This window comes from Rhodovarius crocodyli (assembly GCF_004005855.1).
Lineage (GTDB): Bacteria > Pseudomonadota > Alphaproteobacteria > Acetobacterales > Acetobacteraceae > Rhodovarius > Rhodovarius crocodyli.
On sequence record NZ_SACL01000003.1, the window covers coordinates 329064 to 384474 of the forward strand.

A 55411-nucleotide genomic window follows, 5' to 3' on the forward strand; every position below is an offset into this window, starting at 1 on the left:
CGGCATGCAAGATCAGTCGGCCCTCGGATGCGCGTTCCGCCACGTCTCCAGCAGCCGGGCCGCATCCACCGCAGTATAGCGCTGCGTGGTCGACAGGCTGGCATGGCCCAGCAATTCCTGGATCGAGCGCAGATCGCCCCCGCCGCCCAGCAGATGGGTGGCGAAACTGTGCCGCAGCGCATGCGGCGTCGCGTGTTCCGGCAGGCCGGCCAGGCGGCGGTAATTGCGCATGGATTTCTGCGCGATCGCCGGGTCCAGCCGCTTGCCGCGCGCGCCCAGGAACAGCGGCTCATCGGGCTCGGCGGCGGGGCGGTGCTTCAGCCATTCGGCCATGGCGGCGCGCACGGCCGGCAGCACGGGCACGATGCGCGTCTTGCCGCCCTTGCCCAGGATGCGCAGCGTGCCCTCGGCGCCGGGCAGCGGCGCGTCGCGCACGTCCAGGCCCAGCGCCTCGCTGATGCGCAGGCCGCAGCCATAGAGCAGCGTGAACAGCGCCACGTCCCGCGCGGCCTGGAAATCCGGCAGCTCGGCATTGGGGGTGGCGTGGACAAGGCCCACCTCGGCGGCCAGGGCGCGGGCGTCCTGTGCCTCCAGCGCGCGCGGCACGGGGCGCGGCAGGCGGGGGCCGCGCAGGCCGGACAGGGTGGGGGCCGGCATGCCCTCCCGCCGCGCCAGGAATTTCAGGAAGCCGCGCACGGCGGCCAGCTGCCGCGCGCGGGTGGCGGCACCCGCGCCTTCCTTCGCGCGCTCGGCCAGGAAGCCGCGCACATCGGCGGGTTTCAGCGCGGAGAGCGCCGCCATGTCCGGCTCCTGCCCCTGATAGCGCGTGAGAAAGCCCAGGAACTGCGACACGTCGCGGCGATAGGCCTCCAGCGTGTGCGGGCTCGCCCTGCGCTCATCGGCCAGCCAGGAGAGGTAGCGCTCCAGCATCATCGCGCGAGCGCCGCCCCGATCGCGCGCCCCAGGAAGATCACGCTTTCCAGCCCCTCGCCGGGCAGCAGCTCCGGGTCACGCGCGCCGAGCGCCAGCAGCATGGGCTGGCTGCCGGGGATGCGCGCCAGCGCGTCGCGGCGCACCAGCGGGGCGGCTTCCTGGTGGAACAGGTCGGCCTCTCGCGGCACGGGGCGCAGCACCGCGTCGCGGCCAGGGGGCAGCACGCGCTTCAACGTGCCGGCCGGCAGGCGCTGCACATGGGCGCGGGCCGTGCGCTCGCAGCCGACATGGCAGGCATCCAGCCCCAGCAGCGCGGGCCATTCCTGCGTCACGCATTCCAGCGGGTCACGCGCGCGCATCAGGGCCAGCACGGCTTCCTGCGCGCGGGCCGCGAGGCCGGTGCCGGCGCGCCCGCTGGCCAGCGCCTGCTGCATCTCGGCGGCACCCTCGCGCACGCGGTCGCGCGCGGCGTTGACCATGGCGGCCATGTGGTCCGCCAGCCCCTCGCCATGAACACGGGCGGGGGGCGTCAGGACCAGGTAGAGGTCCGGGTTCTCGGCCAGAAAACCCGGGTTCGCGCGCAGCCAAGCCTCGACTTCCTGCCGGGTCGGGCTGCTCTTGGTCATTCTCAGCGTCCTGCCCGCGACGCGCTGTGCGCGGCGCGGATCTGCAGGCCGCTCACAGCGTTCTCTGGCGACCGGGATTCGAGGGCCGGAGGCACGAGAAAGCCGGGCGTCAGAGAATGCTCTGGCCGGTCTTGGCCCAGTCGGCCAGGAAGGCTTCCAGGCCCTTGTCCGTCAGCGGGTGCTTGAACAGCATCCGGATGGTGGCCGGGCCCATGGTGGCCACATGCGCGCCCAGCTTGGCGGCCTGCAGCACATGCACCGGGTGGCGCACGGAGGCGACCAGCACCTCGGTCTTGAAGGTGTAGTTGCGGTAGATCTGCACGATGTCCGCGATCAGCCCCATGCCGTCCTGGCCGATATCGTCCAGCCGGCCCACGAAGGGGGAGATGAAGGTAGCACCCGCCTTGGCCGCCAGCAGCGCCTGGTTGGCCGAGAAGCACAGCGTCACGTTCACCGGCGTGCCTTCGTCGGACAGCGTGCGGCACACGCGCAGGCCGGCCTCGGTCAGCGGCAGCTTCACGCACACATTCTTCGCGATGCCGCGCAGATAGCGGCCTTCGGCCAGCATGGTCTCGAAATCGGTGGAGACCGCCTCGGCGGAAACCGGGCCCGGGGTCAGCTCGCAGATCTCGGCGATCACGTCGGCCATCTTGCGGCCGGACTTGGCGATCAGGCTCGGGTTGGTCGTCACGCCATCCAGCAGGCCGGTCTGCGCCATGGCGCGGATCTCGGACACATCGGCGGTGTCCACGAAGAATTTCATGGGTGGTCGGTTCCCTTGGGGGGTGAAAACTGAGGCACGGCCCGGGTTGTCCCCAAAGGGTTGCCCCAACGGGTTGCCTGGGAACCGTTCCTGACCCCATGTGCATAGCCCATGCCACAACCCTCGGCCAGTTTGTTCCCGGAGAAGTTGCCCGCCGCAGTCCCGGTGCTCCTGCCGCTGCCGCTGGCCGGCGCCTATGATTATGCCGTGCCGGAGGGGCTGCATGTGGAGCCGGGCAGCTTCGTCGTGGTGCCCCTCGGCCCGCGCCGGATGCTGGGCGTGGTGTGGGACCGCCCGCCCGAGGCCGGGCTGCCCAACATCAAGCTGCGCCCGATCATCGAGGTTCTGCCGGCGCCCCCAATGCGCCCGGCATTGCGCCGTTTCGTCGATTGGGTGGCGGCCTATACGCTGAGCGCCCCCGGCGCCGTGATGCGCATGGCCATGAGCGCGCCGTCGGCTCTTGAAAAACCTGCGATTCGCGCGGGCTGGCGCGCCACGGGCGCGGGCACCGGCCGCGTCACGCCCGACCGCGCGAAGGTGCTGGAGGCACTGGCCGAACACTCCCCCCAGCCCGGCGAGGCCCTGCCCGCCAGCCCCGCCGTGATCCGCGGCATGGCCAAGGCCGGCATGATCGAGCCCGCGGTGCTGCCCCAGGCGCCGCGCTTCGCCCGCCCTGACCCGGAGCATCCGGGACCGCCCCTTTCCGAGACGCAGGCGGGCGTCGCGGCGGCCCTGCGGCAGCGTGTTGCAGCGCATGAATTCTCCGTGACCCTGCTGCGCGGCGTCACCGGCTCCGGCAAGACCGAGACCTATCTGGACGCGGTGGCCGAATGCCTGCGCCAGGGCAGGCAGGCGCTGGTGCTGCTGCCCGAGATCGCGCTGTCCTCCCAATGGCTCTCGCGCTTCCAGTCCCGATTCGGCTGCGCGCCGGCGCTGTGGCACAGCGAGCTGTCGCCCGGCATCCGCCGCGACACCTGGCGCGCGGTGGCGGAGGGCGCGGCCCCCGTGCTGGTGGGCGCGCGCTCCGCGCTGTTCCTGCCCTTCCCGGACCTCGGCCTGATCATCGTGGACGAGGAGCACGAGACCGCCTTCAAGCAGGAGGACGGCGTGGTCTATCACGCCCGCGACATGGCGGTGGTGCGCGCCCGCTTCTCGCAGGCGCCCTGCGTGCTGGTCAGCGCCACGCCCAGCCTCGAGACCATCGCGAATGTCGAGGCCGGGCGATACACCGAACTGACCCTGCCCACCCGCCACGGCGGCGCCAGCCTGCCCAGCATCGAGGTGCTGGACCTGCGCGCCACCCCGCCCGAGCGCGGCCGCTTCCTGGCGCCCCCGCTGATCGAGGCGATCGAGCAGACGCTGGCGCGCGGGGAGCAGGCGATGCTGTTCCTCAACCGCCGGGGCTATGCGCCGCTGACGCTGTGCCGCACCTGCGGCCACCGCATGCAGTGCCCCAACTGCACCGCCTGGCTGGTGGAACACCGCGCGCAGCGCCGCCTGCAATGCCACCATTGCGGCCATGCGGAGCCCATCCCGCCCCGCTGCCCGGAATGCAACGCCGAGCACAGCCTGACCGCCATCGGCCCGGGGGTGGAGCGCGTGCAGGAGGAAGCGGCGCTGCTGTTCCCCGATGCCCGGCGCCTGGTGATGGCCAGCGACAACATCCCCGGCCCCGCCGCCGCCGCCGAGGCCGCCCGCCGCATCGAGGACCGGGAGGTGGACCTCGTGATCGGCACCCAGATCGTGGCCAAGGGATGGCATTTCCCGCACCTGACGCTGGTCGGCGTGGTGGATGCGGATCTGGGCCTGGCGGGGGGCGACCTGCGCGCGGCGGAACGCACGGTGCAGCTGCTGCACCAGGTGGCCGGGCGCGCCGGCCGTGCCGAGGCCCCTGGCCGCGTGCTGCTGCAGAGCTTCTCACCCGAGCACCCGGTGATGCAGGCGCTGCTGACCCATGACATCGGCCGCTTCGTGGCCGAGGAGAAGGCCCAGCGCGCGCCCGACCATTGGCCGCCCTACGGCCGGCTGGCCGCCCTGGTCATCAGCGGGGAGGACGCGGTGGAGACCGCCCGCGTGGCCCGGGACCTGGGCCTGGCCGCCCCCGTGATGGCGGGCGTGCAGGTGCTGGGCCCGGCCCCCGCGCCGCTGGCCATGCTGCGCGGCCGGCACCGCCACCGGCTGCTGTTGAAGGCCGAGCGCGGCATCGCCGTGCAGCCCCTGCTGCGGGAATGGCTGGACCGGGTGGCCGTGCCCAACGCCGTGCGCGTGCAGGTCGATGTCGATCCGGTGAGCTTTCTGTGAGGCCGCTTGCGGGCCGCCGGGCCAGCCGCCATCCTGCCGCCGCGCAACGGGGGACGGCAGGTTGAGGATACTGGTGACAGGCGCCACAGGCTTCGTCGGCAGCCATCTGCGGGCGGCCCTGCGCAGCGCCTTTCCCGGTGCCGTCCTGATCGCGGGGCTGCATGACGGCGCGGCGCCTGGCTGGGATGAGGGCGTGCCCACGCCGCTGACCTCCAAGGCCGCGCTGGCCGATGCGCTGAAGCAGGCGGCACCCGATGCCGTGGTGCATCTGGCAGCGCAGTCCAACGTGGCCGAGAGTTTTCGCTCCCCCGAGATTACCTGGGACTTCAACCTGCACGGCGCGCTGCGCCTGGGTGAGGCGATGATGCAGGCGGCGCCCGAGGCGCGGCTGCTGTTCGCCTCCACCGGCGAGGTCTACGGCCTGTCCTTCCAGCGGGAGGAACCGCTGGACGAGACCGCGCCGCTGGCCCCCGGCAACCCCTATGCCGCCGCCAAGGCGGCCGCCGACCTGGCGCTGGGCGAGATGGCGCTGCGCGGTCTGCGCGTGATCCGCATGCGGCCGCTGAACCATGTGGGGCCGGGGCAGGGGCCGGGCTTCGTCGTCTCGGCCTTTGCGCGGCAGGCGGCGCGGATCGCAGCCGGGCTGCAGCCGCCCGTCATGCAGGTGGGCGCGCTGGAACGCTGGCGGGATTTCCTGGATGTGCGGGATGTCTGCGCCGCCTATGCGCTGGCGCTGGGCAAGTTCGACGCGCTGCCCAACGGCGCGATCATCAACCTGGCGAGCGGTGAGCCGCGCAAGGTGGGTGACATCCTGCATGCGTTGCTGCGGCGCGCGGGGGTGGAGGCGAAGGTGGAGGAAAGTGCGGCCGCGCTGCGCCCGAACGACCTGCTGCGGTCCTGCGGGAATGCGGCGCGGGCGCGGGAGTGGCTGGGCTGGAAGCCCGCCATTTCCTGGGAGACGACGCTGGACGACGTCTCCGCGGATTGGCGGGCCCGGGCCGTGGCCGGCTAGGCCAGACCCTCGGCCGCCATCGCCCGCTGCACGGCCGGCCGCGCCTTCATCCGCTCATAATGCGCGGCGACGTTCTTCGGCAGTTCCTTGCCGAAGCGGCCCACCCACCAGTAGCACACGTAATACAGCGCGCTGTCGGCGAAGGAGTATTCGCCGGCCACCCAGTCCTGCTTGGACAGCTTGTCCTCGAACCAGGCCAGGCCCTTCTCGAACACCTGCTGGCCGCGCGCCTTGATGGCGTCGCCGTCGCTCTCGCTGGGGCCGAAATTGGTCGGGCGGAACATGCGGCTGAAGCCCTGCATGTGCAGGCTGGCCACGCAGTAATCCGTGGCTTCCAGCGCGCGGGCCATGCCCTCGGGCGTGCCGGGCAGCAGCTTGGCGGCCGGCGTGCTGGCGGCCAGCCAATAGGCGATGGCGGGGTATTCCGTCAGGACGGAGCCGTCGTCGCGCACCAGCACCGGCACCTTGGACTTGGGCGTGACCGACACGAAGCCCGGCTTGAACTGCTCGCCTTCCTTCAGGTTCACGGCCACGGCCTCATAGGGCGCGCCGACTTCCTCCAGCAGGACATGGATGCCGAGCGAACAGGCGCCGGGCGCGTAATAGAATGTGGTCATCTCAGTACGTTGCCTCCGTTTCGAGTGCCTTCTTCACCGACGGCCGGGCCAGCATCGCCTGGTAATGGGCGGCCAGCTTCGGCGGCAGCGGGGTGGACGTGCGCTTCACGGTCCACATTTCGAGGAAGAACAGCGCGGCGTCCGCCACGGTGAACTGCTCGCCCATGTAGAAGGGGCCCTTGAAGGCACCTTCCAGCACCTGCAGGTAGCCTTCGCGCGCCTCGGTCGCCTGGGCGATCACGCGGGCCTCGTCGTCCTTGTCCTTGGCGAAGCGGCCGACGCGGAATTCGCGCGTGTAGCCCATGGGGTGCACGGTGCCGCAGATGTAGTCCATCAGCTCCAGCACCTCGGCCTCATCCCCCGCATCGGCGGGCAGCAGCTTCGCCTCGGGCGCCGACTTGGCCAGGTACATGGCGATGGTGGGGAATTCGGTCAGCAGCTTGCCGTTGTCGCGCAGCAGCGCCGGCACCTTGCCCTTCGGGTTGATCGCCAGATAGGCGGGCTTCAGGTTGTCGGCTTCCTTCGTGTTGACGAAGACCAGATCGAACGGCTTGCCGATCTCGTTCATGATGGCGTGCAGCCCGACGCTGCAGGCGCCGGGGGCGAAGTAGAGCTTCATGGCTTCCGTGACCTTGGTTGCTTGGCAGGGACGCTAGCCCCGCCCGACAACCCTCACAAGAACCACGAGATCGCGGCGAAGCCCCGGGCGATGCGCGGCAGGCGGCGGGCGGACCGGGCATCGACGCCGCCCAGCGCCACCGCCGGCCTGGCGGCATGCCGTGCCATCCAGGCCCAGGCATGCAGCCCCAGCGCGGGGGCGCCCGGATGGCTGCGGGTGGGAAACACCGGAGAGATCAGCACGGCATCCGCGCCCAGCCGCCTGGCCCGCGCCAGCCCCGCCCGCCCATGCACCGCCACCGACAGCAGCGCCCCCGGCCGCCGCGCCAGCAGGAAGGCCGCGAGGCCGGGCGCGCCGCGCTCGGGCACATGCAGCCCGGCGCCGAGCGCCAGCGCCGCCCGCGCATCCCCGCCGACCAGCAGCCGCAGCCCCCGTTGCCGGCACAGAAGCGCCAGCCCCGGCAGCAGCGCCGGCGCCACACCGCGCGCCAGCACGGCGGAACCGCGCGGCAGACGCAGGGCGGCCGCCCGCGGGTCCGGCAGGCGCGCGGGGTCGCTCAGCAGCCACAGCCGGGGCACGTTCCCTGCCCGCCGCTTTCGTCCTATTCCTGCACCCATGACCGCCATCGCCGAGAACCTGCGCCGTATCCTCGACAGGATCGCCGACGCGACCGCCCGCGCCAACCGCCCCGAGGGCAGTGTGCGGCTCGTCGCCGTCTCGAAGACCCATCCCGCCGAGGCGGTGATCGAGGCCCTGGCCGCCGGGCAGCTGCTGTTCGGCGAGAACCGCGTGCAGGAAGCCGCCGGCAAGTTCCCGGACCTGCGCCCCGCCCACCCGGCGATGCGCCTGCACGTCATCGGCGGGCTGCAGACCAACAAGGCCGAGGACGCGGTGAAGATCGCGGACGTGATCGAAAGCCTGGACCGGCCGAAGCTGGCGCAATCCCTGGCGCGGGCCGAGCAGAAGCTGGGGCTGAAGCGCAAGTATCTGGTGCAGGTGAATGTGGGCGACGAGGACCAGAAATCCGGCATCCCGCGCGCCGAGACCGCCGATTTCCTGCGCGCCTGCCGCGAGGAGCACGGGCTGAACGTGACGGGGCTGATGTGCATCCCGCCTGCCGAGGGCGACCCGCGCCCGCACTTCGCCTGGCTGGCGGAGCAGGGCGCGAAGCTCGGGCTGCCCATCCTCTCCATGGGCATGAGCGGCGATTTCGAGGCCGCGATCGCCGAGGGCGCTACCCATGTGCGGGTGGGCACCGCGATCTTCGGCCACCGCGACTACGGCGCCTCGTAAAGCCGCTTCAGCACCGGCCACAACGCGGCCGGCAGATCCTCCGCCGTCAGGTGGGGGCCGGCCTCCGTGCTCGCCGCGCCATGCAGGAAGACGGCGGCGCAGGCGGCCTCGAAGGCGGGCATGCCCTGGGCCAGCAGCCCCGCGACCAGCCCCGCCAGCACATCGCCCGAACCCGCCGTGGCCAGCCAGGGCGGGGCGTTGTCGTTGATTGCCGCGCGGCCGTCGGGGGCGGCGATGACCGTATCGGCCCCCTTCAGAATCACCACCGATCCGCTGGCCCGGGCGGCGGCCAGGGCGCGCTCGTGCTTGGGCCCCGGCAGGGGGCCGAACAGGGTGCGGAACTCGCCCTCATGCGGGGTCAGCACCGTGGGGTGGGGGCGGCGCAGGGCCTCGGGGCGGCCGGCCAGCACGGTCAGGGCATCGGCATCCAGCACCAGCGCGCGGTCGCAGGCCAGAAGCTGTTCCACCCGCGCCAGCGTGGCGGGGTTCACCCCGGCGCCGGGGCCGATCAGGCAGGCGGTCAGGCGCGGGTCCGCCAGTAGCTCGGCCGGCATCTCGGCCACGCGCAGCAGCGGGGCGGTGACATGGGCCGCGTGTTCGGTCAGCGCCGCATGGTCCCCCGCCAGGGTCACGATGCCGGCGCCCGCGCGCAGGGCGGTCATGGCGGAAAGTCGGGCGGCGCCGGTGGCCAGGGACGGGCCGCTCCAGACCAGGCAGGCGCCGCGCGTGTATTTGTGGCTGTGCCCCCGTGGGCGGGGCCAATGCGGCCCCCACAGGGCGGTGGCGTTGCGGAACAGCCTGCCGGGCGTTTCCGGCAGGCCGATATCGGCCACCACCAGCGCCCCACACAGGTCGCGCCCCGGCAGCAGCAGGTGCCCCGGCTTCGCGGTGTGGAAGGTGACGGTGCGCGCGGCCTGGACCGCCACGCCTGGCGCCGTGCCGGTATCGGCATCCAGCCCCGACGGCACGTCCACCGCCAGGATGGGCGCCCCATGGGCGTTCATGGCGGCGATGGCCGCCGCCGCCGCGCCCTCGGGCGCGCGGTTCAGGCCGATGCCGAACAGGGCATCGACCAGCAAGGCGGCGGGCGGCAGCGCCGGCCCCTCGACCGGGCCTGCCCACAGGCGCGCGGCCTCCGCCGCATCGCCCTTCAGGCGTCCGGCCTCACCCAGCAGATGGACGGAGACGGCGTAGCCTGCCTCGCGCAGCAGGGCGGCGGCCACGAAACCGTCGCCGCCATTGTTGCCCGGGCCGCACAGCACCGCCACGCGGGCCCCGTGGGGCGCCATGGCGGCTGCCTCCCGCGCGACCGCCGCGGCCGCGCGGCGCATCAGCGTGAAGCCGGGCGTCCCGGCGGCGATGGCTTCCTGTTCGGCCGCGCGCATGGCGGCCGCGTTCAGCAGGCCGTGGCTCACGCCACGCCAGCGACCACGAAGGTGTTCATGTCACCCTCGTCGTCGCGCACCGAGACGTATTCCCCCGGCGCGAAGCGGTGGGTGCCCAGCCGATAGCCGGTCTCGTCGTCGCTCGGCACATTCGGGTTGTAGTCGAACACCCAGCTGGACCCGCCGGCCCCGCCGGCGCGCAGCACCAGCAGCCCGTGCTGGTCCGGCTCACCGTCCCAGAAGCGGCGCACGGCGCATTTGTCGCGCAGGTTTTTCCAGGCCTCGGCGTCCAGATGGCCGTCGGGCGTCAGCGGCGCGCGGAAGGAATAGCCGCGCGTGGTGCTGCCCTCCGGGAATTCCTTGCACCGCGCGAGGTGGAGGGTGATGTGTTTCAGGCCGTCGCTCATGGTCGCTCCTTCTTGCGGGCAACCTGCCGCCGGGGCGGCGGTCGCGCCTTGATCCAGATCAGCCCAGCAGCCGGCGTGCTTCCTCCAGCCGCGCGCGGCTGGCCTCGTCAGGCTCGGGATAGGCCAGGCCGAGGCCTTCCATCGCCTTCAGGATGGTCTCCGCCACCACCAGCTGCATGAACCATTTGCGGTCGGCGGGCACCACATGCCAGGGGGCATGCGGGGCGGCGGTCGCCTTGATCGCATCCTGGTAGGCCGCCTGGTATTCCTTCCAATGCGCGCGCTCCGCGACATCGTCCGGGCTGAACTTCCAGTTCTTCGCCGGCTCCTCGATGCGGGAGAGGAAGCGGCGGCGCTGCTCCTCCAGCGAGACGTTCAGGAAGAACTTCAGGATCACGGTGCCCTGGCGCGCCAGATAGGCCTCGAAATTGGCGATGTCGGCCAGGCGGTCGCGCATCAGGTGCTTGTCGACCACCTCGGGCGGCAGCTTCTGGCGATCGAGGATGGCGGGGTGCACGCGGGTGACGAGCACTTCCTCGTACCAGCTGCGGTTATGGATGCCGATGTGACCGCGCCGCGGCAGGGTCACGATGTGGCGGCGCAGGAAGTCCTGGTCCAGCTCAAGCGAGGTGGGGGCCTTGAAGCTCGTCACCTCGCAGCCCTGCGGGTTCAGGCCGGAAAAGACATGGCGGATGGTGCTGTCCTTCCCGGCCGCGTCCATGGCTTGGAAGATGCACAGCACCGACCAGCGGTCCTGGGCGTAGAGCTTGTCCTGCATCTCGGCCAGGCGGCGCTGCGTCGATTCCAGAAGGGCGGCCGCTTCCTCGCGTTCCAGCTTGAGGCCGCCATCGTCCGCGGGGTCGAAATCTTTCAGCCTGAACCGCTTTCCGCTTTCCACCCGGTAATGTCTTACCAGCCTGTTAGCCTTCATCGTGACCTCCGTCGGCTTATGTCACTTCATTGATTTAGATCAAAGTTTCCGGGCCCTGTCGGCTGCCGTGGCGGCGCCCGGGCATCGTGGCGGGGCATTTTATGCGTTGGCATGGCCCCGGGCCGAAAAGGGCGGATTAATAAAATTAGATTGTCGCATTTTTGGTTTGCGCGGGGCCGCAAATCTCAGCATTTAGCACCTCAAGCACAGCGCCACGAATGGGGCAGGCGAAGTATCCTTCAACAAGGAAAGCGTGATCGTCACGAGTATTCGTGAGGAAATGCTGACGCCTGCCTTCACGGTTGTCGAACATGACTTGCGGAGAAAAGCCACCGCGTCGCCCGGCTTGGACTTTGTTGTTGAAAAGATGCTTTCCATGTCTCTCGACATTCACTTTTCTTCCGCGAACCTGTCGGCCGCCGCTACCTCCGCACAGATGCAGGCTGCGATCAACCGCATCGCCAATGCGGGGGGCGGCACGCTCTATGTGAAGGGCGGCGACGTGAAGCTGGGCGAGACCGTCTGGCTGAAGTCCAACGTCACCATCGCCTCCGAGAACGGCACCGCCACCTTCCATGCGCCGAAGGACGGCACCTCCGCCTTCGTGCTCGTGCCCGACCAGGCGAAGGGCGAGGCGGTGGCCAGCAATGTCCACCTGAACGGCATCGCCATCCAGGGCAACGGCAACGCCAACGCGACGCCCGACAAGGCGGCCGTGGTGGCCTGGCGCGCCGACAACTTCACGGTCGAGAACAGCACGGTCTCCAACGCCTCGGGCATCGCGGTCGTGTTCTCCAACACCACCAACAGCGGCACGGTTGCCAGCAGCTTCAGCAACATCGGCAATTTCAGCACCAAGACCGGCCATCTGGACGACTGCCGCCAGGCGCTGGTCTATTGCGGCGACAGCCTGTCGGTGCGCAACAACTTCGCGGTGGGCAACAGCTTCACCGGCGTGGGCCTGGATGCCATCTCCATCACGGAGCAGGGCAACTTCGTCGCGACCGGCAACACCTCCGTCCATCAGACGACCATCCCCACCGCGCTGGCCAAGAGCTGGACGGCGGGCGCCGCCGGCATCTACAGCAACAACTCCAGCAACGTGTTCCTCTACAACAACAACTTCGAGGGCGCGTCGGGCAACGCGATCGACCTGTTCAACACCAAGAACATCTATGTGGTCGATAACCACCTGACCAATGCCGGTGCGGCGGGCGTGCTGATGTCCGGCACCGAGAACTCCTTCGTGTTCGGCAACAGCATCTCCAACGTGAACACGCTGGACCACTTCAACCTGACCGCCAACTACACCTTCGGCGGCACCACCCGGAACGCGAATGTCGAGTTCCTCGCCGATGGCGTCAGCGGTTCCGACAACCTGGTGCAGTTCTACCTGTCCTCCAAGCTGGCGGCCCAGTTCTCGCTGGTGAAGGTGGACGGCAAGGCCTCGCCGCTGACCCCGGGCGTGACGGCCACGGCCAACACGCTGAGCCAGAAAGTGGTCGCGGCGGGTGGGGAGCTGTACAACTACTATTACAAGCTCTCCTCCTTCGCGAACGGCGACGTGGACGCCTTCTCCGTCGGCGGGGCCGGCGTGCCGGTGGCCGATACGCTGAATGTGCACGGTATCAACGTGTTCATCGGCTCTCAAAATAACGACACGTATCACATTAATAGCCGCTACGATCTCGTTATTGAGAGCGCGCGTGGCGGCAAGGACACCGCCCTGGTCGCCGCCAATGGCTGGACCATGTCCTATGGTGTCGAGGTCGGCCGCCTGACGGATGGCGCCACGGATCTGACCGGCAACGGCCTGGACAATGTCCTGGTCGGCAATTCGGGTGCGGCCTCCACCCTGCATGGCGGCGGCGGAGACGACGTGATCTGGGGCCGCCATGACGGCGACGTGCTGGACGGCGGCGACGGCGACGACATCCTGCGCGGCGGCACGGGCGTGACGACCTTCATCGGCGGCAACGGCAACGACCAGTTCGTGATCAAGAACGCGGCCTCCGTCGTCATCGAGAAGGCGGGCGAGGGCACGGACACCGCCTGGGTCAGCGCCAATGGCTGGCACGCTTCGGACAATGTCGAGATCATCCGCATGGTGGATGCCGCCCGCACGCTGACGCTGGGCAACACCTCTGCGCAGGTGATCTCCAACACCGCCGGGGCCACCGTGACCGCCACCAAGGGGGACAATGTCTTCTGGGGCCAGGGCGGCAAGGATGTGTTCATCGGCGGCAGCGGCAACGACACCTTCTACTCCGGCACGGGTGTCACCCGGATGGAGGGCGGCGCGGGCGACGACCACTACGTCATCAAGAACGTGGCCGACACGGTCATCGAAAAGGCCAATGGCGGCTACGACACCGCCTGGCTCGAAGTCAGCGGCTGGAAGGTCGCGGAGAATGTGGAGGTCGCCTACCTGTCCGGCACCGCGAACAGCATCACGGGCAATGCCAGCGGCACCAATCTGGTGGCCAACAGCAGCGTCGCCTCCACGCTGACGGCGGGCAAGGGCTTCACGATCTTCTGGGGTTCCAACTTCGGGGACACGATGAAGATCGGGACCGGCGGCGCCAACGTGTATGGCTATGGCGGGGCGGACACCTTCGAGTTCGGCGCCCATTGGGGCCGGACCCAGATCTCCGACTTCAGCCACGCGGAGGGCGACAGGCTCGACTTCTCCCACAGCGGGCTGACGCGCGCCGACCTTGCCGTCACGAGCTATGCCGACAAGACCGTCGTGGCGCATGGCACCGAGCAGATCGTGCTGTTCGGCGTGACCCATCTGCAGAGCAGCGACTTCATCTTCTGAGGGCCATCCACAGCACGGTGGCCGCCTGCAGCACGAAGCAGCCGGCCAGTGCCCAGCCATAGCCGGCGGCATCCCAGCCGCCGGAGGCGGTGCGGGGCCACAGGTCCAGCACCGCGCCGATGCCCGACTGCAGCAGGAACACCAGCGCCAGCATGATGGCGTTCACCGCGGTAGAGACGCGCCCGGCGACGGCGGGCGCATAGCACTGCGCCACCGCCGCATAGGCCGAGGAAGCGCAGGAGCCGACCAGCGCGAAGCCCGCCCACAGCAGCGCCACCGGCAGCCCGGCATGGCCCGGCAGCAGCAGCAGCGACTGCACCGACAGCATGCCGAACATCGCCAGCACCGGCACCGCGAAGGCGCTGCCGCCGCGCAGCTGCCAGGCGGTGCTGGCCTGGCCCATCAGCAGGTTCCCGGCCATGGCGCCGAGCGCATAGACCAGCAGCGTGCCGGCGCGCGTGGCCTCATCCAGCCCCGCCACGTCGCGCAGCCAGGGGCCCAGCCACAGGCTCTGGAAGGTGAAGTGCAGCGCGTTCAGCACGATGATGGCCGGCACCATGCGGATGAAGACCGGCGAGGCGATGATCGGCCCCAGCTCCCGGATCACCTCGCCCAGCGGCCGCCCGGCCTCCCGGCGCGGAGAAGGGGGAACCAGCACCGCGATCGCGATGGAGACCAGCACCGCCACCCCCGCCATCGCCCAGAAGGCGCCGCGCCAGCCTATGGTGGGCAGCACCGCCTGCAACGGCAGCGTGACCAGCAGCCCGCCCGTGCTGCCGATGAAGATGGCGATGCCCGTCAGCCCCGCCACGCGTTCCTTCGGATACCAGGCGGTGTGCGCCTTCAGGATGCCGATCAGCGCGGAGGCGACGCCGAGCCCGGTCAGGAACCGGCCCGCCGCCAGGCTCCAGGGCCCGGCCGCCATGGCCGAGACCGCGAAGCCCGCCGCCGCCACGGCCGCCGCCGCCGCCTGCACCCGGCGTGGCCCGTGCAGGTCCAGCGCGATGCCCACCGGCAGCTGCATCAGGCAATAGGCCACGAACAGCGAGGCCGACAGCAGGCCCAGATCCGCCGCCGAGAGCCCGAACTCCAGCGCCAGCGCCGGCCCGATCAGCGCCATCACCGCCCGCGCCGCCTGGTTGATGAAATTGACGAAGGAGAGCGGGAAGGTGACGCGCCAGAAGGTCATGGCCGGAAGCTCATGGCAGGCGCAGGCCGACCGAGACGGGGCAGTGATCGGAAACCCGGTCACGCGCGTCGCGCTCGGCATAGACCATGACGCGCAGCGTATCGGGGCGCATCCAGCCGCGCGCCGCACCCCCGGCCATGATGTGGTCGATGAACGGCCGCCCGCCGCGCGCGCCGGCGAAGCAGGGGCTGGACTGGTTTTCCGTCGCGCGCGCCAGCGGGGCGTTCAGCCGGGCCAGGAATTCGTCATCCGGGCCGCGCATGCGGCGGTTGAAGTCGCCCATGATCAGGAAGGGCGCGTTCTCGCGCCGGCGCTGCGCGATCCAGCCGGCCAGCACGGCGGCCTGCTGGGTCAGGTCGTCGCATTCGCGGGAACGGTCCATGGAACCTTCCATGCAGCCGGCCTTCAGGTGGATGGACAGCAGACGGATGCGGTTGCCCCCGGCCTCGATGGTGATGTCGGCACCCCGCCGCAGGGAAAACCGCGCATCGGGCCGCAGATCCAGGCCCAGCAGGTCCTCGTTGCGGGTCACGCGTAGGGTGCGCCGCACGGCGAAGCCGGTGCGCTGGGTGTCGTTCTCGTCGGCGAAGAAGAAGGCGTAGGTGCGGGGGTCGAAGATGCGGGCGGCGATCTCGGGGCCGTCCACCTCCTGCAGGGCCACCACATCGGCATCCAGCCGCCGGGCATAGTCGCGCAGCAGGCGCCAGTCGGAATCGCTGCGGCGGATCACGTCGCGCGGCAGCTCCGATGGCGGGCGCAGCGTGGCCCAGCCGATGTTCCAGGTGGAGAATTTCAGCTCGGCGGCCTGAACCGGCGCGGCGAGCAGCAGGAGAATCAGGGCAAGAACACGCATGCTGATGCCTATACCCGACCGTTATCCGGCGGCGAAGGCCGGCAGGATGCCGTCGGCCAGCAGCGCGTGGCGCGTGAACACCTGGCCCGGCACGCGCGGCACATCCGCGTCCGAGGTCATGACCACCGTCATGTTGAGCCGGGGCAGGATATAGACCATCTGCCCGCCATAGCCCCAGGCGAAGGTCATCGGCTCGCCCCGCGCCTCCGACACCCACCAGCCGAGGCCGTAGAGCTGGCCGCTGAAGGCGGAGCGCGCGCGGGGGATGGTGGCTTCCGCCAGGAAGGTGGCGGGAACCACTTCGCGGTCCCGATACCGGCCCTGGTTGCGGCAGCATTCGCCGAAGGCCAGTAGCGCCTGGGGCGACAGCGCCATGTCGTTGCCGCCGAAGTAGTGGCCCTGCGGGTCCCGCCGCCATTCCGGCACGGTGAAGCCCAGCGGGGTGCCGAGCCAGGCCTGCGCCAGTTCCCGCAGGCTTCGCCCGGTGGCGCGCGCCAGCACCACGCCCAGTATGTGGCTGGAGCCGGTGGAATAGATCATCCCCCCGCCCGGCTCATCGACGAAGGGCCGGGTGAGCGCGAAGCCCAGCCAGTTCCGGCTGGAGACCCAGCGCCCGTAATGCGCGCCCGAGGTGCTCTCCAGCCCCGCGCGCATGCCCATCAGCTGCCGGACCGTGATCTGGCCCACACGCGGGTCGGCCTCGGCCGGGACCAGCCGGCCCAGCATGGGCGCGATGCGGTCATCCAGCGAGAACACCCCGCGCGCGGCGGCGATGCCGGCCAGCGTGGCGACGATCGTCTTGGAGGCGGATTTGATGTTGGTGGGGCGCTGCAGGGCCGCGCCGCGCCATGTGCGTTCCAGCAGCGGCGTGCCGTTGCGCGCCACGATCAGGCTGCGCAGGTCAGGCGTGGCCTCGGCCAGGGTGAGCAGATCCGCCTCGGGGGCGGCCTGCGCGCTCAGGGGCACCAATGCGGCGAGTGCCGCGCGTCTGGTCAGGGGCATGCGCGTCAGATGGGGGCGCGCGTCAGTTCCGTCCACTCAGGGCCGACAGGCCCTTGGGTGTCGCCACCACCTGGCCGTCCGCGCGGAAGGCCACCAGCCCCGCATCCACCGTGTCCTCCCACACGGTCAGGCGCGGGCAGCTGGTGCGCCAGGCCTCGATCACCTCGGCATAGGGGCGGGGCCGGGCGGCGACGAAGGCCACCAGGTCCAGCATCAGGGATTCGGGGGCAACCGGTGTCATGCGAGCCTCTCCTGCAGCAGCAGCCAGCAGCCCTGGGCGATGAAGAACAGGCTGACGGCCAGAATGATGCGCCCGGCCCAGAGGCGGTAGCTGGTGTCGCTCATCGCCTCTAGCACCGGCCGGGCCAGGAAGGTGCCGGCCATGGAGGCCAGAACGGCGGCCACCGCCATCACCGGGTCCAGATTGCCAGCCTGCTCGATCAGCCCGCCGAAATACACAAGTTTCAGCAGGTGGCCGAAGACCTGGCACACCGCCTTGGTCGCCACGATCTGCCGGCGCTCCAGGCTGCCGCCCAGGAAGAAGCGGTCCAGCAACGGGCCCGCCACGCCGGTCAGCAGCATCAGCGTCATGCACAGCCCGCCATAGATCAGGCCATGGACGGGGTTTTCGGCATTCGGGCGGAAATCCCGCGGCAGCAGCTTCACCATGAAGGGGCTGACGCCCAGCAGCAGCAGCGCCACGGGCTTGTCCGGCACGTAGCGGAACAGCGACCAGCCGATCAGCGCGGCGAAGCAGCCCAGCGCATAGCCGCCGATCACGCGCCAGCGCACGTATCTGATCCAGGACGCCGCCCGCCAGCCGTTGGAGGAAATCTGCGTCACGGCATGCAGCGCCATGGCATCGGGCAGCGGCAGCAGCGCCAGCAGCACCCCCACCAGGATCAGCCCGCCCGCCATGCCGAAAATGCCCGACAGGAAGGAGGTGAACACCATGGTCAGGATCAGCAGGGCAGCGGTGAAAAGCGACATGGACAACCTCCGGTCCTCGCCCAATGCGCTGATTCGGAACGCGGAGGCAAAACGCATTAACTCATGCTAGGCTCAGCTTTACTGATGGTGCGCAGACTCCCCTCCCTGAACGGCATCCGCGCCTTTGAGGCCGCGGCCAGGCTCGGCGGCTTCGCGGCCGCGGCGGAGGAGCTGCATGTCTCCCCCGCCGCCGTCAGCCGGCTGGTGCGGCTGCTGGAGGAACGGCTGGGCGTGCCGCTGTTCGACCGCGCGCCCAACCGCCTGCTGCTGACCCCCGCCGGGGCGCATTTCCACCCGGGCCTGACCCAGATGCTGGACCGCCTGTCGGCACTGACGGATGAGGTGCGGGAGCTGGCCGGCGCGCAGGTGGTCACGCTGGGGGTGGGGCCCACCTTCGCCATCCGCTGGCTGATCCCGCGCCTGGGCGGGTTGCAGCGCGCCCTGCCGGGGGTGGAGTTGCGCATCACCACCGGCGGCGAGACGGTTCCCTTCTCCGAAGCCTGGAGCGCCGGCGTGCGCCTGGGTGAGGGCGAGTGGCCGGGGCTGGAGGCGACCCCCCTGTTCCCCGCCGACCTGCTGCCGGTGATGTCGCCGGCCCTGGCCGCCAGACTCACCGAGCCCGGGGAACTGGCGCGCCAGAACCTGCTGCGGGTGGCCCATGGGCCGGAGGACTGGGGGTTGTGGTCGCGGGCGGCCGGGCTGCCGGCGCTGCGGGCCCATGGGCCGGTGTTTGAATACTACGGCCAGGCGCTGCAGGCCGCGCTGGACGGGCTTGGCGTGGCCATGGGCATCCGCCCCTATGTGGATGACGACCTGGCGGCGGGGCGGCTGGTGGCGCCCTTTCCCCTGGCGGTGCCCAAGGGCAAGGGCTGGTACCTGGTCTATCGCCCGTCGCGCCTGGCGGAGCCGGGCTTCCTGGCCTTCCGCGACTGGCTGCTGGGCGAGGCCCAGGGGATCGTTCAGCCCTCGACCTTCGCGGGCTCGGCCCATTCCGGCCAACGCTTGCGGACCACCTCGCCGGCGGGGTCATAGGCAAGGCAGGTGCCGATCAGGCTGGGGCGCTTCGCGGGCTCACGCGGCAGTTCCTTGCCGCCATTGGCCTCGATCGCCGCCGCGCGCTGGGCGCGGGCACGCTTGTCGCGCAGGGAATAGGTGGTCTGGTAGGCGACGGTGGCCATCTGGGCCAGCACCTCGCGCAGATGGGTGCAGCCCACCACGCCGCCCACGCGCTCATTCACCGCCTTGTTGAAGCCGGGGCCGATCTTCAGCCCCGCCAGGCGCGAGAAGTTGGGCGCGGCCTGCGGGCACTGGACATAGGGGGTGAAGTCGCTGGCGGCCTCGGCCTCCACGATCTCCAGGTCCAGGTTGATGGTCAGGCGCAGCCACATGCCGTGCAGCGGCTCACCGGGCTTCACCTCGCCCCGGTCCACGTTCGGGAAGGTATAGGTCTTGGTGTCGACCAGATGCGCCTCGATATCGACCAGCCCATCGGCGCGCTGATAGCCGCGCAGGTCGATGTCTCGAAGATGCAGAAGTTCCCGGTCAGCGGATGTACTGAGCGGCATGCGGGGCCCCTTTTCGCAATGCAGCGGTCCCTATTTCTTTAGGCCCGCGGCGCTCTTGTGCAAGAGCACAATGCCCGCGCCTGGGGCGCGTCTGCGATGCGGCGGGCCTCAGGCCAGCTGCCGCAGACCGTCCAGCAGGGGCAAAAGCTGGGGCTTTCCCGAGCTTTCCACCGTATCGGCCAGGGCGGCCATGCTGGCGCGGGCGTCATCGGCCCCCAGCAGGCCGGTGGCCATCATCCAGCGCAGCGCCAGCGCCCAGGTGTTCACCACATCCTGCTCGCAATAGGCCGCGACATCCGCGAGCTTGCCCTCGGCGGCCGCCGCCTCCACCGCGGCGCCGCCCATGAAGGACTTGGCATCCAGCCCCAGCAGCGCGGCGCATTCGGCCAATGACGGGGGCGTGCTGGCCCGGTGGCCCGAAAGCCGGTCGCACAGGTCGATGTGGTCGTTGCCGTAACGATGGCCGTAGTCGCGCCCGCCGCGCCCGAACAGGTTGGGCATGGGCACGCCCAGGGCCATGGCGCGGTAGCGCAGCACCGGCAGGTCGAAGCCCTGGGTGTTGAAGCCCACCAGCACCGGCTGGTTGCGGAAGGCCTGGTCCAGCTTCTCCAGCAGCTCGGCCTCGCTCTCCTCGCCGGTGGCGCGCGCGTCCAGCTGGGTGACGCGCCAGGGCTCGCCCATGCCGTCGCGGCGGGCGCGCAGCACGCCCAGCACCACCACCCGGTGCAGCGGCGCCTTCAGGAAGGCATGGGCCGGGTCCTCGCCGGGCCTGGCATAGCGCGCGCCGAGGGCGGCACGCAGGGCGGCGTCGTCCAGCCCCTCGGCGGCGGCGCCCAGCAGCACCCGGCCGGCGGCCAGGTCGGGAACGGTCTCGATATCCAGCACCAGGATGCGATCGGTCATGGCAGGGCCCGCCATAGCACTGCCGTGCTGATCAGCACGCCTGCCCACATCAGCGCCAGGGCGGTGCCGGTGCCCAGCAGGTCGGCGCCGATGCCCACCAGCAGCGGAACGGCGGAAAAGCCCACATGCGCGATCAGGAAGAAGCCCGCCGTGGCGCGCGGCCGGTCATCGGGTGCCGCGATGGTGGCCGCGGCCAGCCCGCCCAGATAGACCAGCCCATGGGCGGCCAGCCCGATGATGACGGCCCCCAGCATCAGCGGCAGCAACCCGCCGCCCTGCGCGCCCCAGAACATCACCCCGCCGCCCAGCACCAGCAGCGGCATGCCCAGCCGCAGGGCGCGGCCGGGCGGCAGGCGGCGCGTGCGCCCCTGCGCCAGCAGCCCGGTCAGGATCATGAGCGACACCGCCCAGGCCCCGGCGCGCGGCTGCCCTGCGGCCGCCAGCGCCGCCGGGATGGTGGTGATGGCCACCCCCGTCAGCCCCCAGGCCGGCACCATGCCCAGCGAGGACGCCAGCGTGCCGCGCGGAAAGGCCGGCCAGCGCAGCGCGGGGCCGGGCGGGCCGCGCCGCGTCTCGGGCAGGGCCAGCGCCAGGGCGATGCACAGCACGAACAGCAGCAGATGCAGCGGCAGCGTGACGGGCGGGCGCATGGCCGGCCAGGCCATCAGCGCCAGCAGCGTCAGCACCGACCCCAGCCCGAAACTGCCGGAGGTTCCGGCCGCCACCACGGCGGCCCCCTGGCGGCTCGCATCCTCGGGCGCGGTGCCCTGGCGTTCCAGCAGCTCGGCGGCCCAGGCGCCCGCCGCATTGGCCACGCAGCCCATGCCCAGCCCCTGGAACACCCGCGCCAGCGCCAGGCTGCCCAGCCCCGGCCAGATGGCCAGCAGCAGGGAGGACACGGCACAGGCCAGCAGCCCCAGCACCATGCAGCGCCGCCGGCCGATGCGGTCCGGCAGCGGGCCCAGCAGCGGGGCCGTCAGGATCAGCACGCCCGCATAGCAGGCAAAGGCCGCGGCCAGCGCGCCCTTGCCCGCATCGCCCGCGTATTCGACGTAGAGCGGCAGGGGCAGGGTGGTCGTCAGCCCGGCGGCGAAGACCATCAGCCCGATGCGCGCGGCGGGCCCGTTCATCGGGCCAGCGCCTCGTGCGGGATGGCCTCCAGCCGGTGGCCCTGGTGGCCGGTCATGCCGGTGGCGGCCACCATGGCGTTGCAGACGGCCTCCTCCACCGCCTCCACCACCGCCTGGAACAGGGGGGAGATCGCGTCGTTCGGCCAATCCTCGATGGTGGTGGCGGCGGCGCGCCGTTCGGGCGTGCGGCGCACGCCCTCGGCCGTGGAGAAGGCCAGCGCATAGTCCCCCGACCCGTTGGCCATGCAGGAGCCGGTGCGCGCCAGGCCCAGGAAGGCGCGTGCCGCCAGCCGCTTCAGGTTGCGGTCCGACAGCGGGGCGTCGGTGGCCAGCACGATCACGACGGAGCCGTCGCCGGCGTGGTCGTCCAGCTGGTCCTTCAGGAAATACTCGCCCAGGCGCTGCCCGATCGGCGCGCCGTCCATGGTCAGCACCCCGCCGTAATTGGTCTGCACCAGCGCGCCCACCGTGTGGCCCCCCACGGCCCTGGGCGTGACGCGGGAGGATGTGCCGATGCCGCCCTTCCAGGCGAAGGCGCGGGTGCCGGTGCCCGCGCCCACGCAGCCCTCGGCCACCGGGCCGGGCGCGCAGGCCTCCAGCGCCGCCAGCACATGCGCCTTGGTGACGTGCCGGCCGCGGATGTCGTTCAGGAAGCCGTCATTCGTCTCGCCCACCACGGCGTTGACGGACAGCACGGCCCCGTTGCCCGGCTGGGCCAGGCTCCATTCCACGAGGCCCGCCAGCCCCTCGGCGACCGAGAGGGTGTTGGTCAGCACGATGGGGGTCTCGATCTCGCCCAGCTCCTCGATCTGGGTGGAGCCCGCGAATTTCCCGAAGCCATTGCCCGAGGCGAAGCCGGCCGGGACCTTGTGCTGGAAGATGTTGCCCGGATGCGGGCGGATGGCCGTGACGCCGGTGCGCACGCCCTCGCCCTCGATCAGCGTGACATGGCCGACCGACACCCCCGCGACATCGGTGATGGCATTGAGCGGCCCCGGCCGCAGAACCCCGGGCGCGATGCCGAACTGCCGCGCGCGCGGGGAGGTAGCTTGTTCTGCCATGGGGCGTTCCTGCTGGACCGCCCCAGAATGGCAGGGCAGGCGGGCTTCAGACAGCCCAGGCCGGCAGGAACTTGCGCAGCTTCTCGCGCACCGGCTCCAGCGCGAAGGCGCCCGCACCCAGCAGCGCCTGGACCACCGCCAGCACGATCAGCAGCACCGGGAATTCCCAGCCGCCGCGCGGCGAGGCGAACATCCAGCCATTTCCGGTATGCTGCAGCGCCGCCCCGATCAGGATGGGCAGCACCAGCACCGAAGCCGGGCGCACCATCACGCCGACGACCAGCGCGATGCCGGCCGCCGTCTCGCCGAAGGCCACGATCGGCGCGAGGATCGGCGGGAAGCCGATCCGCCCGAAATAGGCCATGACGTTGGTCAGGCCGACGGTCATGATCTTCATGTACAGGCCATGGGCCAGCAGGATGGCGCCGAGCGAAAGGCGCAGCAGAAGCGCCGCATAAGGCGTCAGATTCGGTTGCATGGGGTGTCCCGGTTGCTTGCAACCCCGCCAATTACGGCATGCCCCTTCCCGCTTCCAACAGATTGCGTGAAGGACCATTATCACCGTGATGAATGATGGGATCGCGCGATGAGCGGCCTGGCCGGGCTCGACCTCAACCTGCTGCGGGTGTTCGACGCCGTGGCGCGGGAGCGCAGCGTGACGCGCGCCGCCCGCCGCCTGCGGCTGACCCAGCCCGCCGTTTCCAATGCGCTGGCACGGCTGCGCGTCGCGCTGAATGACGAGCTGTTCCTGCGCAGCCCCGGCGGTGTCGAGCCCACGGCGCTTGCCCTGAACCTGATGGGGCCGGTGGCCGAGGCGCTGGACCGGCTGGAGGAAACCCTCGTCGCCTCCGCCCCCTTCGACCCCGCGACGGCGCACCGCGTCTTCACCATCGCGATGTCGGAGTATGCGGAGGCCGTGCTGGTGCCGCCCCTGCTGGAGACCATCGCGCGGGAGGCACCGGGCTGCATGCTGGCGGTTTCCCATGCCGACCGCACCAATGCCTTCGCCCTGCTGGATTCCAGCGTGGCGCAGATGGCCGTGGGCGTGCTGCCGGAACCCACGGCGCTGTACACCAAGCTGCGCCTGCTGCCGGAGGCCTTCATGGTGCTGATGCGCCCCGACCACCCGCTGGCGCGGGGTGAGCTGACGGTGGAGCGCTATGTCTCCGTCCCGCACCTGCTGCATTCGCCCAACGGTTCCCGCAACGGGGCGCTGGATGCGCCGCTGCGCGATGCGGGGCATCCGCGCCGGCTGGGCGCGGTGGTGGCGCATCTGTCCGCCGTGCCGGAGATCCTGAAGCGGACCGAGATGATCATGACCTGCTCCGCCAGGCTGGCGCGGATGCTGGCCGAGGCGCATGGGCTGGCCTGCCGCCCGCCGCCGATCGAGACGAAGCACACCCGCCTGTCGCTGATCTTCCATCGCCGCTTCGAGGCCGACCAGGGCCACGCCTGGATGCGCCGGCTGATCCTGGCCCTGGCGCGTGAGACGCCGGAGGCGGGAGCGCCGCTTGACGCCATGCCCGCGCAGGGCTTGATGGCCTGATGCGTATCCTGGGCCTGGCGGGGTGGAGCGGGGCTGGCAAGACCACGCTCCTGAAGGGGTTGATCCCCGAGTTGCGGGGGCGCGGGTTGCGCGTCTCTACCGTGAAGCACGCGCATCATGCCTTCGACGTGGATGTGCCGGGCAAGGACAGCCACACCCACCGCGAAGCGGGCGCCGAGCAGGTGCTGGTCAGCTCCGCCAACCGCTGGGCGCTGATGACCGAGCTGCGCGGCGCGCCCGAGCCGCCCCTGGCCGAGCTGCTGGCGCGGCTGAACACGGTGGACATCGTGCTGATCGAGGGCTTCAAGCGCGACAGCCACCCCAAGATCGAGGTGCATCGCGCGGCCAACGGCAAGCCCTGGCTGCACCCCGATGACCCGCGCGTGCTGGCCGTGGCCGCCGATGTGGCGCCCGCCGCACTGCCCCATGCGCATCTGGACGACATTCCCGCCGTGGCCGACCTGGTGCTGCGCTTCGCGGAGCCGCTGTAATGGCGCAGCTGTCGGATGACTGCTTCGCCTTCGGCGGCCAGCTTCTGTCGGTGGAGGCGGCCGCCGCGATGATCGCGGAGCGCATCCCGCCCATCGAGGGCACCGAGACCCTGCCGCTGATGGCCGCGCTCGGCCGGGTGCTGGCCGGGGGGCTGGTCGCGCGTTCGCCGCTGCCGCCCTTCTTCAACTCGGCGGTGGATGGCTATGCCTTCGCCCATGCCAACCTGGGCGAGGGCAGCACGCGGCTGCCCCTGGCCGGGCGGCTGGCGGCGGGCGATGCGGCGCAGCCGCTGCCCCCCGGCACCGCCATGCGCGTGCTGACCGGCGCGCCCATGCCCGAGGGCGCGGACACCGTGATGATGCAGGAGGACGCGGTGCTGGAAGGCGACGCCCTGCTGCTGCCGCCCGGCCTGAAGCGCGGCGCCAACTGCCGCCCCGCCGGCGAGGACGTGCCCCTGGGCGCCGAGGCGCTGCCCCCCGGCACGCTGCTGACCGCGCCCGAGATCGGGCTGGCCGCGGCGCTCGGCTTCGCCACGCTGGAATGCCGGCGCCCCGTGCGCGTGGGCGTGTTCTCCACCGGCAATGAGCTGGCGAGCCCCGGCCTGCCGCTCGGCCCCGCCCAGACCTATGACAGCAACCGCTTCACGCTGATGGCCATGCTGGCGCGGCTGCCGGTGGCGGTCAGCGATCTGGGCATATTGCCCGACCGCGCCGAGGCCACCCGCGCCGCGCTGGACCGCGCATCGCGCGAGCATGACGTGCTGATCACCTCGGGCGGGGTTTCCGCCGGCGAGGAAGACCATGTCCGCGCCGCGATCGAGAGCTTCGGCAGCCTGGTGTTCTGGCGGCTGGCGGTGAAGCCGGGGCGGCCGGCGGCACTCGGCGTGGTGAACGGCACCCCGGTGCTGGGCCTGCCGGGCAACCCGGTGGCGGCCGTGGTGTGCTTCCTGCACCTGGCGCGGCCGCTGGTGCTGCGCCTTGCCGGTGCGCTCGACCGCCCGCTGCCGCGCTTCCTGGTGCCCGCGGGCTTCACCCACAAGAAGAAACAGGGCCGGCGCGAATACCTGCGCGTGCGGCTCGGTGCCGATGCTCAGCGTTTCGAGCGCGAGGGCGCCGGCCTGCTGACCAGCCTGACCCGATCGGACGCCTTCTGCGAGTTGCCGGAGGAGATGACGCGGCTGGAGCCCGGCACCCTCGTTCAGGTGCTGCCCTTCGCCGCGATTTTCTGACAGGGTTTCCCTAACCGAGGAGGAAACCCGATGACCGAATTCGTCACGCGCCATGTCGAGAACGGCGTGATGCAGCTGCGCCTGAACCGCCCCGAGAAGAAGAACGCGCTGACCCTGGCCATGTACGAGGCCCTGGCCGAGGGCCTGCAGGCCGCAGCCGAGGACCCGGAGGTGCGCGTGGTGCTGCTGGCCGGCGGCACCGATTTCACCGCCGGCAACGACCTGAAGGACTTCGCCGCCGCCGGCAACCAGGAGAACCGGCCGAGCTCCGCCTTCGATTTCCTGCGCGTGATCCGCGTGTTTCCGAAGCCCGTGGTCGCCGCCGTGCGCGGCGTGTCGGTCGGCATCGGCACCACCATGCTGCTGCACTGCGACGTGGTGATCGCGAGCGCGACGGCACGTTTCCAGATCCCGTTCACCCGCCTGGGCGTGACGCCGGAGGGCGGGTCCTCGATCCTGCTGGCGCAGCGGGTGGGCGATGCCCGCGCCCGCTGGCTGCTGATGGCGGGCGAGGCGTTCTCCGGCGAGCAGGCCGCGCGCTGGGGCCTGGCGCTGGAAGCGCCCGCGGATGCCGAGGTGGAGGCGGTGGCCATGGAGCGCGCGCGCACCCTGGCCGCCCTGCCGCCCAACGCGCTGGCGCAGAGCAAGCGCCTGCTGCTGGCGCCCCAGCGCGACCAGCTGGAACAGGTGATGGATGAGGAACGCGTGGTGTTCAGCGCGGCCCTGCGCAGCCCGGAGGCACAGGCGGCGTTCCAGGCGTTCCTGAGCAAGGCGAAGGGGTGAAAGGCGGGGGCTTTGCCCCCGAACCCCCAATTGAGGGGCTCTGCCCCTCAAACTCCTCGCCAGGAGATAATATCTCCTGGACCTGATATCAGTTGGCGCCCACCTCTTGCAGGCGGGCCGCCAATTTTATTATAATAATCAAGACTGTCAGGGTGTTGTGCCAACTCCCCGGGGTCCAGGGCCGCTACGGTCCTGGCGGGGTTCCAAGGGGCAGGGCCCCTTGGTCGGCCCCGGCCTAGTTCACCGACAGGTTCATCGCCTTCACCGCCTCACCCATTGTGCCGATCTGCGTGCGCACGAACTCGACGAATTCCGGCTGGCTCATGGTGCCCGGCGTGATGCCGAACTGCGCCAGGCGGTCCAGCATGCTCTGCTGGGTCAGGGCCCAGTTCACCTCGCTGTGCAGGCGCGCCACCACCGGCGCGGGCATGCCGGCGGGGCCTGCCAGGCCCAGCCAGTTTTCCGCCAGCAGGCCCGGCAGCCCGGCCTCGGCGGTGGTGGGCACCTCGGGCAGCATGGGGCTGCGGACAGCGCCGCTGACGGCATAGGCGCGGGTGCGCCCGGCGCGGACATTCTCGACATTCTCGGGCAGCGTGTCGAAGGACAGCAGGATGGAGCCGCCCATCAGGTCCGTCTGCATGGGCTGGGCGCCGCGATAGGGCGCGTGGGTCAGCGCGATGCCGGTGCGGGTCTCGAACATCGAGCCGAGGATATGGCCCACGGATCCGACACCGGAGGTGCCGTAGACCGGCGGCGTGCGCTGCGCCCGCATCCAGGCCATCAGCGAGGTCATGTCGCGCGCGGGCACGGAGGGGTGCGTGACCACCACCATCGGCGTGGCGCCGATATAGGCGATGTGGGTGAAGCCGTTCATCGGGTCATAGCCCGCCTGCCGGTAGATCGGCGGGGAGGTGACGATGGGCGCGGTGTTGGACAGCATCAGCGTGTAGCCGTCGGCCGGCTGCTGGGCCACATGCAGCGCGGCGACGGTGCCGCCGGCCCCCGGGCGGTTGTCAACCACGATGCGGGCGTTCAGCCGGGGGGCGATGGTTTCCGCCAGCACGCGGGCCACGATGTCGGAACTGCCGCCGGGCGGGAACACCACCACGATGCGGATCGGCCGGGACGGCCATTCCTGGGCATTTGCCGGCATATGCCCGCAAACCATGCAGGCCATCAGGCCCAGTATCACTTTCCGCAGCAGACGCATGCGCTACCCCCTGTTCCGAGACCCGGCGCAGGGGGCGTTGCAAGCCTGATGCCAAGTCAGACCATGAAGTACTTGGCCTTGGGGTGGTGCAGCACGATCGCGCTGGTCGACTGCTCGGGGTGCAGCTGCCATTCGTCGCTGATGGAGACGCCGATGCGCTCCGCCTTCAGCAGCTTCAGCAGCGGCTCCTGGTCCTCCAGCTTCGGGCAGGCCGGATAGCCGAAGGAATAGCGCCCGCCGCGATAGCCCTGGGAGAGCATCTTCTCGATGTCGGGCTCGTCCTCGGCGGCGAAGCCCAGCTCCGCGCGGATGCGCTTATGGACGTATTCGGCCATCGCCTCCGCCATCTCGACCGAGAGGCCGTGCAGGTACAGGTAGTCCTGGTAGCGATTGCCCTCGAACCACTCGCGCGCCACGTCGCTGGCCTTCTGGCCGACGGTGACGACCTGCAGGCCGATCACGTCGCGCACCGGGTCCTCGATGTCGCGCAGGAAGTCGGCAATGCAGTCGCCATCCTCCTTCGGCTGGCGGGGCATGGTGAAGCGCGCGGCCTCGGTCACGCCGTCCTCCTCGAACAGCACCACGTCGTTGCCCTGGCCGGCGCACTTCCAATAGCCGTAGATCGCCTGCGGCTTCAGGATGTCCTGCTCCTCGGTCAGCGTCAGCATGCGGCGCAGCACCGGGCGCAGCTCCTGCTTCGCCCAGCCCAGGAAGTCTTCCAGGCTGCGGCCGGCCTTGCGGAAGCCCCACTGGAACTGGAACAGGCTGCGCTCATTGATGAAGGGCACCAGGGCCTTCGGCGCGGCCTCCATCACCTTGGCACCCCAGAAGGGCGGCGTGACCGGGGCCAGCCCGTCCATCATCCGCTTGCGGCGGCCCTGGGCGTAGTTCACGTCCACCGGTGCGAAGCCGCGCGGGTCGGCGGTGCCCAGCGTGCGCTTCTCGTTGCGGGACTTGCCGACGCGCTTGGTCTGCAGCGCGGACAGGTAGTCGTCGAAGCCGTTGCCGACCACCTTGTCCATCAGCGTCAGCCCGTCGAAGGCATCGCGCGCATAGGCCACGCGGCCGCTGCTCTCGCCGCCGGCATAGGCACGGACGCAATCGTCCTCGACATAGTTGCGGGTCAGTGCGGCACCGCCCAGCAGCACGGGCACGTCGAGGCCGAGGCGGTGCATTTCCTCCAGGTTCTCGCGCATCACGACGGTGGACTTCACCAGCAGGCCGGACATGCCGATGGCATGGGCCTTATGCTCGCGCACGGCGGCCACCATGTCGGCCAGCGGCACCTTGATGCCGAGGTTCACGACCTTGTAGCCGTTGTTGGTCAGGATGATGTCCACGAGGTTCTTGCCGATGTCGTGCACATCGCCCTTCACCGTGGCCAGCACCATGATGCCCTTTTCCTGGCCCTCGACGCGTTCCATGAGCGGTTCGAGGAAGGCGACGGCGGTCTTCATCGTCTCGGCGGATTGCAGCACGAAGGGCAGCTGCATCTTGCCGGCGCCGAACAGCTCGCCCACCACCTTCATGCCGTCCAGCAGCACGTCGTTGATGATGGCCAGCGGCGCCATGCCCTTGGCCAGCGCCTCGTTCAGGTCGTCCTCCAGCCCCTTGCGGTCGCCGTCGACGATGCGGTCCTTCAGGCGGCCTTCCGGGGTCTCGGCGCGCACCTTGGCCACGGCATCGGCGGCCTTGCGGCCGGCGAACATCTCCAGCAGCTTCTGCAGCGGGTCGTAGCCTTCCTCTCGCCGGTCATAGATCAAATCCTCCATCACCTTCACCTCCTCGGGCGGGATCAGGTGTAGGGGCTTGATCTTGGACACATGCACGATGGCGCCGGTCATGCCGGCCTTCACCGCGTGGTCGAGGAACACGCTGTTCAGCACGTGGCGCGCGGCGGGGTTCAGGCCGAAGCTGATGTTGGACAGGCCGAGGATGATCTGGATGTCGGGGAATTTCTCCCGGATCATGCGGATGCCGTCCAGCGTCCAGACGCCGAGCTTGCGGTCGTCCTCATTGCCGGTGGCGATGGTAAAGGTCAGCGGGTCGATCATCAGATCGGATTGCGGCAGGCCGTACTTGTCGCAGGCGAATTCCACCAGGCGCGTCGCGATGCGCAGCTTGTCCTCGGCAGTCTTGGCCATGCCCACTTCGTCGATCGTCAGCGCGATGACCGCGCCGCCGAACTTCTTGGCCAGCTTCATGCGGTCATGCGCCGCGCCCTCGCCGTCCTCGAAGTTGATCGAGTTGATGATGGGCTTGCCGCCATGCAGCTTCAGCGCGGCCTCGATCACCGGGGTTTCCGTGCTGTCGATCACCAGCGGCGCGTTCACGCTGGCGGTGAAGCGGCGGATCACCTCGTTCATCTCGGCCATTTCGTCGCGACCGACGAAGGCGGTGCAGATGTCGAGGCTGTTGGAGCCTTCGCCTACCTGCTCACGCCCGATGGCCAGGCACCCGTCCCAGTCATGGGCGGCCTGGCGCTCGCGCCACGCCTTGGAGCCATTGGCGTTGCAGCGCTCACCGATCGAGAAATAGGCGTTTTCCTGCCGCAGCGACGTCGCGCCGTAGAGCGAGGCCACGGAAGGGATCCAGTGGTATTTGCGCGCCACGGGCGCCGGGCGGTGGCTGGCCCCGCCCAGGCGGCGCAGCATGTCGTCCAGCTGGCCGATATGGGCGGTGTTGGTGCCGCAGCAGCCACCGATCAGGTTCACGCCGTATTCGGTCACGAACCGCTCCATCCACACCGCCATGTCGGGCGCCGCGAGGGGGTAGTGCGTCTTGCCGTCCACCAGCTCCGGCAGGCCGGCATTGGGCTGCACGGAGATCAGGCCGGGCCAGTTCTGCGACAGGAAGCGGACGTGCTCGGCCATTTCCTGCGGGCCGGTGGCGCAGTTCAGCCCCATCAGCGGCACGTCCAGCGAATGCGCGACGGTGGAGGCCGCCGCGATGTCGGGCCCGACCAGCAAGGTGCCCGTCGTTTCGACCGTGACCTGCACGAAGATGGGGATGTCGCTGCCCACCTCGGCGCGGGCGATCTTGGCGGCGTTCACGGCCGCCTTGATGAACAGCGTGTCCTGGTTGGTCTCGGTCAGCAGCGCGTCGGCGCCGCCCGCGATCAGGCCGCGGCACTGCACGGTCAGGGCTGCTTCCAGCGTGTCGTAGTCGATGTGCCCCAGGCTCGGCAGCTTGGTGCCCGGGCCGATGTCGCCCACCACCCAACGGTGGCGGCCGTCCACGAACTCCTCGGCCGCCTCACGCGCGATCTCGACCGCCTTCTTGTTCAGCTCGAAGGCGCGGGAGCCGAGTTCGAATTCCTCAAGCGTGATCGGGCTGCCGCCGAAGGTGTTGGTCAGCACCATGTCGGCGCCGGCGGCGTAGTAGCCGCGGTGGATTTCACGCACCATGTCGGGGCGCGACAGCACCAGCACGTCGGTGCAGTTCTCCTTGCCCCAATAGTCGCGCTCGATGTCGAGCGTCATGCCTTGCACGATGCTGCCCGTGCCGCCGTCGCACAGCAGCACGCGGGACTTCAACGCTTCGAGCAGATGCGGACGGGACATAGGCGTTTCTTTCTTAGAGAGCGAAGGCAGGTTCGGAAGTGGTGGTGGCGGCGGCCTGGCGCTCGGCCAGCCACAGCCCCACGAAAAGCGGGCCGGGGATGCGTTCCACCCGGCGCATGGCACAGCCGCCGGCATTCAGCCAGCCGTCCAGCTGCCCATCGGTGAAGCCCGGCCAGCGATGGGCATGGCGGGCCATCAGTTCCGTGCGCTCATGCGCGGCCAGATCCACCAGCAGCAGCTGCCCGCCCGGGGTCAGCACGCGGGCTGCCTCCTGGATCGCGGCGGCCGGGTCCTCGGCGTAGTGCAGCACCATCTGCATGGCCACCACCTCGAAGGAGGCATCGGCGAAGGGCAGGCGGTACATGTCCGCCTGGCGCACATGGGCGCGGGCGGCCAGGCCGCGCTCGGCCAGGCGGGCACGGGCCAGCGCCAGCATCTCGCGGCTGGCATCCACGCCCAGCGCGCTGTCGGCGCGTTCGGCCAGCAGCTCCAGCAGGCGGCCGGTGCCGGTGCCGATATCCAGCACGCGGCCGACATGGGCGGGCAGGGCGGCCAGCATGGCCTGCTCCATGGCCGCCGCCGGCAAGTCGAGCGCGCGCATCTCGTCCCAATCGGCGCCGTCACGCACGAAGGCGTCGCTGGCGGCGCGGGCGCGCTCGGCGGCGATGCGGGCGGCCTGGCGGCGGTCCTGTGCCAGCAGCGGGTCGTTCTCCGGCAGGCGGGCCAGGATGTCGCCCAGCAGGGCATTGCCGCGCGGCAGCTGGAAATAGGCGTTGGCGCCTTCGGGGATGCGCTCCAGCAGCCCGGCCTCCACCAGCAGCTTCAGGTGGCGGGACAGGCGCGGCTGGGACTGGCCCAGCACGTCGCACATGTCGCTGACGCACAGGGCACCGCGCGCGCAGAGCGCGAGAAGGCGGAGCCGGGTCGGCTCGGCCGCGGCGCGCAGCTGGGTGAGGATGGTGTCCATGAGGTCCGCTTACATGGTATGGGGGCAAAGGCTAGGCAGCCCCTTCTATCACATAAAGATATCCTTATGTCTATCGAATGAGCTGGAAGATCGACGCCCGCGTGCCCGTTTCCGTCGAGGAAGCGCCCGAACTGCCCCCCGGCGGCGGCTATGCCCTGCTGGCGGAGGCCGAATTGCCGGCCGGCCTGCCCGCCGGCACGCCCGCCATCCTGTTCACCCCGGATGAGGGCATGCCCCACCCGGCCGCCTGCGCCTGCTGCCAGGGGCAGGGGGCGGTGCCGGCGGCGCTCGCCACCCTGTTCCGGGACCGCGCCATGGGCGGGCCCTGGTTCGACCGGGTGATCGCCATGCCCCGCACCCCGCGCGGCCGCGCCATGATCGAGGAAGCCATGACCAGGGATATTCTCACCGTCGCCCGGTTCCGCCCCGCCTGATGGCGACCGCGGAAGCCCATCGCCGCGACGTGGCGAAATACTATCGCTGGCTGGACAAGCTGGAATGGATGCGCGTGATGCGCGGCGAGACCGGCAACGGCGCCCAGCCCGTGCACCGCGCCCTGCGCGACCCCGATGGCGGAGAGACCAGCCCCGGCGTGGTGCACCGGCTGATGGCCGGCGCCATCCCGCTGCCCGCCAACCCCCGCGTGCTGGATGCCGGCTGCGGCTATGGCGCCACCATGCTGGACCTGGCGCCGAAGCTGGGCGGGGAGTGGCTGGGCATCACCCTGTCGGACGTGCAGGTGAAGCGCGGCAACGAGGAAGCCGCCGCGCGCGGCCTGCCCGATGTGCGGCTCGAAGTCGGCAGCTTCGATGCGCCGCCGCCCGGCCCCTTCGACTGGATCTACGGCATCGAGAGCCTGATCCATTCCCCCGATCCGGGCAGCACCATCGCCGCGCTGGCGGCACGGCTGGCGCCTGGCGGCTGGCTGACGATCGTGGATGACATGCCCGAGGACGCGCTGCCGCCCGAGGCCGCCACGCGGGTGGATACCTTCCGCCGCTGCTGGCGCGCGCCGGTGGCGCCGGGCCGCGCCGCCTGGCTGGCCCATGCCGCCGCCGCCGGGCTGGAGCCTGGCCCCGAGATCGACCTGACGCCGCTGACGCTCAGCCGCCCGATGGCGGAACTGGCGCCCCGCATCGCCGCCCGCGCGCGGGAGGCACGGTGGAAGCGCCTGCTCGGCCTGGGTTACCGCAGCGAGGCCGATCTGGGCGGCATGACGCTGGAGACGCTGCTGGCCGACGGCAGCATGCGCTATCGCATGCTGACCGCCAGGCGGCCTGCCTAGAGAACCTTCACCACGGCCTTGCCGAAGTTCCTGCCTTCCAGCAGGCCCAGGAAGGCTTCCGGGGCGTTCTCCAGCCCCTCGGTCACGTCCTCCTTCACCTTCATCTGCCCGGCCGCGATATGGCCCAGCATTTCCGCGCGGAAGGCCGGGTATTGCGCCCAGCCATGGTCGCTGACGATGAAGCCCTGGATCCGCAGCCGCTTGCGCACCACCGGCCCCAGATTGGGCCCGGCCGGCGCGCCGGAGGCATCGGCCCCGGGTGCGGTGTTGTACTGCGCGATCATCCCGCACATCACCATCCGGCCGAAATCGTTGAAGCGCGGGAACACGGCGGCCTGCACCGCGCCGCCCACGTTTTCCCAGTACACGTCGATGCCGGCCGGGCAGGCGGCATCCAGCGCCGGGTCCAGCGGCGCGCGGTGGTCCACGCAGGCATCGAAGCCCAGCTCATCGGTCACGAAGGCGCATTTCGCCGCCCCGCCCGCGACACCCACCACCCGCGCGCCCGCGATCTTGCCGAGCTGCCCGACCACCTGGCCCACCGCGCCCGAGGCCGCCGAGACCACCAGCGTCTCGCCGGCCTTGGGCTGGCCGATCTCCTTCAACCCCCACCAGCCGGTCAGCCCCGGCATGCCCAGCACGCCCAGGTTCCAGGACAGCGGCGCATCATGCGGCGAGATCTTCCACAGCCGCGAGGAATCGACGGCCGAGAAGCGCTGCCAGCCATAGCCGCCCAGCACCGTGTCGCCCGGCCGGAAATCCGGGTGGCGGCTCTCCACCACCTCGCCCACGGTCTGGCCTTCCATCACCGCGCCGATCTCGACGGGCTTGGAATAGCTTTTCGCGTCGCTCATCCGCCCGCGCATGTAGGGGTCGAGGCTGAGATAGCGCGCGCGCACCAGCACCTGGCCCTCGGCGGGCTTGGGGATGGCGTGCTCTACGATGTCGAAGTCGGACAGCACGGGCGCGCCCTGCGGGCGGGCGCGCAGCAGAACGGCCAGATTGGTCTCGGTCACGGCGTTGTCCTCGGTCAGGTTTCAGGCGAGGCTAACCCCATCGTCCCATGAAGGAACAGGGCCCCATGCAGGTCACCGCCATCGACCACCTCCATTACCGCAGCCTCAACCCGCGCGCCGCCGCCGACTGGTGGAAGGCCGCCTTTGGTGCCTCCGAGATCGGGGAGGTGATGAACGGCGACAAGCTGCGCGTGATGATCGAGCTGGCGGGGCTGAAGCTGTTCATCGAGGAAGTGGCCGCGGGCACCGGCGCGCCGCCGCCCGCACCCTTCCTGGGGCTGGAGCATATCGGCATCACGGTGAAGGACATCGAGGCGGCCGTTGCGCATGTCACGGCCAAGGGCGGCAAGCTGTCCAAGCCCATCACCAGCCCGCGCCCCGGCCTGCGCATCTGCTTTATCGAGGGGCCGGACGGCAGCTCGATCGAGCTGCTGGAGCGGGCCTGACCCCGCCGGCTGGGGCTGTTACTCCGACAGCTCCAGCCACTCCTCCTCCAGCGCCCCGATCTCCTTCGCGACCACCGCCTGGCGCTGGGTGGCGCGGTTGATCAGGTCGAAGTTGTTGCTCTCATACAGCTTCGGGTTGGCCAGCGCGTCGGCCAGCGTCCTGGCCTCGGCCTGCAGCTTCTCCAGCGCCTTTTCCACCTGGGCCAGCCGCGCGCGGCGGGGTGCCGCGGCCATGCGGGCCTCGGCGGCCTGGCGGCGGTCGTCGCGGCGGGTGGGGGCGGCCTCGGCCTTGGGGCCGCGGGCGCGCTCGGCCAGCCAGGCGCGGTATTCGTCGATATCGCCCTCGAAGGGCGTCACCGCGCCATCCGCCACCAGCCACAGCCGGTCCGCCGCCAGTTCCACCAGATGCGGGTCGTGGGTGATCAGGATGACGGCGCCGTTGAACTCGGCCAGGGCGCGGACCAGCGCCTCGCGCGCGTCGATGTCCAGGTGGTTGGTGGGTTCGTCCAGGATCAGCAGATGCGGCGCCTCGCGCGTCGTCAGCGACAGCAGCAGCCGCGCCTTCTCGCCGCCCGACAGCGACGCCACCACCGTCGTCGCCTTGTCCTGATCCAGGCCGAAGCGCGCCAGCTGCGACCGGCATTGGGTTTCAGTGGCGGTCGGCAGCGCATCCTGCATGTGCGACAGCGGCGTGCCGCGCAGGTCCAGCTCCTCGGCCTGGTGCTGGGCGAAATAGCCCACGCGCAGCTTCTGGTTCAGCCGCACCTCGCCGGCCATGGGTTCCATGCGGCCGGCCAGCAGCTTGGCGAAGGTGGATTTGCCGTTGCCGTTGGCGCCCAGCAGGGCCACCCGGTCCTCCTGGTCCAGCCGCAGGGTGATGTCGCGCAGCACGGGCTTGCCGTCATAGCCGACGGTCGCCTTGCTCATGGTCACGATGGGCGGCGGCAGCTCCCCGGGGTCGGGGAATTCGAAGCGGGTGACGTGGTCCTCCACGATCGCCTCGATGGGCGGCAGCTTCTCCAGCGCCTTCAGGCGGGACTGCGCCTGGCGGGCCTTGGTGGCCTTGGCGCGGAAACGGTCCACGAAGGACTGCATATGCGCGCGCTGGGCGGCCACCCGGGCATTCTGCGCCAGGGTCTGCGCCTGGCGTTCCGCGCGGACGCGGGTGAAGGTGGTGAAGTTGCCGGCGTAGAAGGTCAGCTTGCGCTGATCCAGGTGCAGGATGCCGTCCACCGCGCGGTCCAGCAGGAAGCGGTCATGGCTGACCAGCAGCACGGCGCCGGAGAAGCGGTTCAGCCAGCCCTCCAGCCACAGCGCCGCTTCCAGGTCCAGGTGGTTGGTGGGTTCGTCCAGCAACAGCACGTCGGGTTCCAGGAACAGCACCTGCGCGAGCGCCACGCGCATGCGCCAGCCGCCGCTGAACTCCCGGCTGGCCCGGTTCTGCGCCGCCTCGTCGAAGCCGAGGCCGGCCAGCACGGTGGCGGCGCGGGCGGGCGCCGCATCGGCGCCGATCGCCTCCAGCCGTTCATGGATGTCGGCCGCGCGTTCGGCCGGCGCCGAGTCCAGCTCGGCCAGCAGGGCCGTGCGTTCGGTATCGGCGGCCAGCACCGTCTCGATCAGCGTCGCGTCGCCGCCGGGCGCTTCCTGCCGCACATAGCCCATCCGGGCGCGCGCGGCGAAGCGGATGCGCCCGCCATCGGTCTCGAACTCGCCCGCGATCGCCTTCAGCAGGGTGGACTTGCCGGCGCCGTTGCGCCCGATCAGGCCCAGCTTGCGGCCGGGTTCCAGGTTGAAGGTCGCCCCCTCCAGCAGGGTGCGGCCAGCCACCCGCAGCGTCACGTCATCGAGCATCAGCACGGTCATGGGGGGCTTCTAGCCAGAAACCCGCCACTGCCCAAGGGTTAGGCAGCACAACTGTGCGGTGCGGCACCGCCTTGCCGGGCCCCGATATTGGTCGTAGGGAAGCCGCACCCATTCTTGACACCGCGAGGGAGGCCCTGATGGCCCGCAAGAAGATCGCTCTGGTGGGTGCCGGCAATATTGGCGGCACCCTGGCCCACCTCATCGGGCTGAAGGAGCTCGGCGATGTGGTGATGTTCGACGTGTTCCCGGGCGTGGCCTCGGGCAAGGCGCTCGACATCATGCAGTCCGGCCCTGTCGACGGCTTCGACAGCCACATGGTCGGCTCGGGCGACTATGCCGCCATCGCGGGCGCCGATGTGGTGATCGTGACCGCCGGCTTCCCCCGCATGCCGGGCATGAGCCGCGACGACCTGGTCTCCAAGAACGCCGGCGTGATCGCGCAGGTGGCCGAGGGCATCAAGAACAACTGCCCTGACGCCTTCGTCATCGTCATCACCAACCCGCTCGACGCGATGGTGTGGGTGATGCAGCAGAAGTCCGGCCTGCCCCCCGAGAAGGTGGTCGGCATGGCCGGCGTGCTGGACAGCAGCCGCTTCCGCCTGTTCCTGGCCCAGGAATTCAACGTCTCCGTCGAGGACGTGACCGCCTTCGTGCTGGGCGGCCACGGCGACACGATGGTGCCGCTGACCCGCTACTCCACCGTCGCCGGCATCCCGGTGCCCGACCTGGTGAAGATGGGCTGGACCACGCAGGAGAAGATCGACGCCATCGTCGCCCGCACGGCGAACGGCGGCGGTGAGATCGTGAAGCTGCTGGAGAAGGGCTCCGCCTTCTACGCCCCGGCCGCTTCCGCCATCGCGATGGCCGAGGCCTACCTGAAGGACAAGAAGCGCGTGCTGCCCGCCGCCGCCCACCTGAACGGCCAGTACGGGATCAAGGACCTGTACGTGGGCGTGCCCGTGGTGATCGGCGCCGGCGGCGTGGAGCGCGTGGTCGAGGTGCAGTTCACCCCCGAGGAAGAAGCGGCCTTCAAGAAGTCCGTGGCCTCCGTCGAGGAACTGATCGCCGCCTCGAAGAAGCTGGTCGGCTAAAGCCGGTGCGGCTTGCTGTGCTCTCAGACGTGCACGGCAACGCCCTCGCGCTGGAGGCGGTGCTCGCGGATGCGCGGGCCATCGGCTTCGACGTGATGGTGGACCTCGGCGACACCGTCTCGGGTCCCTTGTGGCCCGAGGACACGCTGGCGCTGATGGAAAAGGCGGGCGCACTCGCCATCCGGGGTAATCATGACCGGGTGGTGGGCTGCGATGCGCCGGAGACGATGTATGCGACCGACCGCTTCGCCCATGAGGTGCTGAGCCCGGTCGTTCGGCAGGCGCTGGCCGACAGGCCCGCCACCCTGCGCATCGGCCCGGTGCTGGCCACCCATGGCACCCCGACAAGCGACATGGACTATCTGCTGCATGAGGCCACGCCCCATGGCGTGATCGAGCGGCGCCACGACACCGTCGCCGCCCTTCTGGGCGACACGGGCGACGCCGAGGTGATCCTCTGCGGCCATACCCACCGCGCGCATGCCGTGCGGCTGGCGGATGGTCGGCTGGTGGTGAACCCCGGCAGCGTCGGCCAGCCCGGCTACAGCTGGGATGTGCCGGTGCCGCATGTGATGGAAGCCGGCGCGCCGCATGCGCGCTGGGCCCTGCTGGAACGCACCGGAAAAGGCGCGCAGGCAGGATGGGAGATGACCCACCGAATGGTGGTCTACGACTGGGAAAGGGCTTCGGCCGAAGCCGCGCGCCACGGGCGGGCGGAATGGGCACGCAGCCTTGCTACGGGCTTCACCGCTTGAGGACGAACGATGAACATCCATGAATTCCAGGGCAAGGAGCTGCTGAAGCGCTACGGCGTCGCAGTGCTCGACGGCTATGTCGCCTCCACGCCGGAAGAGGCCGAGGAGGGGGCGAAGAAGCTCCCCGGCCCGATCTATGTCGTGAAGAGCCAGATCCATGCGGGCGGCCGCGGCGCCGGTCGCTTCAAGGACGACCCGAACGGCAAGGGCGGCGTTCGCCTGGCCAAGTCGGTCGAGGAAGTGAAGACCAACGCCGCCGCCATGCTGGGCCACGTGCTGGTCACCAAGCAGACCGGCCCCGAGGGCAAGCAGGTCAACCGCCTCTACATCGAGGCCGGCTGCGACATCGCGCGTGAACTGTACGTGGCGCTGCTGCTGGACCGTGAGACCAGCCGCGTCGTCATCATGGCCTCCACCGAGGGCGGCATGGAGATCGAGGAGGTTGCCGAGCACAACCCCGAGAAGATCCTGAAGGTCCATGTGGACCCCGCCACCGGCGTGTCCGGCTACCACGGCCGCAAGCTGGCTTTCGGCCTCGGCCTCGAAGGCAAGCAGGTCAACAGCTTCGTCAAGTTCGTGACCGCGCTGTACCAGGCCTATGTCGAGCTGGAATGCGCCATCGTCGAGATCAACCCGCTGGTCGTGACCAAGCAGGGTGACGTCGTGGCGCTCGACGCCAAGGTGTCCTTCGACGACAACGCGCTGTTCCGCCACAAGGACCTCGAGGCGCTGCGCGACGACACCGAGATGGACCCGAAGGAGCTGGACGCGGCGAAGTTCGAACTGAACTACGTGGCGCTCGACGGCGAGATCGGCTGCATGGTGAACGGCGCGGGCCTGGCGATGTCCACCATGGACATCATCAAGCTGTACGGCTCCTCGCCCGCGAACTTCCTCGACGTCGGCGGCACGGCTGACGCCGCGCGCGTGACCGAGGCGTTTCGCATCATCACCTCCGACCCGAACGTGAAGGCCATTCTGGTCAACATCTTCGGCGGCATCGCCAAGTGCGACATGATCGCCAACGGCATCGTGGTGGCCAGCAAGAACCTCGACCTGCAGGTGCCCCTGGTGGTGCGCCTTGAGGGCACGAACGTCGAACTGGGCAAGAAGATCCTGGCCGAGTCCGGCCTGAAGATCATCCCCGCCGACAACCTCGCCGACGCGGCCCAGAAGGTCGTCGCGGCCGTGAAGGGAGCCTGAGCACATGGCCATCCTGATCGACGCCAACACCCGCGTGATGACGCAGGGCTTCACCGGTTCCCAGGGCACCTTCCACGCCAGCCAGGGCATCGCCTATGGCAGCAAGTATGTGGGCGGCGTGACCCCCGGCAAGGGCGGCATCATGCACCCCGAGCTGAACCTGCCGGTGTTCAACACGGTTGCCGAGTGCAAGGAAAAGACGGGCGCCGATGCCTCCGTCATCTACGTGCCGGCGGCCTTCGCGGCCGACTCGATCCTTGAGGCGATCGACGCCGAGATCCCGCTGATCATCTGCATCACCGAAGGCATCCCGGTGCTGGACATGGTGAAGGTGAAGCGCGCGCTGGGCACCAGCAAGTCCCGCCTGGTGGGCCCGAACTGCCCCGGCGTGATCACGCCCGACGCCTGCAAGATCGGCATCATGCCGGGCCACATCCACCGCCGCGGCTCCGTCGGCATCGTGTCGCGTTCCGGCACGCTGACCTATGAGGCGGTGGCGCAGACCACGGCGGCCGGCCTCGGCCAGTCCACCTGCGTGGGCATCGGCGGTGACCCGGTGAAGGGCATGGACTTCATCGACGTGCTCGAGATGTTCCTGAAGGACGACGAGACCAGGTCGATCATCATGATCGGCGAGATCGGCGGCCAGTCCGAGGTGATCGGCGCCGAGTTCCTCCGCAAGGAGAACTTCGGCCCCGGCAAGCCCAACAAGCCCGTCGTCGGCTTCATCGCCGGTGCGACCGCCCCTCCGGGCCGCCGCATGGGCCATGCGGGCGCGGTGATCTCGGGCGGCAAGGACACCGCCGCCGCGAAGATGGAAGCCATGGCCGCGGCCGGCATCCACATCGCCGACAGCCCGGCCGCGCTGGGCTCGACCATGGTCAAGGCGATCGGCTGATCGCCTTCGGCTGAAGGTTCAGGGCGCTGCCTCGCAAGGGGCAGCGCCTTTTTCGTGTCAGCCCGCCAGGCGCCGCAGCCGGCGCAGCACCCCGCGCGCGATGCGGCGCGGTCCCCAGGCAGGCGGGGCCACCTGCATGGGCGCCGCGGGCGCGGGCAGCGGCCGGCTGCGTTCCGCGGCCAGTTCCCGGTCCAGTCCTTGGGCCCAGGCGGTCCGCTCATCGCACAGGGCCGTCATGGTATAGGCCAGGCTGCATTCGGTCCCGGCACTGATCATCATGTGGCCGAAGCGGGTGCGCGCCAGCGTCTCCAGGTTCTCCGGCAGCGGGTGCCAGCTGCGGTCCAGGAAGGCCGCGGTATCCAGCGGGCTGCCGCCGTCGAAGATGGCGAGGAACGCCCAGTCGCGCCCCGGCAGCGGCTGAATGGTGAAGCCCATCGGCCCCATCAGCGCCTCAAGCCCGGCCAGGGAATGCGCGGCGATATGCCCGCGCCGCAGCGGGTCCAGATAGCCGCCCGTCTCGACGGCCTGCGAACCCGGGCGCGAGCTGTTGAAATAGAAGGTGGAGCCCGGCAGCGAGACCTTCGCCAGATCCTGCATCAGGGAGCGCAGGTGGCGGGGCGGGATGTGCTCGATCACCTCGATGCAGACGCCGGCGTCGAAATGCCCCTCCATCTCGCCCAGGAAGCCCAGGTGGAAATTGGGGTGGTGCGTGCGGAAGCGTTCGGGCGGCGGGAAGGGCTCGACACCCCAGAAGATGTCGCTGGCCTCCGGCATCAGTGTGGACAGCGCGTCCAGCAGCTGGCCTGACCCGGCGCTGATGTCGACGAAGCGGGTGACGAGCCGGCGTGCCTGCAGGAATACTTCCGCCACGCGCAGCGGGTTGGCGCCATAGCTGCGCTGCTGCGCGGCCTCCATCTCGAAATCCCAATAGCTGTCGTCATAGGGGCGGGCGGTCCCGTCCTCGATGCGGGCCAGGAAGGCCTCCTCGGCGGCGATGCTGCCGCAGCCCTCGCAGCGACCGAAGGCCACGCCATCCACATCGCGATCATGGGCCAGCAGGCCGCCGCACAAATGGCAGGCGGAAAACACAGCACTCGGCACGTTTCGCTCCCCGGAACTTGTCCAGGGAAGAACGCACGGGCGGGCCGCGCGTTACCTCAGCGCCGGCTCGCGACCAGATACTGGGCGAAGCCTGCCTTGCACCACACGGCGAAGGTGCCGCAGGTGATGTCGTTGTGGCGATGCGCCACCAGCTTCAGGGCATCGGCCAGCCAGGGCAGGTGGATGCGGCCCATCGCCTCCAGCGCGAAGCCCTGGGCCTTCAGCGCGTCGGTCACCTGCTCCATGGACCAGGCTTCCACATGGGTGGGGTCGTCGTGGAAGTTGGTGGTGGAGGTCGGCAGCCCGTTGCCGATGAAGTCATGCCGGGTGGGGAAGCGCCCGGAGGCCGGGTGCGGCCACTCGATATAGACGCGCCCGCCGGGCTTCAGCCGTTCCCGCAGGTATTCCACCGTGCGGTCCAGCCCGTGCATGTGCTCGATGAAATGGGCGCAGATGGCGGCATCGAACTGCCGGCCGCCGAAATCCATCGGCGCCTTCTCGAAATCGCCCAGCTCCATCCCGGCATAGCGGTCGAACAGCGCGCCTTCGCTCAGCGAGAGGGCATAGAGCGACAGGTCCGAACGGTCGGGCGCCGGCCAGGCCAGGTAGTTGGACAGGCCGCCGTCGCCCGCGCCCAGGTCCAGCACGCTGGACCCTTGCGGCAGGTTCTTCAGGAACACGCTGCGCGGAGAGACGGTGTGGTAGGCCACCTCCACCATCTCCCGCGCGGGCACCTCATGCCCTTCCCAGTCGGTGGCCCAGGCCAGGAGCTCCTCGGCCAGGGCCTTCTCGTCCATCGCGTCGGCGGGCAGGGAGGGGAAGATGCTCATCCCCCCGCGATACAAGCCGGCCGCGAGCGGCACAACCGGGGGTTAGGCCTTCACGGGGTTGGAGAGGCGGCCGATGCCCTCGACCTCGATCTCCACCACGTCGCCGTCCTTCAGCACGCGGGGCGGCACCATGGCATAGCCCACGCCTTCCGGCGTGCCGGTCATGATCAGGTCGCCCGGCAGCAGGGTGAAGCCCTGGCTCAGCTGATGGATGATGGCCTTGATGTCGAAGATCATCTTGGAGGTGCGGGAGGACTGGCGCTGCTCGCCGTTCACCCACAGCTTGATGCCGACATCAGAGGTGTCGAGGTCGTCGGCGGGAACGATCCAGGGGCCCATCGGGCAGGAACGGTCCAGCGACTTGCCCTTGAACCACTGACCGTGGCGGCGCTGCAGGTCGCGGCCGGTCACGTCATTGGCGATGGTCCAGCCGAACACGTGGTCCAGCGCGGCCTCGGGCGCGATGTTGGCGCCGGCCTTGCCGATCACGATGGTCAGCTCGGCCTCATAGTCCAGATACTGCGTGACGCCGGTGGCGCCGTGGTCCGGGATGGCGGCATCAGGCGCGATCACGCATTCCGGGGCCTTGGTGAAGAACTGCGGATATTTCGGCATCTCCGTCTCGCGGCCGGCCACGCGGTCGCCTTCGGCCACATGGTCCATGTAGTTGCGGCCGACGCAGAAGACATTGCGCGAGGGCTGGGGAATCGGCGCCATCAGCGTGATGGCGGAACGATCCAGCACCGCGGCGGGGGCAGGGGCCTTCAGCGCGGCACGGATGCCGGCCAGGGCGGACGCGCCGGCGGCGACGACGCCCTTCATGCAGGTCACGCCGGCCGGCAGCGCGCCGGCGGCCAGCAGGTCCAGCACCTGGGTGTCGTTGATGACGGCGCCCGGGCGCGGGCCCTTGGCGTCGGTGAAGGTGATGAGTTTCAAGGCCATGGCTTCCCCCTCCGGATATGCGGTGGCGCAGCCTGTGCCGGGGGCGGTCGCTTGACAAGTCAGGACATCACCATGTTTGGGCATGCACGCATTCAGCGAATATTATTGAAAAGGCGATAGGTCCGTTGTCGGCAGTCCGGCACGCCGCTACCTGTGCCGCTGGAGCCATCACCCATGCCGATTTCCCGTCGATCAGCATTGTGCCTGGCGGCCGCCACCTGCAGCGTGGGGGCCGCGGGGCCTGCCGCACCCGCGCTGGCGCAGGTCGCGGGCGGGCCCGCCCAGGCGCGCGTGACGGAGGTATGGGGCCAGTTCCGCCTGCGCTTCATGGCGCCCGAGGGGCGTATCATCGACACCGGCAACCAGAACGTCTCCCACTCCGAGGGCCAGAGCTACGGCATGATGCTGGCCGTCAGCTCGGATGACCGGCCGAGCTTCGACCGGCTGTGGAACTGGACCCGCCGGAACCTGCGCCGCCCGCGCGACCACCTGACCGCCTGGCGCTGGAAGCCGAACGTGCAGCAGCCGGTCGAGGATCTGAATAACGCCACCGACGGCGACCTCATGATCGCCTGGGCGCTGCTGAAGGCCGCGGAGACCTGGAACGCCCCGGAATACCGGGAGCAGGCGGTGGCCATCGGCCGCGACATCCTGCGGCTGGTGGTGCGCAGCGCCGGCGGAATGACCGTGCTGCTGCCTGGCGCGCGCGGCTTCGAGCGGCGCGAGTCGGTGACCATCAACCCCAGCTACTACTGCTTCCCGGCGATCCGTGCGCTGGCCGGCGCGGTGCCCGACCCGGCCTGGGTGCGGATCGCGGCCGACGGGCTGCAGATCCTGCGGGCGGCGCGCTTCGGCCGCTGGAACCTGCCGCCGGACTGGCTGACCCTGTCGCGCGGGGATCGTCGGCTGTCCCTGCCCGACAATTGGGCGCCCCGCTTCTCCTACGACGCCGTGCGGGTGCCGCTGTTCCTGGGTTGGGCCGGGCTGGGTCAGGAACCGGCGGTGCAGTCGGCCGCGATCTTCTGGGCCGACCCCAGCCACCAGCGCCTGCCGGCCTGGACCGACTTCTCCAGCAATGCCGTGTCTCCCTATGGCGCATCGCCCGGAATCGCGGCCATTGCGGCCTTTTCCGCGGCGGTTTCGGGCCGTGGTCTGCGCACCCCCGCCGCCCTGCCGCAGACCGATCCGATGCCCGATTACTACTCGGGTGTGCTGACTGCCCTTGTTTCACTCGCGCGGCGCGATTCTGGTGCGGATTTCTGGTGACAACTGCCAGAAAATGATCCGAATGAACGATAAGCCCGGTTTCGCTCCCTGAACGATGCAGGCATTGTGCCGCCGAGTCTGGGGAAAGAGGATATGGCACAGGACAGTGATGTGGCTCGGGTCGCCGCCACGCTGAACACCCCGGGTCTGCGCTATCGCAGCTTCGGGAACGAGCCCGTGCGCGTCCGCCCTGTGCCGCCAGCCCTGCCGCCAGTGGTCGAGGAAGAGCCGATTGTGCCTGAATATCAGGCCGATCCGGTGAATGATCTGCCCGAGAGCAACGCCCCGCTGGAGCCTGAACTGCCGCCGCTGCGCCTGGAGCCGATCGCGCCCGAGCCCCCGCCCATGGCGGTGGAACCGCCGCCCGCGCCTGTGCCGCCGACGCCCGCGCCTGTGCTGATGTCGCTGGAGCCCGCGCCCGAGCCCCCGCCGGCGCCTGCCCCTGTCGCCGCGTCCGCGCCGCCCCCGCCCGAGCCCCCGTCGGCGCCGCTGTTTTCCTGGCCCGAGAGCACGCCCGCCGCCCCCGCCGCGCCTTCCCTGCTGCCGGAAGTGGCCGCCGGCCATGCGGCGCCTGCCGCCCCCGTGCCGGCCGGCGGCTTCCGCCTGCTGGAAGCCATCGGCATGAAGCCGGACGAACAGGCGGCCGCGACCACCGCCCCGCAGGGCGGCACGCTGGCCCTGCTGCGCCAGGCGGTCGCGGAACCCGCGTCCCCGCCGCCCGAGTTCTTCAAACTGCCTCCCGCTCAACCGATGGTTGCAGGCATGCAGCCGGTGGGTGCGTTGTCCGGCTTGTTGCCTGCTGCGGCCGTGACAGTTCCGCTTTCTGACGTTATGCGCCTTGTGGCGGGCGGTTCCCCGCCACCCGCATCCCCCTTTGATGCGTTTCGTGCTGCGCTCGGCGCGCAGCCGCAGCGCTAGTAACCGGAGGCCCCATGCCCCTGATCGTGTTCGCGTCCCCCAAGGGGGGCGTCGGCAAGACCACCATGGCCGTAAACATCGCGGATGCGATGCGGCGCAATGGCCGCCGGGTTCTGGTTATCGATTTCGATCCGCAGAACACCCTGCGACTCCACTTCGGGGTGCCGCTGTCGGATACCGCCGGCTTCATCGCCGAGCTGCCGAAGCGCCCGGACTGGCGCAACGTCGTCCGCCAGACCCCCTCTGGCGTGATGGTGCTGCCGCACGGCGCGATCGACATCCGTGGCGCGCTGGGCCTGTCCTCCGCGCTGGAGCGTGACCCCGAGCTGCTGGCCGCCCCGCTGCGCTCCATCATGGCTGACCCCGGGCTGCTCGTGATCGCCGACACGCCCCCGGGCCCCAGCCACGCGCTGAACCTGCTGGCGCCGATGGCCAGCATGGTGGTCGCGGTGCTGCTGGCCGATGCCACCTCCGCCGCGCTGGTGCCGGACATCGACAACGGCCGCTTCCTGGGTTCGGGCACCATGGCCGCCCTGTTCGCTGGCCGCCTGCGCGTCGTGCTGAACCAGGTCGATCCGAACTCCCGCCTCTCCCGCGCGGCGGCCGAGACGGTCGCCCGCCACCTTGGCCCGCGCCTGCTCGGCGCCGTCTGCCGTGACGAGGTGGTGGCCGAGGCCCTGGCCGCCCAGCGCCTGGTGCAGGACATCGCGCCGAACAGCCGCGCCGCCGAGGATCTTCGCGAAGTCGCCCGCGGCGTCGAAGCCGCGCTGCCCGCCGTGCCCGATACCCTTCAGGCGGGGTGGGGCGCCCGATGAGTACGATCGCTCCGCGGAAGGAGCTGATCGCCCGGTTACCCCTGATGAGGAACCGGTTCGTCGGCTGGCTCTCCTTCCTCATCGGGCTGGTCGCCGCGCTGACCTTCATCGTGGTGCCGCTTCAGGCCTCCCAGCAGCTTTGGCTCGCTTTGGGGGCCTTTGTCATTTTCCTGGTGTTGAACCGATTCCAGGGCCGCACCATCACGCTGGCGCTCTGCGCGCTGTCGTCGATGGTGTCGCTGCGCTATATCTATTGGCGCGTGGCCGAGACGCTGGACTACACCGGCTTCTGGCAGACCTTCCTGGGCACCGGCCTGCTGATGGCCGAGCTCTACGCCGTGGTGGCGCTGGTCCTCTCCTACTTCCAGGTCCTGTGGCCGCTGGAGCGCAAGCCCGTTCCCCTGCCGGACGACCCGGAGGAATGGCCCACGATCGACGTGTTCATCCCGACCTACAACGAGGCGCTCGAGATCGTGCGCCCGACGGTGTTCGCGGCGCTGGCGCTCGACTGGCCGCGCCACAAGCTGAACGTCTATGTCCTGGACGACGGCCGTCGTGAGGAGTTCCGCCAGTTCGCCGCCGAATGCGGCGCGGGCTACATCATCCGCCCCGACAACAAGGGTGCGAAGGCCGGCAACATCAACCACGCGCTGGCGCAGACCGACGGCGAATACGTCGTCATCTTCGACTGCGACCACGTGACGACGCGCGCCTTCCTGCAGATGACCGTGGGCTGGATGCTGCGCGACCGTGGCCTCGCGATGGTGCAGACGCCGCACTATTTCTACTCGCCGGACCCCTTCGAGCGTAACCTGGCCTCCGGTCAGCGCGTGCCGAACGAGGGCCTGCTGTTCTATGGCCTGATCCAGCAGGGCAATGACTTCTGGGGTGCCAGCTTCTTCTGCGGTTCCTGCGCCGTGCTGCGCCGTACCGCGGTGGAGGAAGTGGGCGGCGTGCCGACCACGACCGTGACCGAGGACTGCCACCTGTCGCTGAAGATGCAGAAGGCAGGCTGGCGCACCTCCTACCTGCGCGCGCCGCTGGCCGCCGGTCTCGCGACCGAGCGCCTGATGCTGCATATCGGTCAGCGGATGCGTTGGGCCCGCGGCATGGTCCAAATTTTGCGTCTTGAAAATCCACTTTTTTCGACCGGCCTCAGTTTGCCGCAGCGCATTTGCTACTTCTTGGCCATGTTCCACTTCTTGTTCCCGCTGCCGCGCTTCGTGTTCCTGACCGCGCCGCTCGCCTTCCTTCTGTTGGGTGAGAACATCATCGCGGCTTCGCCGCTCGCGATCGTTGCTTATGCGGGCCCTCACATCCTTCACTCGGTCGCCACCGCGTCCCGCGTGCAGAAGCGGGTGCGCCACAGCTTCTGGTCGGAAATCTATGAGACGGTGCTGACCGTGTATCTGCTGCCGGTCACGCTTGCCACGCTGCTGGACCCGCGCCGCGGCAAGTTCAACGTGACCGACAAGGGCGGCACGCTGCAGGAAGGTTACTTCGACCTGCGCGCCGTGGGCCCGAACATGGTGCTGGCGCTGTTCCTGGTGCTGGGTGTGATGTCCGGTATCTACGGTCTGGCGGCCAATCCGCCCGCCAGCCTGGAGTTCCAGGCCTACGCGCTGAACCTGGTCTGGGCCACGCTGTGCCTTCTGACGGTGCTGGCGGGCCTGGCCGTGGGCCGCGAACGCCGCCAGATCCGCGAGCGTGCGCGCATCGCCGCCGAGGTGGGGGCCGCCGTGGCCCTGCCGGACGGCCGCCGGGTGACCGGCGTTTCCGAAGACCTTTCGCTGGGTGGCGCCGCCTTGACCATGGAGCGCCCGTCCGGCCTGGAGGAAGATCAGTTGGTGACTGTGGAACTTCAGGTCGGTGCCGACACCGTGGAGGTGCCGGCCGAGGTGCTGCGCTGGCAGGATGGCCGCGCCCAGGTGCGTTTCGTCCCGCAGGATCTGCGCGACGAAGGTGAGATTGTGCGCGCGGTTCTGGGCCGCGCCGATGCGTGGGTGAACTGGGATGCCAACCGTCCCGACCAGCCCCTGCGTTCCTTGAAGGAGGTGGCGGTGTCCATCGGTGGTCTGTTCGCGGGCGGTTCGCAGTTCTCCTTCCGCCGCAAGGGCGGCGCCCCGCGTGGTCCGGGCGGCCGTCAGGGCCTGGGCCGCGCCGCCGCGGTGCTGCTGGCGCTGAGCCTGGCCGCCGCGCCGGCCAACGCCCAGCGCACGCCGACTGCTCCGGCCGCGGCCCCCCCGGCGCCGCCGGCGCTCGGCTCCGCGCCCGCGCCGCAGCAGCCCATCCTCGACACCACGCCCACCTTGACGACGCAGGCCGCCGTGCCGGGCCCCGGCACGCGGCGCGAGACCCGCACGCTGCGCCAGCTGGGCCTGCGCGGCCCCATGCAGATGCGCGGCGTGTCCGACCTTCAGGGCGTGCTGTTCGGCGTGCGCGGCGATGAGGTGGTGACCAACGCCACCCTGACGCTGTCGGGCGCCACTTCTCCGGCGCTGATCCCCGAGCTGTCCCAGATCGCGATCACGCTGAACGAGCAGTTCATCGGCGCCATCCAGCCCGACCGCGCGCGCCCGGCCTTCGGCCCGCTGCAGTTCCCGGTGAACCCGGTGTTCTTCGCGGACAACAACCGCCTGAACTTCCGCTTCACCGGCCGGTATGCGGTGGAGTGCAACGATCCGCTCTCCGGCCTGCTGTGGTCCACGATCAGCGACACCTCGACCCTGGCCCTGACGCTGGAGCGCCTGCCGCTGACCCGCGACCTGGCCCGCCTGCCGGAACCCTTCTTCGACTACCGCCTGCTGCGTGAGCCGCTGAACCTGCCCGTCGTGCTGAACGAGGGCGCGGGCAATGAGCTGGTGCGCGCCGCCATCATCGCTTCCTCCTGGTTCGCGGTGCAGGCCGACTATCGCGGCGCCAACTTCCCCGTGCAGGGCACCGTGCCCGAGCGCGGCAACGGCGTGATCGTGGCTTCCGGCACCGACACCGTGCCGGGCCTGACCCTGCCGCGCTTCGATGGCCCGACCCTGTCGCTGGTGGTGAACCCCAACGACCAGAACGGCCTGCTGCTGGTCATCGGTGGCCGCACCCCGGCCGAGGCCGTGACGGCCGCGACCGGCCTGGCCGTGGGCCGCGAATCGCTCTCGGGCGAGACCGCGATCGTCCAGGCCCAGCAGGTTCCGACCCGCGCGCCGTATGACGCGCCGCGCTGGATCCGCACGGACCGCCCGGTCCGCCTGGGCGAGGTGATGGACCCCTCCGAGCTGCAGGCCTTCGGCTATGTCCCGGGCCCGATCTCCGTGCCCTTCCGCACCGCGCCTGACCTGCTGACCTGGCGCAACCGCCCGCTGCAGGCCGATATCCGCTTCCGCGCGCCCCCGGGCCCGGTGATGGACGTGTCGGTCTCGCGCCTCGACGTGGCGGTGAACGACGTCTACCTGCGCAGCCTGCCGCTGCGCGCCGGCGACCCCAGCTGGCCGTGGTCCTGGGTGCAGCGCCAGGTGGGTTCCAACACCGACCGCAGCCAGGCCGGCTTCGGCATTCCGCCCTGGATGGTGTTCGGCCAGAACGAGCTGCAGCTGCGCTTCGACATGCGTCCGCTGCACCGTGGCGATTGCGTGGCCGTGCCCGGCGACGTGCGCGCCTCGATCGACCCGGACAGCACCATCGACCTGTCCAGCGCCTATCGCTTCGCGACGCTGCCGAACCTGGCTCACTTCGCCAGCTCCGGCTTCCCGTTCACGCGCCTGGCCGATCTCTCGCAGACCGCGCTGGTGCTGCCGGAGCGCCCGACGGCGCAGGAGCTGACGGTGGCCATGGGCCTGATCGGCCGCCTGTCCGCCGTGGTGGGTTATCCGCCGGTGGGCCTTTCCGTGGTGCGCCCGCAGGGGCTTGAGGCCTCGGCCGACCGCGACCTGATCGTGGTGGGCACGCTGGGCCGCCAGCCCGCGCTGCAGACGCTGCTGCGCGATGGCCCCGTCTCCGCCGAGGGCAACCGCCTGACGGTGAACCTGTCCGACCCGCTGGGCGATTTCCGCGCCCTGTTCGGCGGCAACCAGGCGCGTGAGCAGCGTGAGCGCGTCTCCGCCCAGCTCGCCGCCCCGGGTGAGGCCCTGGGCATGCTGGTCGGCTTCGAGAGCCCGCTGCGCGGCGGCCGTTCGGTCGTGGCGCTGACGGGCGCCTCCGCCGCCGGGCTGGAGAGCATGCTGGGCGCGCTGCGCGACCCCGAGCAGCTGCCCCGCATCCAGGGTGACCTGGCGCTGTTGAGCGGCGGCCGCGTCGAGGGCTATCGCCTCGGCGACACCTATGGCGTCGGCATCCTGCCGCCCTGGATGTGGCCGCAGTATTATCTGGCCGAGCGTCCCTGGCTGATCCTGGGCTTCGCTCTGCTGGCCATCATCCTGATCTCCGCCCCGATCTACTGGGTGCTGCGCCGACGCGCCGCCCTGCGCCTGCGCGCGAGGACGCACTGATGAGCTACCGCAAGAACCTGCTCTCCGCTGTGTTCGGCATGGCGATCGCCATGCCGGCGCTGGCGCAGCAAGACACGCGCGGCATCCAGGCCCTGCTGGACCAGGCGAATTACTGGCGCCTGCAGAACCGGCCGGAACTGGTGATCCGCACACTGGAACGGGTTCTCGCGGTTGATCCCAACAACGCGGACGCCCTGGCGGGTGCCGCCCAGGCCCAGGCCCAGGTCGGCAACCGCTCGGCGGCCGAAGGCTATCTGGCGCGCCTGCGCCAGGCCGCCCCGCAGGACCCGCGCGTGAGCGAGACGGACATCAACGTCCGTGCCGCGACCGTCGACCAGGGCGCGTTGGCGGAAGCCCGTCGCCTTGGCAGCGCCGGCCGCACGGCCGAAGCCATCGCGCGCTATCGCGAGCTGTTCCGCGGCAACCAGCCGCCGGACAACTACGCCGTCGAATACTACCAGACCCTCGCGGGCACCGAGGCCGGCTATACCGAGGCGCGGGACGGGCTGGGCCGGCTTGCCCGCCGCTACCCGACCGACCAGCGGCTGGGCCTGGCCTATGCCCAGGTGCTGACCTTCCGCGACGAAACGCGCGGCCAGGGTATCGATCGCCTGCGCGACCTCGCGCAGAACCCGGAGGTGAGCAACACCGCCGTGGCCGCATGGCGCCAGGCCGTGCTGTGGCAGGGCCCCAGCCGCGCGGCCGTGCCGCAGCTGGAAGCCTTCATGCAGCGCTTCCCGAACGACACGGTGGTCGCGCAGCGGCTTGAGGAAGCCCGCACCAATCCGCAGGGCGGCCCGGACCCCGCATCCGAAGGCCGTATCCGCGCCTTCGAGAGCCTGCAGGCCGGCCGTACCGGCGATGCCATTCGCGGCTTCGAGCAGGCGGTGCAGACCAACCCGAACGACGCCGACGCGCTGGGCGGCCTCGGCATCGCGCGCCTGCGCCAGGGCCGCTTCGGTGAGGCCCGGCAGCTGCTGGAACGCGCCATCGCCGCCAACCCCGAAGGCCGCAGCCAGTGGGAGGACGCGCTGAACGGCGCCTCCTACGCCGCCGAGCTGGCGACTGCCCGCGCCGCACTGGCCCGTGGCGACCTGAACACGGCCGAGACCAACCTGCGCCGCGCCGTGAACCGCCAGACCGCCGACCGCGCCGATGCCGAGGCGCTGCTGGGCGACCTGGCGCTGCGCCGCGGTGACATGGCCGGTGCCGAGCAGCGCTATCGCGCCGCCCTGGCCCGTCGCCCGAACCTGGGTGCCGCCGCCTCCGGCCTGTTCGAGGTGCTGAACCAGCAGGGCCGCTTCGCCGAGGCCGAGCAGCTGCGCGCCCGCATGGGCGGCGCCTTCGGCGGCGGCAGCCCCGAGAGCCAGCGCGCCTACGCCCTGCGTGCCGAGGCCGCCCGCGCCGGCAACCCGGCCCAGGCCGCCCAGCTGCTGACCCAGGCCGTGCAGGCCGACCCCGCGAACCCCTGGGCGCGGCTCGACCTCGCGCGCATCTATGCCAGCGCCGGCCGTTCCGCCGAGGGCCGCCAGATCGCCGAGGGCCCGGCCCTCGCCGGCGGCGCCTCGCCCGACCAGCTGCATGCCGCGGCCCTGTACGCCAGCGACGACGGCCGCCCCGAGGACGTGCTGCGCTACCTTTCCGGCATTCCGGTGCGTCTGCGCAGCCCGGACATGAACCGGCTGCTGCAATCGGCCCGCACCGACCAGGAAGCCCGCCAGGCGACCGCGCTGTACCGCGCCGGCCGCCGGGGTGAGGCCCGGGCCGCGCTGACCGCCATCGCCTCGCGCCCCGATCCGTCGGGCGCTTCCGCCGCCGCGGCCATCCGCGCGATGGGCCGCGCGAACGACCGCGCGGGCGCGGCCGAGGCCGGCCGTGCCTATGTGGCCGCCAACCCCACGGCCGGTGCCCAGGCCCGCCTCGCGGTGGCCGGTGCCCTTCTCTCGGCCGGTGCCACCAATGAGGCGGCGGCCCTGTCGCGCAGCCTCGAAGTCGCGCCGAACCTCTCGGCCGAGGATCGCCGCCAGGCGGCCGCCCTCGCCAGCGGCCTCGCCATCCAGACCTCGGACCAGCTGAACCAGCGTGGCGACCAGGCCGCGGCCTTCGACGTGCTGGCCCCGGCTCTGCAGCGCGACCCCAGCTCGGTTCCCGCCAACCTGGCGCTGGCCCGCCTGTACCAGGGCGCCGGCCAGCCGCAGCAGGCCCGCCAGATCACCGAAGGCATCCTGCAGCGTGACCCGCGCAACATCGATGCGCGCGTCGGCGCCATCGAGGCCGCGATCGCCGCGCGCGACTTCTCCCGCGCCGAGGCGCTGCTGGTCGAAGCCCGCGCGCTGAACCCGAACGACCCGCGCGTGGCCCTGACCGAGGCCCGCATCGCGCGCGCCTCCGGCAATTCCAGCCGCGCGTTGCGCGCCCTGGAACTGGCCGCGGAGCAGCGCCGCGCGCAGGGCGTGGTCGCCGATGTGCCCGCATCCCCCGAGGCCGCGGGCGGCTTCGACAACCCGTTCCGCCGCCTGTCGCGCGCCGGTGCCCTCGGCGGCGCCAGCATGGGCCAGTCCGACCCGCTCTCGAACGAGATCTCGCGCGAGCTGACCCAGGTGCGCGAGGAAACCGCCATGCGCATCCAGGGCGGCATGGGCTTCCGCAGCCGCTCCGGCTCCGCCGGTTTCGACCGCCTGGACGAGTATTCGGCGCCGATCGACGCCTCCTTCTCCATGCCGGGCGTCGGCGGCCGTACGACCATCAGCGCCACGCCGGTCTCCATCAGCAGCGGCCAGCTGGACAGCTCCAGCGTCGATTCGCTGCGCCGCTACGGCTCCAACGCGCTCAGCCAGGACCTGCGTCAGCAGATCGGCTCCACCACGCAGCTGTCGGCCGCCACGCGCGACCGCTACGCGCCGCGTGACACCAGCGTCAGCGGTGCCAGCTTCGGCATCGCCTATACGCGCGGGGCGTTCAGCGCCGATATCGGCACCTCGCCCATCGGTTTCCGGCGCCAGAACATACTGGGCGGCATCGAGATCGCGCCGGCCCTGTCCAACAACTTCCGTATCCGCCTGATCGCGGAACAGCGCGCGGTGACGGACAGCCTGCTGTCTTGGTCGGGCGTGCGTGACCCGTATTCGGGCGCCACCTGGGGTGGCGTGGTCCGCTCCGGCGGGCGCGTCCAGCTTGAATACACCAATGGCCCGGTCGGCGTTTACATGCTGGGCGGCTACAGCACCTTCACCGGCACCGGCGTGGCGCGCAACAACCGCGTCGAGGCCGGCGTGGGCATGCAGTACACCGCATGGCGCCTGCCCAATGAGGAGCTGACCATCGGTGTCGACGGCGTGTTCTTCGCCTATGACAACAACCAGCGCCTGTTCACCCTGGGCAATGGCGGCTACTTCTCGCCGCAGTCCTACTTCGCGGTGAACATTCCGATCGACTGGCGCGCGCGTTCGGGCAACTTCGCCTGGCGCCTGGGCGGCACCATCGGCTACCAGTCCTTCCGCGAGGACGCCGCCAAGTTCTTCCCGCGTGACGCTGCCTTGCAGACCGCGCTGGAACAGTCGCTCAGCGGCGATACCACGCTGCGCGCCATTCAGCCCGGCCAGTCCCAGTCCGGCATCACGGGTGGCGTGAGGGCGGATCTGGAATATGCGATGACCCAAAGCTTGCGTGTCGGCGCTCTGCTCCGTTACGAGCGGACGGGCAACTGGGAGGAGGCCCGCGGCCTGCTCTACGCGCGCTATCGTTTCGATCGGTGATGAGGGCATGAGCGGACAACAGATCATGGACCCCAGCGCCATTTCCTACATGGCGCGCCGGGGCGTCGCCCCCCAGTGGCGCGGCTTCCTGCGCGCGCTGGTCGAGACGCTGGACACCCATCTGGACGCGGCGGGCCGTGACGCGCTGCTGCGCGCCGTGGGCGGCCGCATGGCGCAGCTGGCGGCCATTCCCGCCTGCGGCACGCTGGCCGAGCTCGAAACCCGCATAAACGACGTGCTGGCCGCGGCGGACTGGGGTTATGCGCAGATCTCGCTGGATGCGCAGGCCAAGGCGATGTTCATCGCCCATCATGCCGCACCTGCCGTCTCCACCTATCACGACGCCCAGGGCGCCTGGGTGGGTGCGGTGCTGGAGGGTCTGTACGCCGGCTGGCTGGCGACCCAGCCCGGCGCCGAGGGCGGTGTTTCCGTGAAGGTGCAGCCCGGCGGCGGCGGGGCCATCACCCTGCGCTACGGCAAGTAAGGGGGCAAAGCCCCCTATTCCGGCACGCTGCGGTCGGACTCGCCCAAGGGGCGCTGCATCAGCACCACATCGACCCAG

Annotated in this window: 50 protein-coding genes (1 of these 50 running past the window's edge); 22 read left to right on the forward strand and 28 right to left on the reverse strand. The window is 70.4% G+C overall.

The annotated features are described in order from the left end of the window. Positions 1-12 precede the first annotated feature (12 nt). The 3 genes from EOD42_RS10785 to fsa form a co-directional block, all read right to left on the reverse strand. Complete coding sequence (locus tag EOD42_RS10785; protein WP_127787528.1) at positions 13-933, reverse strand: tyrosine recombinase XerC; 921 nt, start codon at positions 931-933, stop codon at positions 13-15. Then, positions 930-1559, reverse strand: a complete 630-nt coding sequence (locus EOD42_RS10790; protein WP_127787529.1) for a GAF domain-containing protein — start codon at positions 1557-1559, stop codon at positions 930-932. The genes EOD42_RS10785 and EOD42_RS10790 overlap by 4 nt, the downstream gene beginning before the upstream one ends. A 109-nt stretch (positions 1560-1668) precedes the next feature. Then, positions 1669-2322: a fructose-6-phosphate aldolase gene (gene fsa, locus EOD42_RS10795; protein WP_127787530.1), complete on the reverse strand. Its 654-nt coding sequence runs from the start codon at positions 2320-2322 to the stop codon at positions 1669-1671. 111 nt (positions 2323-2433) lie between these two features. On the opposite strand from fsa, the gene EOD42_RS10800 reads away from it, so the two are divergent. Further along, positions 2434-4623 carry a primosomal protein N' gene (locus EOD42_RS10800; RefSeq protein ID WP_127787531.1) on the forward strand — a complete coding sequence of 730 codons (2190 nt, stop codon included), beginning with the start codon at positions 2434-2436 and terminating at the stop codon, positions 4621-4623. A 73-nt stretch (positions 4624-4696) separates the two neighbouring features. Beyond that, positions 4697-5635 carry a GDP-mannose 4,6-dehydratase gene (locus EOD42_RS10805; RefSeq protein WP_240655115.1) on the forward strand — a complete coding sequence of 313 codons (939 nt, stop codon included), beginning with the start codon at positions 4697-4699 and terminating at the stop codon, positions 5633-5635. Here the strand turns inward: EOD42_RS10805 and EOD42_RS10810 are convergent. From EOD42_RS10810 to EOD42_RS10820, 3 genes are read right to left on the reverse strand one after another with little or no spacing between them, the layout of a single operon-like run. Further along, a complete protein-coding gene (locus EOD42_RS10810; RefSeq protein ID WP_127787533.1) occupies positions 5632-6252 on the reverse strand; it encodes a glutathione S-transferase family protein in 621 nt (206 codons plus the stop codon). The genes EOD42_RS10805 and EOD42_RS10810 overlap by 4 nt on opposite strands. A gap of 1 nt (position 6253) precedes the next feature. Next, the gene (locus tag EOD42_RS10815) at positions 6254-6871 is read right to left on the reverse strand and encodes a glutathione S-transferase family protein (protein WP_127787534.1); all 618 of its coding nucleotides are present in this window, start codon (positions 6869-6871) and stop codon (positions 6254-6256) included. 53 nt (positions 6872-6924) lie between these two features. Then, entirely contained in the window at positions 6925-7449 is a 525-nt protein-coding gene (locus EOD42_RS10820) for a thiamine phosphate synthase (RefSeq protein WP_240655116.1), read from the reverse strand. A gap of 37 nt (positions 7450-7486) precedes the next feature. Between EOD42_RS10820 and EOD42_RS10825 the strand changes: the two genes are divergently transcribed. After that, complete coding sequence (locus EOD42_RS10825) at positions 7487-8164, forward strand: YggS family pyridoxal phosphate-dependent enzyme (RefSeq protein WP_127787536.1); 678 nt, start codon at positions 7487-7489, stop codon at positions 8162-8164. Here EOD42_RS10825 and EOD42_RS10830 read toward each other — a convergent pair. From EOD42_RS10830 to EOD42_RS10840, 3 genes are read right to left on the reverse strand one after another with little or no spacing between them, the layout of a single operon-like run. Further along, the gene (locus EOD42_RS10830) at positions 8149-9579 is read right to left on the reverse strand and encodes an NAD(P)H-hydrate dehydratase (protein ID WP_240655117.1); all 1431 of its coding nucleotides are present in this window, start codon (positions 9577-9579) and stop codon (positions 8149-8151) included. The two genes, EOD42_RS10825 and EOD42_RS10830, sit on opposite strands and share 16 nt — an antisense overlap. Next, positions 9576-9956: a hypothetical protein gene (locus EOD42_RS10835; protein ID WP_127787537.1), complete on the reverse strand. Its 381-nt coding sequence runs from the start codon at positions 9954-9956 to the stop codon at positions 9576-9578. Before EOD42_RS10835 ends, EOD42_RS10830 begins: the two co-directional genes overlap by 4 nt. Before the next feature lie 58 nt (positions 9957-10014). Continuing rightward, positions 10015-10887, reverse strand: a complete 873-nt coding sequence (locus EOD42_RS10840; RefSeq protein ID WP_127787538.1) for a polyphosphate kinase 2 family protein — start codon at positions 10885-10887, stop codon at positions 10015-10017. Between the two features lie 376 nt (positions 10888-11263). Between EOD42_RS10840 and EOD42_RS10845 the strand changes: the two genes are divergently transcribed. Beyond that, positions 11264-13708, forward strand: coding sequence for a right-handed parallel beta-helix repeat-containing protein (locus EOD42_RS10845; protein WP_164867879.1), 2445 nt, complete (start codon positions 11264-11266; stop codon positions 13706-13708). Here the strand turns inward: EOD42_RS10845 and EOD42_RS10850 are convergent. From EOD42_RS10850 to EOD42_RS10870, 5 genes are read right to left on the reverse strand one after another with little or no spacing between them, the layout of a single operon-like run. Further along, positions 13698-14897: an MFS transporter gene (locus tag EOD42_RS10850; RefSeq protein ID WP_164867880.1), complete on the reverse strand. Its 1200-nt coding sequence runs from the start codon at positions 14895-14897 to the stop codon at positions 13698-13700. The genes EOD42_RS10845 and EOD42_RS10850 overlap by 11 nt on opposite strands. A 10-nt stretch (positions 14898-14907) precedes the next feature. Further along, a complete protein-coding gene (locus EOD42_RS10855) occupies positions 14908-15750 on the reverse strand; it encodes an endonuclease/exonuclease/phosphatase family protein (protein ID WP_127787541.1) in 843 nt (280 codons plus the stop codon). Between the two features lie 21 nt (positions 15751-15771). Beyond that, entirely contained in the window at positions 15772-16752 is a 981-nt protein-coding gene (locus EOD42_RS10860) for a serine hydrolase domain-containing protein (protein ID WP_127787542.1), read from the reverse strand. 22 nt (positions 16753-16774) lie between these two features. Beyond that, positions 16775-16993 carry a hypothetical protein gene (locus tag EOD42_RS10865; RefSeq protein ID WP_127787543.1) on the reverse strand — a complete coding sequence of 73 codons (219 nt, stop codon included), beginning with the start codon at positions 16991-16993 and terminating at the stop codon, positions 16775-16777. Beyond that, positions 16990-17742, reverse strand: coding sequence for a sulfite exporter TauE/SafE family protein (locus EOD42_RS10870; RefSeq protein WP_127787544.1), 753 nt, complete (start codon positions 17740-17742; stop codon positions 16990-16992). The genes EOD42_RS10865 and EOD42_RS10870 overlap by 4 nt, the downstream gene beginning before the upstream one ends. Positions 17743-17826: 84 nt before the next feature. Between EOD42_RS10870 and EOD42_RS10875 the strand changes: the two genes are divergently transcribed. Then, on the forward strand, positions 17827-18774 hold the full coding sequence (locus EOD42_RS10875; protein WP_240655118.1) for a LysR substrate-binding domain-containing protein: 948 nt from the start codon (positions 17827-17829) through the stop codon (positions 18772-18774). Here EOD42_RS10875 and EOD42_RS10880 read toward each other — a convergent pair. The 5 genes from EOD42_RS10880 to EOD42_RS10900 form a co-directional block, all read right to left on the reverse strand. After that, positions 18702-19307 carry a DUF2889 domain-containing protein gene (locus EOD42_RS10880; protein ID WP_127787545.1) on the reverse strand — a complete coding sequence of 202 codons (606 nt, stop codon included), beginning with the start codon at positions 19305-19307 and terminating at the stop codon, positions 18702-18704. The two genes, EOD42_RS10875 and EOD42_RS10880, sit on opposite strands and share 73 nt — an antisense overlap. Before the next feature lie 108 nt (positions 19308-19415). Next, positions 19416-20210: a ribonuclease H-like domain-containing protein gene (locus tag EOD42_RS10885; protein ID WP_164867881.1), complete on the reverse strand. Its 795-nt coding sequence runs from the start codon at positions 20208-20210 to the stop codon at positions 19416-19418. Beyond that, positions 20207-21340 carry an MFS transporter gene (locus tag EOD42_RS10890; protein WP_127787547.1) on the reverse strand — a complete coding sequence of 378 codons (1134 nt, stop codon included), beginning with the start codon at positions 21338-21340 and terminating at the stop codon, positions 20207-20209. The genes EOD42_RS10885 and EOD42_RS10890 overlap by 4 nt, the downstream gene beginning before the upstream one ends. Further along, positions 21337-22401 carry a DmpA family aminopeptidase gene (locus EOD42_RS10895; RefSeq protein WP_127787548.1) on the reverse strand — a complete coding sequence of 355 codons (1065 nt, stop codon included), beginning with the start codon at positions 22399-22401 and terminating at the stop codon, positions 21337-21339. Before EOD42_RS10895 ends, EOD42_RS10890 begins: the two co-directional genes overlap by 4 nt. A 46-nt stretch (positions 22402-22447) precedes the next feature. Continuing rightward, the gene (locus tag EOD42_RS10900) at positions 22448-22879 is read right to left on the reverse strand and encodes a DoxX family protein (protein ID WP_127787549.1); all 432 of its coding nucleotides are present in this window, start codon (positions 22877-22879) and stop codon (positions 22448-22450) included. Between the two features lie 108 nt (positions 22880-22987). Here EOD42_RS10900 and EOD42_RS10905 point away from each other — a divergent pair, with 108 nt between their 5' ends. Genes EOD42_RS10905 through EOD42_RS10920 form a run of 4 tightly spaced genes read left to right on the forward strand, consistent with a single transcriptional unit; the run spans position 22988 to position 26450 of the window. After that, the gene (locus EOD42_RS10905; protein ID WP_127787550.1) at positions 22988-23947 is read left to right on the forward strand and encodes a LysR family transcriptional regulator; all 960 of its coding nucleotides are present in this window, start codon (positions 22988-22990) and stop codon (positions 23945-23947) included. Beyond that, a complete protein-coding gene (gene mobB / locus EOD42_RS10910; protein ID WP_127787551.1) occupies positions 23947-24438 on the forward strand; it encodes a molybdopterin-guanine dinucleotide biosynthesis protein B in 492 nt (163 codons plus the stop codon). The genes EOD42_RS10905 and mobB overlap by 1 nt, the downstream gene beginning before the upstream one ends. Continuing rightward, positions 24438-25667, forward strand: a complete 1230-nt coding sequence (locus EOD42_RS10915) for a molybdopterin molybdotransferase MoeA (RefSeq protein ID WP_127787552.1) — start codon at positions 24438-24440, stop codon at positions 25665-25667. Before mobB ends, EOD42_RS10915 begins: the two co-directional genes overlap by 1 nt. Before the next feature lie 30 nt (positions 25668-25697). Then, positions 25698-26450 carry an enoyl-CoA hydratase-related protein gene (locus EOD42_RS10920; RefSeq protein WP_127787553.1) on the forward strand — a complete coding sequence of 251 codons (753 nt, stop codon included), beginning with the start codon at positions 25698-25700 and terminating at the stop codon, positions 26448-26450. A gap of 235 nt (positions 26451-26685) precedes the next feature. On the opposite strand, the gene EOD42_RS10925 is transcribed toward EOD42_RS10920, so the two are convergent. The 3 genes from EOD42_RS10925 to EOD42_RS10935 form a co-directional block, all read right to left on the reverse strand. Next, on the reverse strand, positions 26686-27603 hold the full coding sequence (locus tag EOD42_RS10925) for a Bug family tripartite tricarboxylate transporter substrate binding protein (protein ID WP_164867882.1): 918 nt from the start codon (positions 27601-27603) through the stop codon (positions 26686-26688). A gap of 113 nt (positions 27604-27716) precedes the next feature. Then, positions 27717-31223 carry a methionine synthase gene (gene metH, locus EOD42_RS10930; RefSeq protein ID WP_127787555.1) on the reverse strand — a complete coding sequence of 1169 codons (3507 nt, stop codon included), beginning with the start codon at positions 31221-31223 and terminating at the stop codon, positions 27717-27719. A 13-nt stretch (positions 31224-31236) separates the two neighbouring features. Beyond that, positions 31237-32190: an ArsR/SmtB family transcription factor gene (locus tag EOD42_RS10935; protein ID WP_127787556.1), complete on the reverse strand. Its 954-nt coding sequence runs from the start codon at positions 32188-32190 to the stop codon at positions 31237-31239. Between the two features lie 77 nt (positions 32191-32267). On the opposite strand from EOD42_RS10935, the gene EOD42_RS10940 reads away from it, so the two are divergent. Both EOD42_RS10940 and EOD42_RS10945 read left to right on the forward strand, forming a co-directional pair. Next, positions 32268-32624 carry a hypothetical protein gene (locus tag EOD42_RS10940; protein WP_127787557.1) on the forward strand — a complete coding sequence of 119 codons (357 nt, stop codon included), beginning with the start codon at positions 32268-32270 and terminating at the stop codon, positions 32622-32624. Further along, entirely contained in the window at positions 32624-33475 is an 852-nt protein-coding gene (locus tag EOD42_RS10945; protein ID WP_127787558.1) for an SAM-dependent methyltransferase, read from the forward strand. The genes EOD42_RS10940 and EOD42_RS10945 overlap by 1 nt, the downstream gene beginning before the upstream one ends. Here the strand turns inward: EOD42_RS10945 and EOD42_RS10950 are convergent. Further along, the gene (locus EOD42_RS10950; protein WP_127787559.1) at positions 33472-34491 is read right to left on the reverse strand and encodes an NADP-dependent oxidoreductase; all 1020 of its coding nucleotides are present in this window, start codon (positions 34489-34491) and stop codon (positions 33472-33474) included. The genes EOD42_RS10945 and EOD42_RS10950 overlap by 4 nt on opposite strands. 65 nt (positions 34492-34556) lie before the next feature. Between EOD42_RS10950 and EOD42_RS10955 the strand changes: the two genes are divergently transcribed. After that, positions 34557-34937: a VOC family protein gene (locus EOD42_RS10955; RefSeq protein ID WP_127787560.1), complete on the forward strand. Its 381-nt coding sequence runs from the start codon at positions 34557-34559 to the stop codon at positions 34935-34937. Positions 34938-34955: 18 nt separating this feature from the next. Here EOD42_RS10955 and EOD42_RS10960 read toward each other — a convergent pair whose 3' ends face one another. Next, the gene (locus tag EOD42_RS10960) at positions 34956-36800 is read right to left on the reverse strand and encodes an ABC-F family ATP-binding cassette domain-containing protein (protein ID WP_127787561.1); all 1845 of its coding nucleotides are present in this window, start codon (positions 36798-36800) and stop codon (positions 34956-34958) included. A 137-nt stretch (positions 36801-36937) separates the two neighbouring features. On the opposite strand from EOD42_RS10960, the gene mdh reads away from it, so the two are divergent. Genes mdh through sucD form a run of 4 tightly spaced genes read left to right on the forward strand, consistent with a single transcriptional unit; the run spans position 36938 to position 40747 of the window. Further along, positions 36938-37891: a malate dehydrogenase gene (gene mdh / locus EOD42_RS10965; protein WP_127787562.1), complete on the forward strand. Its 954-nt coding sequence runs from the start codon at positions 36938-36940 to the stop codon at positions 37889-37891. Between the two features lie 17 nt (positions 37892-37908). Next, the gene (locus tag EOD42_RS10970; RefSeq protein WP_240655119.1) at positions 37909-38646 is read left to right on the forward strand and encodes a metallophosphoesterase family protein; all 738 of its coding nucleotides are present in this window, start codon (positions 37909-37911) and stop codon (positions 38644-38646) included. A gap of 9 nt (positions 38647-38655) precedes the next feature. Further along, positions 38656-39849, forward strand: coding sequence for an ADP-forming succinate--CoA ligase subunit beta (gene sucC / locus EOD42_RS10975; protein WP_127787564.1), 1194 nt, complete (start codon positions 38656-38658; stop codon positions 39847-39849). A 4-nt stretch (positions 39850-39853) separates the two neighbouring features. Beyond that, positions 39854-40747, forward strand: a complete 894-nt coding sequence (gene sucD / locus EOD42_RS10980) for a succinate--CoA ligase subunit alpha (RefSeq protein ID WP_127787565.1) — start codon at positions 39854-39856, stop codon at positions 40745-40747. 57 nt (positions 40748-40804) lie between these two features. On the opposite strand, the gene EOD42_RS10985 is transcribed toward sucD, so the two are convergent. The 3 genes from EOD42_RS10985 to EOD42_RS10995 are packed head-to-tail and all read right to left on the reverse strand — an operon-like array spanning position 40805 to position 43620. Then, entirely contained in the window at positions 40805-41848 is a 1044-nt protein-coding gene (locus EOD42_RS10985; RefSeq protein WP_127787566.1) for a methyltransferase domain-containing protein, read from the reverse strand. 56 nt (positions 41849-41904) lie between these two features. Next, a complete protein-coding gene (locus EOD42_RS10990) occupies positions 41905-42678 on the reverse strand; it encodes a class I SAM-dependent methyltransferase (RefSeq protein ID WP_127787567.1) in 774 nt (257 codons plus the stop codon). A 42-nt stretch (positions 42679-42720) separates the two neighbouring features. Further along, complete coding sequence (locus EOD42_RS10995; protein ID WP_127787568.1) at positions 42721-43620, reverse strand: fumarylacetoacetate hydrolase family protein; 900 nt, start codon at positions 43618-43620, stop codon at positions 42721-42723. A 174-nt stretch (positions 43621-43794) separates the two neighbouring features. Between EOD42_RS10995 and EOD42_RS11000 the strand changes: the two genes are divergently transcribed. The 6 genes from EOD42_RS11000 to bcsD all read left to right on the forward strand — a co-directional run bounded on the left by EOD42_RS11000 (position 43795) and on the right by bcsD (position 55333). After that, entirely contained in the window at positions 43795-44886 is a 1092-nt protein-coding gene (locus EOD42_RS11000) for a glycosyl hydrolase family 8 (protein ID WP_127787569.1), read from the forward strand. A gap of 93 nt (positions 44887-44979) precedes the next feature. Beyond that, positions 44980-45804 carry a hypothetical protein gene (locus EOD42_RS11005; RefSeq protein WP_127787570.1) on the forward strand — a complete coding sequence of 275 codons (825 nt, stop codon included), beginning with the start codon at positions 44980-44982 and terminating at the stop codon, positions 45802-45804. A 14-nt stretch (positions 45805-45818) separates the two neighbouring features. Then, positions 45819-46619, forward strand: a complete 801-nt coding sequence (gene bcsQ, locus EOD42_RS11010; RefSeq protein WP_127787571.1) for a cellulose biosynthesis protein BcsQ — start codon at positions 45819-45821, stop codon at positions 46617-46619. Between the two features lie 44 nt (positions 46620-46663). Continuing rightward, positions 46664-51094: a UDP-forming cellulose synthase catalytic subunit gene (gene bcsA, locus EOD42_RS11015; RefSeq protein WP_164867883.1), complete on the forward strand. Its 4431-nt coding sequence runs from the start codon at positions 46664-46666 to the stop codon at positions 51092-51094. After that, positions 51094-54849: a cellulose synthase subunit BcsC-related outer membrane protein gene (locus tag EOD42_RS11020; protein ID WP_127787573.1), complete on the forward strand. Its 3756-nt coding sequence runs from the start codon at positions 51094-51096 to the stop codon at positions 54847-54849. The genes bcsA and EOD42_RS11020 overlap by 1 nt, the downstream gene beginning before the upstream one ends. A gap of 7 nt (positions 54850-54856) precedes the next feature. Further along, complete coding sequence (gene bcsD, locus EOD42_RS11025; protein WP_127787574.1) at positions 54857-55333, forward strand: cellulose biosynthesis protein BcsD; 477 nt, start codon at positions 54857-54859, stop codon at positions 55331-55333. Between the two features lie 14 nt (positions 55334-55347). On the opposite strand, the gene EOD42_RS11030 is transcribed toward bcsD, so the two are convergent. After that, on the reverse strand, positions 55348-55411 hold the end of the coding sequence (locus tag EOD42_RS11030; RefSeq protein WP_127787575.1) for a GNAT family N-acetyltransferase. Its footprint extends 458 nt past the window's final position; the window shows 64 of its 522 coding nt (coding positions 459-522); its start codon lies off the right edge, out of view; its stop codon occupies positions 55348-55350.

What these genes read in the sequence shown, in the direction of transcription:
- EOD42_RS10785 (WP_127787528.1), bottom strand. Translation starts at nt 933, where the DNA reads ATGATGCTGGAGCGCTACCTCTCCTGGCTGGCCGATGAGCGCAGGGCG.
- EOD42_RS10790 (WP_127787529.1), bottom strand. Translation starts at nt 1,559, where the DNA reads ATGACCAAGAGCAGCCCGACCCGGCAGGAAGTCGAGGCTTGGCTGCGC.
- fsa (WP_127787530.1), bottom strand. Translation starts at nt 2,322, where the DNA reads ATGAAATTCTTCGTGGACACCGCCGATGTGTCCGAGATCCGCGCCATG.
- EOD42_RS10800 (WP_127787531.1), top strand. Translation starts at nt 2,434, where the DNA reads ATGCCACAACCCTCGGCCAGTTTGTTCCCGGAGAAGTTGCCCGCCGCA.
- EOD42_RS10810 (WP_127787533.1), bottom strand. Translation starts at nt 6,252, where the DNA reads ATGACCACATTCTATTACGCGCCCGGCGCCTGTTCGCTCGGCATCCAT.
- EOD42_RS10815 (WP_127787534.1), bottom strand. Translation starts at nt 6,871, where the DNA reads ATGAAGCTCTACTTCGCCCCCGGCGCCTGCAGCGTCGGGCTGCACGCC.
- EOD42_RS10825 (WP_127787536.1), top strand. Translation starts at nt 7,487, where the DNA reads ATGACCGCCATCGCCGAGAACCTGCGCCGTATCCTCGACAGGATCGCC.
- EOD42_RS10835 (WP_127787537.1), bottom strand. Translation starts at nt 9,956, where the DNA reads ATGAGCGACGGCCTGAAACACATCACCCTCCACCTCGCGCGGTGCAAG.
- EOD42_RS10840 (WP_127787538.1), bottom strand. Translation starts at nt 10,887, where the DNA reads ATGAAGGCTAACAGGCTGGTAAGACATTACCGGGTGGAAAGCGGAAAG.
- EOD42_RS10845 (WP_164867879.1), top strand. Translation starts at nt 11,264, where the DNA reads ATGTCTCTCGACATTCACTTTTCTTCCGCGAACCTGTCGGCCGCCGCT.
- EOD42_RS10850 (WP_164867880.1), bottom strand. Translation starts at nt 14,897, where the DNA reads ATGACCTTCTGGCGCGTCACCTTCCCGCTCTCCTTCGTCAATTTCATC.
- EOD42_RS10855 (WP_127787541.1), bottom strand. Translation starts at nt 15,750, where the DNA reads ATGCGTGTTCTTGCCCTGATTCTCCTGCTGCTCGCCGCGCCGGTTCAG.
- EOD42_RS10860 (WP_127787542.1), bottom strand. Translation starts at nt 16,752, where the DNA reads ATGCCCCTGACCAGACGCGCGGCACTCGCCGCATTGGTGCCCCTGAGC.
- EOD42_RS10865 (WP_127787543.1), bottom strand. Translation starts at nt 16,993, where the DNA reads ATGACACCGGTTGCCCCCGAATCCCTGATGCTGGACCTGGTGGCCTTC.
- EOD42_RS10870 (WP_127787544.1), bottom strand. Translation starts at nt 17,742, where the DNA reads ATGTCGCTTTTCACCGCTGCCCTGCTGATCCTGACCATGGTGTTCACC.
- EOD42_RS10875 (WP_240655118.1), top strand. Translation starts at nt 17,827, where the DNA reads ATGGTGCGCAGACTCCCCTCCCTGAACGGCATCCGCGCCTTTGAGGCC.
- EOD42_RS10880 (WP_127787545.1), bottom strand. Translation starts at nt 19,307, where the DNA reads ATGCCGCTCAGTACATCCGCTGACCGGGAACTTCTGCATCTTCGAGAC.
- EOD42_RS10885 (WP_164867881.1), bottom strand. Translation starts at nt 20,210, where the DNA reads ATGACCGATCGCATCCTGGTGCTGGATATCGAGACCGTTCCCGACCTG.
- EOD42_RS10890 (WP_127787547.1), bottom strand. Translation starts at nt 21,340, where the DNA reads ATGAACGGGCCCGCCGCGCGCATCGGGCTGATGGTCTTCGCCGCCGGG.
- EOD42_RS10895 (WP_127787548.1), bottom strand. Translation starts at nt 22,401, where the DNA reads ATGGCAGAACAAGCTACCTCCCCGCGCGCGCGGCAGTTCGGCATCGCG.
- EOD42_RS10900 (WP_127787549.1), bottom strand. Translation starts at nt 22,879, where the DNA reads ATGCAACCGAATCTGACGCCTTATGCGGCGCTTCTGCTGCGCCTTTCG.
- EOD42_RS10905 (WP_127787550.1), top strand. Translation starts at nt 22,988, where the DNA reads ATGAGCGGCCTGGCCGGGCTCGACCTCAACCTGCTGCGGGTGTTCGAC.
- mobB (WP_127787551.1), top strand. Translation starts at nt 23,947, where the DNA reads ATGCGTATCCTGGGCCTGGCGGGGTGGAGCGGGGCTGGCAAGACCACG.
- EOD42_RS10915 (WP_127787552.1), top strand. Translation starts at nt 24,438, where the DNA reads ATGGCGCAGCTGTCGGATGACTGCTTCGCCTTCGGCGGCCAGCTTCTG.
- EOD42_RS10920 (WP_127787553.1), top strand. Translation starts at nt 25,698, where the DNA reads ATGACCGAATTCGTCACGCGCCATGTCGAGAACGGCGTGATGCAGCTG.
- EOD42_RS10925 (WP_164867882.1), bottom strand. Translation starts at nt 27,603, where the DNA reads ATGCCGGCAAATGCCCAGGAATGGCCGTCCCGGCCGATCCGCATCGTG.
- metH (WP_127787555.1), bottom strand. Translation starts at nt 31,223, where the DNA reads ATGTCCCGTCCGCATCTGCTCGAAGCGTTGAAGTCCCGCGTGCTGCTG.
- EOD42_RS10935 (WP_127787556.1), bottom strand. Translation starts at nt 32,190, where the DNA reads ATGGACACCATCCTCACCCAGCTGCGCGCCGCGGCCGAGCCGACCCGG.
- EOD42_RS10940 (WP_127787557.1), top strand. Translation starts at nt 32,268, where the DNA reads ATGAGCTGGAAGATCGACGCCCGCGTGCCCGTTTCCGTCGAGGAAGCG.
- EOD42_RS10945 (WP_127787558.1), top strand. Translation starts at nt 32,624, where the DNA reads ATGGCGACCGCGGAAGCCCATCGCCGCGACGTGGCGAAATACTATCGC.
- EOD42_RS10955 (WP_127787560.1), top strand. Translation starts at nt 34,557, where the DNA reads ATGCAGGTCACCGCCATCGACCACCTCCATTACCGCAGCCTCAACCCG.
- EOD42_RS10960 (WP_127787561.1), bottom strand. Translation starts at nt 36,800, where the DNA reads ATGACCGTGCTGATGCTCGATGACGTGACGCTGCGGGTGGCTGGCCGC.
- mdh (WP_127787562.1), top strand. Translation starts at nt 36,938, where the DNA reads ATGGCCCGCAAGAAGATCGCTCTGGTGGGTGCCGGCAATATTGGCGGC.
- sucC (WP_127787564.1), top strand. Translation starts at nt 38,656, where the DNA reads ATGAACATCCATGAATTCCAGGGCAAGGAGCTGCTGAAGCGCTACGGC.
- sucD (WP_127787565.1), top strand. Translation starts at nt 39,854, where the DNA reads ATGGCCATCCTGATCGACGCCAACACCCGCGTGATGACGCAGGGCTTC.
- EOD42_RS10990 (WP_127787567.1), bottom strand. Translation starts at nt 42,678, where the DNA reads ATGAGCATCTTCCCCTCCCTGCCCGCCGACGCGATGGACGAGAAGGCC.
- EOD42_RS10995 (WP_127787568.1), bottom strand. Translation starts at nt 43,620, where the DNA reads ATGGCCTTGAAACTCATCACCTTCACCGACGCCAAGGGCCCGCGCCCG.
- EOD42_RS11000 (WP_127787569.1), top strand. Translation starts at nt 43,795, where the DNA reads ATGCCGATTTCCCGTCGATCAGCATTGTGCCTGGCGGCCGCCACCTGC.
- EOD42_RS11005 (WP_127787570.1), top strand. Translation starts at nt 44,980, where the DNA reads ATGGCACAGGACAGTGATGTGGCTCGGGTCGCCGCCACGCTGAACACC.
- bcsQ (WP_127787571.1), top strand. Translation starts at nt 45,819, where the DNA reads ATGCCCCTGATCGTGTTCGCGTCCCCCAAGGGGGGCGTCGGCAAGACC.
- bcsA (WP_164867883.1), top strand. Translation starts at nt 46,664, where the DNA reads ATGAGGAACCGGTTCGTCGGCTGGCTCTCCTTCCTCATCGGGCTGGTC.
- EOD42_RS11020 (WP_127787573.1), top strand. Translation starts at nt 51,094, where the DNA reads ATGAGCTACCGCAAGAACCTGCTCTCCGCTGTGTTCGGCATGGCGATC.
- bcsD (WP_127787574.1), top strand. Translation starts at nt 54,857, where the DNA reads ATGAGCGGACAACAGATCATGGACCCCAGCGCCATTTCCTACATGGCG.